The sequence below is a fragment of the Pseudomonas fluorescens genome, from assembly GCF_005938625.1.
Lineage (GTDB): Bacteria > Pseudomonadota > Gammaproteobacteria > Pseudomonadales > Pseudomonadaceae > Aquipseudomonas > Aquipseudomonas fluorescens_BD.
In genome coordinates this window covers 115,344-172,411 of the sequence record NZ_VCNJ01000030.1, presented here as the reverse complement: position 1 = coordinate 172,411, position 57,068 = coordinate 115,344, and the positions used below count along the sequence as shown (strand labels likewise).

At 58.6% G+C, this 57,068-nt stretch carries 56 protein-coding genes (2 of these 56 cut by a window edge); 36 read left to right on the top strand and 20 right to left on the bottom strand.

Annotated elements, in window-relative coordinates:
* Positions 1–2,407, top strand: the 3' portion of a protein-coding gene (locus FGA82_RS20350) for a multidrug efflux RND transporter permease subunit (RefSeq protein ID WP_141128467.1). Its footprint begins 620 nt before the window's first position; only the last 2,407 of its 3,027 coding nucleotides appear in the window; its start codon lies beyond the left edge, outside the window; its stop codon occupies positions 2,405–2,407.
* A 135-nt stretch (positions 2,408–2,542) separates the two neighbouring features.
* Here FGA82_RS20350 and FGA82_RS20345 read toward each other — a convergent pair whose 3' ends face one another.
* The 5 genes from FGA82_RS20345 to colR form a co-directional block, all read right to left on the bottom strand.
* Positions 2,543–2,770, bottom strand: coding sequence for a hypothetical protein (locus FGA82_RS20345; protein WP_038369054.1), 228 nt, complete (start codon positions 2,768–2,770; stop codon positions 2,543–2,545).
* A 2-nt stretch (positions 2,771–2,772) separates the two neighbouring features.
* Positions 2,773–3,489, bottom strand: a complete 717-nt coding sequence (locus FGA82_RS20340; protein WP_038369055.1) for a lipopolysaccharide kinase InaA family protein — start codon at positions 3,487–3,489, stop codon at positions 2,773–2,775.
* A 4-nt stretch (positions 3,490–3,493) separates the two neighbouring features.
* Positions 3,494–4,162 (bottom strand): class I SAM-dependent methyltransferase, encoded by a 669-nt coding sequence (locus tag FGA82_RS20335; protein WP_141128466.1) that lies wholly within the window; start codon positions 4,160–4,162, stop codon positions 3,494–3,496.
* Between the two features lie 163 nt (positions 4,163–4,325).
* Positions 4,326–5,600: a sensor histidine kinase gene (locus tag FGA82_RS20330; protein WP_141128465.1), complete on the bottom strand. Its 1,275-nt coding sequence runs from the start codon at positions 5,598–5,600 to the stop codon at positions 4,326–4,328.
* The gene (colR, locus tag FGA82_RS20325) at positions 5,600–6,271 is read right to left on the bottom strand and encodes a two-component system response regulator ColR (protein ID WP_095123294.1); all 672 of its coding nucleotides are present in this window, start codon (positions 6,269–6,271) and stop codon (positions 5,600–5,602) included. The genes FGA82_RS20330 and colR overlap by 1 nt, the downstream gene beginning before the upstream one ends.
* 220 nt (positions 6,272–6,491) lie before the next feature.
* On the opposite strand from colR, the gene FGA82_RS20320 reads away from it, so the two are divergent.
* Positions 6,492–7,235, top strand: a complete 744-nt coding sequence (locus tag FGA82_RS20320) for a phosphatase PAP2 family protein (protein WP_141128464.1) — start codon at positions 6,492–6,494, stop codon at positions 7,233–7,235.
* Between the two features lie 193 nt (positions 7,236–7,428).
* On the opposite strand, the gene groL is transcribed toward FGA82_RS20320, so the two are convergent.
* The 4 genes from groL to FGA82_RS20300 form a co-directional block, all read right to left on the bottom strand.
* A complete protein-coding gene (groL, locus tag FGA82_RS20315; RefSeq protein ID WP_141128463.1) occupies positions 7,429–9,075 on the bottom strand; it encodes a chaperonin GroEL in 1,647 nt (548 codons plus the stop codon).
* A gap of 50 nt (positions 9,076–9,125) precedes the next feature.
* Positions 9,126–9,419, bottom strand: coding sequence for a co-chaperone GroES (locus FGA82_RS20310; protein WP_007916610.1), 294 nt, complete (start codon positions 9,417–9,419; stop codon positions 9,126–9,128).
* Positions 9,420–9,679: 260 nt separating this feature from the next.
* Positions 9,680–10,156, bottom strand: a complete 477-nt coding sequence (locus FGA82_RS20305; protein ID WP_129395309.1) for an FxsA family protein — start codon at positions 10,154–10,156, stop codon at positions 9,680–9,682.
* A gap of 65 nt (positions 10,157–10,221) precedes the next feature.
* A complete protein-coding gene (locus FGA82_RS20300) occupies positions 10,222–10,953 on the bottom strand; it encodes a HugZ family protein (RefSeq protein WP_141128462.1) in 732 nt (243 codons plus the stop codon).
* Between the two features lie 164 nt (positions 10,954–11,117).
* On the opposite strand from FGA82_RS20300, the gene FGA82_RS20295 reads away from it, so the two are divergent.
* Positions 11,118–11,876, top strand: a complete 759-nt coding sequence (locus FGA82_RS20295; protein ID WP_141128461.1) for an SDR family oxidoreductase — start codon at positions 11,118–11,120, stop codon at positions 11,874–11,876.
* A 131-nt stretch (positions 11,877–12,007) separates the two neighbouring features.
* On the opposite strand, the gene apbC is transcribed toward FGA82_RS20295, so the two are convergent.
* The gene (apbC, locus tag FGA82_RS20290) at positions 12,008–13,102 is read right to left on the bottom strand and encodes an iron-sulfur cluster carrier protein ApbC (RefSeq protein WP_093430566.1); all 1,095 of its coding nucleotides are present in this window, start codon (positions 13,100–13,102) and stop codon (positions 12,008–12,010) included.
* A gap of 155 nt (positions 13,103–13,257) precedes the next feature.
* Here apbC and metG point away from each other — a divergent pair, with 155 nt between their 5' ends.
* The 8 genes from metG to FGA82_RS32145 all read left to right on the top strand — a co-directional run bounded on the left by metG (position 13,258) and on the right by FGA82_RS32145 (position 20,266).
* Complete coding sequence (metG, locus tag FGA82_RS20285) at positions 13,258–15,309, top strand: methionine--tRNA ligase (RefSeq protein WP_141128460.1); 2,052 nt, start codon at positions 13,258–13,260, stop codon at positions 15,307–15,309.
* A gap of 114 nt (positions 15,310–15,423) precedes the next feature.
* The gene (locus FGA82_RS20280) at positions 15,424–15,993 is read left to right on the top strand and encodes an electron transport complex protein RnfA (RefSeq protein ID WP_141128459.1); all 570 of its coding nucleotides are present in this window, start codon (positions 15,424–15,426) and stop codon (positions 15,991–15,993) included.
* Positions 15,990–17,198, top strand: coding sequence for an electron transport complex subunit RsxB (gene rsxB / locus FGA82_RS20275; protein WP_141128458.1), 1,209 nt, complete (start codon positions 15,990–15,992; stop codon positions 17,196–17,198). The genes FGA82_RS20280 and rsxB overlap by 4 nt, the downstream gene beginning before the upstream one ends.
* Positions 17,185–18,168, top strand: coding sequence for an RnfABCDGE type electron transport complex subunit D (locus FGA82_RS20270; RefSeq protein WP_141128457.1), 984 nt, complete (start codon positions 17,185–17,187; stop codon positions 18,166–18,168). Before rsxB ends, FGA82_RS20270 begins: the two co-directional genes overlap by 14 nt.
* Entirely contained in the window at positions 18,165–18,770 is a 606-nt protein-coding gene (locus FGA82_RS20265) for an RnfABCDGE type electron transport complex subunit G (RefSeq protein ID WP_141128456.1), read from the top strand. The genes FGA82_RS20270 and FGA82_RS20265 overlap by 4 nt, the downstream gene beginning before the upstream one ends.
* Positions 18,767–19,348, top strand: a complete 582-nt coding sequence (locus FGA82_RS20260; protein WP_141128455.1) for an Rnf-Nqr domain containing protein — start codon at positions 18,767–18,769, stop codon at positions 19,346–19,348. The genes FGA82_RS20265 and FGA82_RS20260 overlap by 4 nt, the downstream gene beginning before the upstream one ends.
* Positions 19,345–19,983, top strand: a complete 639-nt coding sequence (gene nth, locus FGA82_RS20255) for an endonuclease III (protein ID WP_141128454.1) — start codon at positions 19,345–19,347, stop codon at positions 19,981–19,983. The genes FGA82_RS20260 and nth overlap by 4 nt, the downstream gene beginning before the upstream one ends.
* Before the next feature lie 106 nt (positions 19,984–20,089).
* A complete protein-coding gene (locus tag FGA82_RS32145) occupies positions 20,090–20,266 on the top strand; it encodes a PA3496 family putative envelope integrity protein (RefSeq protein ID WP_007916654.1) in 177 nt (58 codons plus the stop codon).
* Between the two features lie 89 nt (positions 20,267–20,355).
* Here FGA82_RS32145 and FGA82_RS20250 read toward each other — a convergent pair whose 3' ends face one another.
* A complete protein-coding gene (locus tag FGA82_RS20250) occupies positions 20,356–20,982 on the bottom strand; it encodes a response regulator transcription factor (protein ID WP_141128453.1) in 627 nt (208 codons plus the stop codon).
* 505 nt (positions 20,983–21,487) lie between these two features.
* Here FGA82_RS20250 and FGA82_RS20245 point away from each other — a divergent pair.
* A complete protein-coding gene (locus FGA82_RS20245) occupies positions 21,488–22,204 on the top strand; it encodes a hypothetical protein (protein ID WP_141128452.1) in 717 nt (238 codons plus the stop codon).
* A gap of 133 nt (positions 22,205–22,337) precedes the next feature.
* Here FGA82_RS20245 and FGA82_RS20240 read toward each other — a convergent pair whose 3' ends face one another.
* Positions 22,338–23,555 carry an argininosuccinate synthase gene (locus FGA82_RS20240; RefSeq protein ID WP_016986656.1) on the bottom strand — a complete coding sequence of 406 codons (1,218 nt, stop codon included), beginning with the start codon at positions 23,553–23,555 and terminating at the stop codon, positions 22,338–22,340.
* 129 nt (positions 23,556–23,684) lie between these two features.
* Positions 23,685–24,596, bottom strand: coding sequence for a flagellar protein MotY (locus FGA82_RS20235; RefSeq protein WP_141128451.1), 912 nt, complete (start codon positions 24,594–24,596; stop codon positions 23,685–23,687).
* Positions 24,597–24,756: 160 nt separating this feature from the next.
* On the opposite strand from FGA82_RS20235, the gene pyrC reads away from it, so the two are divergent.
* Both pyrC and rnt read left to right on the top strand, forming a co-directional pair.
* Positions 24,757–25,803 carry a dihydroorotase gene (gene pyrC, locus FGA82_RS20230; protein ID WP_105707125.1) on the top strand — a complete coding sequence of 349 codons (1,047 nt, stop codon included), beginning with the start codon at positions 24,757–24,759 and terminating at the stop codon, positions 25,801–25,803.
* Positions 25,800–26,477 (top strand): ribonuclease T, encoded by a 678-nt coding sequence (gene rnt / locus FGA82_RS20225; RefSeq protein ID WP_016986654.1) that lies wholly within the window; start codon positions 25,800–25,802, stop codon positions 26,475–26,477. The genes pyrC and rnt overlap by 4 nt, the downstream gene beginning before the upstream one ends.
* Positions 26,478–26,555: 78 nt before the next feature.
* On the opposite strand, the gene FGA82_RS20220 is transcribed toward rnt, so the two are convergent.
* Positions 26,556–27,158, bottom strand: a complete 603-nt coding sequence (locus FGA82_RS20220; RefSeq protein WP_003227723.1) for a peroxiredoxin — start codon at positions 27,156–27,158, stop codon at positions 26,556–26,558.
* 314 nt (positions 27,159–27,472) lie between these two features.
* Between FGA82_RS20220 and FGA82_RS20215 the strand changes: the two genes are divergently transcribed.
* Both FGA82_RS20215 and bfr read left to right on the top strand, forming a co-directional pair.
* A complete protein-coding gene (locus FGA82_RS20215; RefSeq protein WP_003227725.1) occupies positions 27,473–27,691 on the top strand; it encodes a bacterioferritin-associated ferredoxin in 219 nt (72 codons plus the stop codon).
* A 201-nt stretch (positions 27,692–27,892) separates the two neighbouring features.
* Positions 27,893–28,366, top strand: coding sequence for a bacterioferritin (bfr, locus tag FGA82_RS20210; protein ID WP_007916671.1), 474 nt, complete (start codon positions 27,893–27,895; stop codon positions 28,364–28,366).
* A 181-nt stretch (positions 28,367–28,547) separates the two neighbouring features.
* On the opposite strand, the gene grxD is transcribed toward bfr, so the two are convergent.
* The 3 genes from grxD to FGA82_RS20195 all read right to left on the bottom strand — a co-directional run bounded on the left by grxD (position 28,548) and on the right by FGA82_RS20195 (position 31,517).
* Positions 28,548–28,889: a Grx4 family monothiol glutaredoxin gene (grxD, locus tag FGA82_RS20205; RefSeq protein WP_008079424.1), complete on the bottom strand. Its 342-nt coding sequence runs from the start codon at positions 28,887–28,889 to the stop codon at positions 28,548–28,550.
* 97 nt (positions 28,890–28,986) lie between these two features.
* On the bottom strand, positions 28,987–31,092 hold the full coding sequence (locus tag FGA82_RS20200) for a molybdopterin oxidoreductase family protein (RefSeq protein WP_141128450.1): 2,106 nt from the start codon (positions 31,090–31,092) through the stop codon (positions 28,987–28,989).
* A 134-nt stretch (positions 31,093–31,226) separates the two neighbouring features.
* Complete coding sequence (locus tag FGA82_RS20195) at positions 31,227–31,517, bottom strand: hypothetical protein (RefSeq protein ID WP_027612069.1); 291 nt, start codon at positions 31,515–31,517, stop codon at positions 31,227–31,229.
* Positions 31,518–31,921: 404 nt separating this feature from the next.
* Between FGA82_RS20195 and argF the strand changes: the two genes are divergently transcribed.
* Both argF and FGA82_RS20185 read left to right on the top strand, forming a co-directional pair.
* Positions 31,922–32,842, top strand: a complete 921-nt coding sequence (gene argF / locus FGA82_RS20190) for an ornithine carbamoyltransferase (RefSeq protein WP_141128449.1) — start codon at positions 31,922–31,924, stop codon at positions 32,840–32,842.
* On the top strand, positions 32,839–33,948 hold the full coding sequence (locus FGA82_RS20185) for an ABC transporter ATP-binding protein (RefSeq protein WP_141128448.1): 1,110 nt from the start codon (positions 32,839–32,841) through the stop codon (positions 33,946–33,948). Before argF ends, FGA82_RS20185 begins: the two co-directional genes overlap by 4 nt.
* Before the next feature lie 78 nt (positions 33,949–34,026).
* Here the strand turns inward: FGA82_RS20185 and FGA82_RS20180 are convergent, their stop codons facing one another.
* Both FGA82_RS20180 and ybaK read right to left on the bottom strand, forming a co-directional pair.
* Positions 34,027–34,809 (bottom strand): PhzF family phenazine biosynthesis protein, encoded by a 783-nt coding sequence (locus tag FGA82_RS20180; RefSeq protein ID WP_141128447.1) that lies wholly within the window; start codon positions 34,807–34,809, stop codon positions 34,027–34,029.
* Positions 34,810–34,904: 95 nt separating this feature from the next.
* Complete coding sequence (gene ybaK, locus FGA82_RS20175; protein WP_003227741.1) at positions 34,905–35,375, bottom strand: Cys-tRNA(Pro) deacylase; 471 nt, start codon at positions 35,373–35,375, stop codon at positions 34,905–34,907.
* 362 nt (positions 35,376–35,737) lie between these two features.
* On the opposite strand from ybaK, the gene FGA82_RS20170 reads away from it, so the two are divergent.
* From FGA82_RS20170 to glpD, 4 genes are all read left to right on the top strand, one after another.
* Positions 35,738–36,589, top strand: coding sequence for an MIP/aquaporin family protein (locus FGA82_RS20170; RefSeq protein ID WP_141128446.1), 852 nt, complete (start codon positions 35,738–35,740; stop codon positions 36,587–36,589).
* A 77-nt stretch (positions 36,590–36,666) separates the two neighbouring features.
* Positions 36,667–38,169, top strand: a complete 1,503-nt coding sequence (gene glpK, locus FGA82_RS20165; RefSeq protein WP_077574371.1) for a glycerol kinase GlpK — start codon at positions 36,667–36,669, stop codon at positions 38,167–38,169.
* 238 nt (positions 38,170–38,407) lie between these two features.
* Entirely contained in the window at positions 38,408–39,163 is a 756-nt protein-coding gene (locus FGA82_RS20160; protein ID WP_007916700.1) for a DeoR/GlpR family transcriptional regulator, read from the top strand.
* 260 nt (positions 39,164–39,423) lie between these two features.
* Positions 39,424–40,959 (top strand): glycerol-3-phosphate dehydrogenase, encoded by a 1,536-nt coding sequence (gene glpD / locus FGA82_RS20155; RefSeq protein WP_141128445.1) that lies wholly within the window; start codon positions 39,424–39,426, stop codon positions 40,957–40,959.
* A gap of 309 nt (positions 40,960–41,268) precedes the next feature.
* Here the strand turns inward: glpD and FGA82_RS20150 are convergent, their stop codons facing one another.
* Entirely contained in the window at positions 41,269–42,156 is an 888-nt protein-coding gene (locus FGA82_RS20150; RefSeq protein ID WP_141128444.1) for a LysR family transcriptional regulator, read from the bottom strand.
* A 105-nt stretch (positions 42,157–42,261) separates the two neighbouring features.
* Here FGA82_RS20150 and FGA82_RS20145 point away from each other — a divergent pair, with 105 nt between their 5' ends.
* From FGA82_RS20145 to FGA82_RS20075, 14 genes are all read left to right on the top strand, one after another.
* Positions 42,262–43,629 (top strand): MFS transporter, encoded by a 1,368-nt coding sequence (locus FGA82_RS20145; RefSeq protein WP_141128443.1) that lies wholly within the window; start codon positions 42,262–42,264, stop codon positions 43,627–43,629.
* On the top strand, positions 43,610–44,026 hold the full coding sequence (locus tag FGA82_RS20140) for a DUF4440 domain-containing protein (protein WP_141128442.1): 417 nt from the start codon (positions 43,610–43,612) through the stop codon (positions 44,024–44,026). The genes FGA82_RS20145 and FGA82_RS20140 overlap by 20 nt, the downstream gene beginning before the upstream one ends.
* Positions 44,023–44,955, top strand: a complete 933-nt coding sequence (locus FGA82_RS20135) for a flavin reductase family protein (protein WP_141128441.1) — start codon at positions 44,023–44,025, stop codon at positions 44,953–44,955. Before FGA82_RS20140 ends, FGA82_RS20135 begins: the two co-directional genes overlap by 4 nt.
* Positions 44,956–44,969: 14 nt before the next feature.
* On the top strand, positions 44,970–46,268 hold the full coding sequence (locus FGA82_RS20130; RefSeq protein WP_141128440.1) for a Rieske 2Fe-2S domain-containing protein: 1,299 nt from the start codon (positions 44,970–44,972) through the stop codon (positions 46,266–46,268).
* Positions 46,249–46,734, top strand: a complete 486-nt coding sequence (locus FGA82_RS20125) for an aromatic-ring-hydroxylating dioxygenase subunit beta (protein ID WP_141128439.1) — start codon at positions 46,249–46,251, stop codon at positions 46,732–46,734. Before FGA82_RS20130 ends, FGA82_RS20125 begins: the two co-directional genes overlap by 20 nt.
* A 19-nt stretch (positions 46,735–46,753) precedes the next feature.
* Entirely contained in the window at positions 46,754–48,463 is a 1,710-nt protein-coding gene (locus FGA82_RS20120; protein ID WP_141128438.1) for an NAD(P)/FAD-dependent oxidoreductase, read from the top strand.
* Positions 48,464–48,493: 30 nt separating this feature from the next.
* On the top strand, positions 48,494–49,813 hold the full coding sequence (locus FGA82_RS20115; RefSeq protein WP_141128437.1) for an amidase family protein: 1,320 nt from the start codon (positions 48,494–48,496) through the stop codon (positions 49,811–49,813).
* A 162-nt stretch (positions 49,814–49,975) separates the two neighbouring features.
* Positions 49,976–51,235, top strand: a complete 1,260-nt coding sequence (gene mtr / locus FGA82_RS20105) for a tryptophan permease (protein ID WP_141128436.1) — start codon at positions 49,976–49,978, stop codon at positions 51,233–51,235.
* Between the two features lie 262 nt (positions 51,236–51,497).
* Positions 51,498–52,424, top strand: coding sequence for a glutamate/aspartate ABC transporter substrate-binding protein (locus FGA82_RS20100; protein ID WP_008079434.1), 927 nt, complete (start codon positions 51,498–51,500; stop codon positions 52,422–52,424).
* A 193-nt stretch (positions 52,425–52,617) separates the two neighbouring features.
* Positions 52,618–53,364: an amino acid ABC transporter permease gene (locus tag FGA82_RS20095; protein WP_008079435.1), complete on the top strand. Its 747-nt coding sequence runs from the start codon at positions 52,618–52,620 to the stop codon at positions 53,362–53,364.
* Positions 53,364–54,035 (top strand): amino acid ABC transporter permease, encoded by a 672-nt coding sequence (locus FGA82_RS20090; protein ID WP_003227756.1) that lies wholly within the window; start codon positions 53,364–53,366, stop codon positions 54,033–54,035. The genes FGA82_RS20095 and FGA82_RS20090 overlap by 1 nt, the downstream gene beginning before the upstream one ends.
* Positions 54,032–54,766, top strand: a complete 735-nt coding sequence (locus tag FGA82_RS20085) for an amino acid ABC transporter ATP-binding protein (protein WP_007963947.1) — start codon at positions 54,032–54,034, stop codon at positions 54,764–54,766. Before FGA82_RS20090 ends, FGA82_RS20085 begins: the two co-directional genes overlap by 4 nt.
* 170 nt (positions 54,767–54,936) lie before the next feature.
* Positions 54,937–56,838 (top strand): sensor histidine kinase, encoded by a 1,902-nt coding sequence (locus FGA82_RS20080; RefSeq protein ID WP_141128435.1) that lies wholly within the window; start codon positions 54,937–54,939, stop codon positions 56,836–56,838.
* Positions 56,835–57,068, top strand: the beginning of a protein-coding gene (locus FGA82_RS20075) for a sigma-54-dependent transcriptional regulator (RefSeq protein WP_141128434.1). 1,095 nt of this gene lie beyond the right edge of the window; 234 of the gene's 1,329 nt are visible here — the first part of the coding sequence; the start codon lies at positions 56,835–56,837; the stop codon falls past the right edge of the window. The genes FGA82_RS20080 and FGA82_RS20075 overlap by 4 nt, the downstream gene beginning before the upstream one ends.

The following is a 57,068-nucleotide window of genomic DNA, read 5'->3' as shown; positions in this document are numbered from 1 at the left end:
GCGCCAGTACAACTTCCTCTCCGCTGCTGGGGAAGTGAAAGGCGAGTACGTGGTCACTAGCATCAACGCCAACACCGAGCTGAAATCGGCCGAGGCTTTTGCGGCAATTCCGCTCAAGGTCAGTGGCGACAGCCGCGTGCTGCTCAGCGATGTCGCGCGGGTGGAAATGGGCGCGGAAAACTACGATTCGATCAGCTCGTTCGGCGGCACGCCGTCGGTGTACATCGGCATCAAAGCCACACCGGGCGCCAACCCGCTGGACGTGATCAAGGAAGTGCGCAAGCTGATGCCGGAGCTGGAGGCACAACTGCCACCGAACCTGAAAAGCGAGATCGCCTACGACGCCACGCTGTTTATTCAGGCCTCGATCGACGAAGTGGTGAAAACCCTGTTCGAAGCGGTGCTGATCGTCATCGTCGTGGTGTTCCTGTTCCTCGGCGCGCTGCGTTCGGTAGTGATCCCGGTGGTGACCATTCCGCTGTCGATGATCGGCGTGATGTTCTTCATGCAGATGATGGGCTACTCGATGAACCTGCTGACGCTGCTGGCGATGGTGCTGGCCATCGGTCTGGTGGTGGACGATGCGATTGTCGTGGTGGAGAACATCCACCGGCACATCGAGGAAGGCAAGACGCCGTTTGATGCGGCGCTGGAAGGCGCACGGGAAATCGCCATGCCGGTGGTGTCGATGACCATCACTCTGGCGGCGGTGTATGCGCCGATCGGGTTTCTCACCGGTCTCACCGGGGCACTTTTCAAGGAGTTTGCCCTGACCCTCGCCGGCGCCGTGGTGATCTCCGGGATCGTCGCCCTGACCCTGTCGCCGATGATGTGCGCCTTTTTGCTGCGTCACGAGGAAAACCCCAGTGGCCTGGCACACCGCCTCGACCGCATTTTCGATGGCCTCAAGCGCCGCTATCAGAGCATGCTCCACGGCACGCTGAACACGCGGCCGGTAGTGTTGGTGTTCGCAGTGATCGTGTTGTGCCTGATCCCGGTGTTCCTCAAGTTCACCAAATCGGAACTGGCCCCGGACGAGGATCAGGGCATCATTTTCATGATGGCCAACGCGCCGCAGCCGACCAACCTCGATTACCTGAGCACCTACACCGACGAGTTCATCAAGATCTTCAAGGAGTTCCCGGAGTACTACTCCTCGTTCCAGATCAACGGTTACAACGGCGTGCAGGCGGGCATCGGTGGTTTCCTGCTCAAGCCGTGGAACGAGCGCAGTCGCACGCAGATGCAGATCCTCCCCGAGGTACAAGGAAAGCTGGGCGCCATCCCGGGCCTGCAGATTTTCGGCTTTAACCTGCCCTCCCTGCCCGGCACCGGCGAAGGCTTGCCGTTTGAGTTTGTGGTCAACACTGCCAACGACTATGAACTGCTGTTGCAAGTGGCTGACCGGATCAAGAAACGTGCGATGGAGTCGGGCAAGTTCGCCTTCGTCGACCTCGATCTGGCGTTCGACAAACCCGAAGTCGTCGTCGATATCGACCGCGCGAAAGCGGCGCAGATGGGCGTGTCGATGCAGGATCTCGGTGGCACGCTGGCGACGCTGCTGGGTGAAGCAGAAATCAACCGGTTCACCATTGAAGGGCGCAGCTACAAGGTCATCGCCCAGGTAGAGCGCCCCTACCGCGATAACCCGGACTGGCTGAATAATTACTACGTGAAAAACACTCAGGGCGAGCTGCTGCCACTGTCGACACTGATCAAGGTCAGCGACCGCGCCCGACCGCGCCAGCTCAACCAGTTCCAGCAGCTCAACGCGGCGAAGATTTCCGGTTTCCCGTTGGTCAGCATGGGTGAAGCCATCGACACGGTCTTGCAGATCGCTCGCGAAGAAGCGCCGGCCGGGTTCGCCTTTGACTATGGCGGCGCGTCACGCCAGTTCGTCCAGGAAGGCAGTGCGTTGTGGGTGACGTTTGCCTTGGCGCTGGCGATTATCTTTCTGGTGCTGGCGGCGCAGTTCGAGAGCTTCCGCGACCCGCTGGTGATTCTGGTGACAGTGCCGTTATCGATCTGCGGCGCGCTGATTCCGCTGTTTCTCGGCTGGTCGAGCATGAACATCTACACCCAGGTCGGGCTGGTGACGCTGATCGGCCTGATCAGCAAGCACGGGATCCTGATCGTCGAGTTCGCCAACCAGCTGCGCAAGGACAAAGGCCTGACGGCGCGCGAAGCCGTTGAGGAAGCGGCCGCCATCCGTTTGCGACCCGTGTTGATGACCACGGCGGCGATGGTGTTTGGCATGGTGCCGCTGATTCTGGCAACGGGTGCGGGTGCGGTGAGCCGTTTTGATATCGGCATGGTGATTGCCACGGGGATGTCGATTGGCACGTTGTTTACGCTGTTTGTGCTGCCGTGTGTTTATACCCTGCTGGCGAAACCCGATAAGCCTTGAAAGCAAAAGATCGCAGCCTTCGGCAGCTCCTACACCGATCCATGTAGGAGCTGCCGCAGGCTGCGATCTTTTGATCTTGCTTGCATAAAAAAAGGCCCCGCATCTGCGAGGCCTTTTATGTGGGCTTCAATCGTTTCAACTCTGCGGCCTCATTCCTTGAGAAAGTCCGAACATGAACAACAACAAATCATGATCGGGTTGGGTCGCCACGGAGGCTTTTGCCACCCGTGGGACTGCGCAGTGGGCGTCGTCTACGGACGCGCCAACCACCTGCATGCGGGGCTGCTCCCAGGCAGCCACCGCCAATGACGCAACTGCCAAGGCTCCAACCAAAAACAAACCTCGTGCAATTTCTAGTTTCATCGCTATAAACCTTTGATAGCGCTGCCAAACGCCGTCTCATAAAAATAGACGAGTTTTTTCCAGTCCGCGTCGCGGAACGACGAATGGCGGCGCAATTGCTTCATGTCGTGGGAAGCGGCGCGATAGGCGGTCAGACGCTGGCGGCATTTCTCCAGATCGATCAAAGCGACCTCGACCTTGGCCGACTCGCCTTCACCCGTCACACGCACAAACACGTGTTTGATGTAGATGCAGCTGTGCTGCCAACGGCCCTTGTGCATGCGCGCCAGGTTTTCGGCGAGGTCCTTGAGCACGCGCTCGTAAACCCCATCGCCACACTGATCGCGACCGCCGGCAGCCGCCAGCCAGTGTTCCAGTTCCTGGAAACCGTCCAGGGACTTGGTCACCAGCAGCGCGCGCCATTTGTGCTGCGGATCAGGCTGGGCGCCGCAGAAAACGATTTCTGGCACGCGCACGCCGAGCTTGCTCACGCCAGTCAGCGCATCCAGTTCGCGCAAAACCGTAGGACGGCCGAAAGGGTGCAACCAGCTGCGATAGATATGACCCGTCTGGCGCTTGGCATACAGCAGTTGACCATCGCGCCCCACGACCCTTTGCACGCCACTTTCGCCACCGCGTCGAACGTTGGGCTCTTCCACCCACTCGCCACGCTGGTTCCAGTAAAAGTCAAAGCGATCTTGCGGAGCGACATCCGTTTCTGCTGCAAATTGCACTGCCATCCTGTTACCTCTTGCGTAATACGTAAACCCGCCACATGGCGTAGAGCGGAATAAAGTCCAGTTGTTCCTGAATCCGAAAACCTGCCTCCTCGAATTCCTTTTCCACCGTAGCGGCCGGTAACACAAAGCGATTCTGATACTCGCGTTTGTCACGGTTGCGCTCGGCTCGCTGGCGTTTCCAGGCTTTGAAATTGCCATCAACCCACAGCGAAACGATCACACTGTCCCGGGTCACGCGCTCGAATTCGCGCAGAATCGCCCGGCGATGCTCGGCTTCACCGATGTGGTGGAGCAGACGCATGCAGAAAATGCTGTCGACGGCGTTGTCAGGCAAGGCAATGTCGAAGGCAGATGTGTGCAAGGGTTGTACCCGTTTCACCACATCGGCCGGTTGCGACTGCATGGCCGTCTTGATCATCGACCCGGAATTGTCCGCGCCGATAATCACCCGGTTGGCCTTTTCGCCCAACAAGGGCCAGAAACGCCCGGCACCGCAAGGCAGATCCAGCACCAGTCCCGGCTCACCCACCGACGCCAGCGCCTTGCGGGCCAGTTGTTCGTCACGCCAATGGGAGAGACGCCGTCCAAGGCTTTCTTTGTGCTTGCGCAGGTATTTCTGCGCATGTTGATCGTCGTACTTCTCGGAAAAATCGAGTTTGATCGGACCGGCCATCACCTGGACTCCTGAATTGCTGATGTCACCACCTTAAGGAGCGGCGTGTCAGCGTCAGGTCATCCATTTGTGAAAAAAATGTCCGGTAAACAGACAAATTATTACAGCGTTATACAGGATTTAGACAGGAAGGAGGGAGTAGCATCGAGCCACCCCCCGTGCGTCAGATTTTGCCCAGATCCACCTCGAAGCGGCAGCCATTGGGCTCCATCGTGCTCAAGCTGACGGTCCAGCCCTGGTTCTCGCAGATCCGCTGAACCAACGACAATCCCAACCCCAGGCCTTCGCCGCGCTTTTCGCTGCCACGCACGAAAGGCTCGAACATGGCTTCGCGTTTTTCCTCCGGAATGCCGACACCGGAGTCTTCCACCACAAAGCCGTTGGCAGTGAGTGTCAGGCGAATAAAGCCGCTTTCGGTGTAATGCAGCGCGTTGCGCAACAAGTTGCCCATCACGGCATTCAGCAGGGTCGCGTTGTAGCGAATGTCTGATGAATTGCCCGGTTCGAAGATCAGTTTCAGGCCCTTGCTCTCGATCGGCCCGCGCCACAGGCACAACAGGCTTTCGGCGACTTGCGAAAGGTTTTGCTGAAGTGCCATACCGGCATCTTCGTGCTGAGCGCGCGCCAGCATCAGGAAGGTTTGCACCAGCTCGCGCATTTCTTCACTGGCGCGGGCAATACGCTCGACCTGTGAACGACCACGCTGGTCGATCCCCGGGTTTTCCAGCAGCAGTTCACAGGAGCTGGCCAACACCATCAGTGGCGTACGCAACTCGTGACTGACGTCGCTGGTGAACAATCTTTCACGGGTCAGCGCCTGACGCAGACGTCCCAGCGTGGCATCGAACGCCACCGCCAGTTCGCCGACTTCGTCAGCCGCGTAGTCCGGTGCCAGCGGCGGCGCCAGGCCAAGCAACTGATCGCGATGGCGCACCTGTCGGGCCAGTCGCACCACCGGCGCCATCACCTTGCGTGCGAGCACCCAACCGAGGAATACCGCCAAGGCCAGGCTAAGCACAAAGCCCACCAGCACCACGGCAAACAGCACACGCTCGCGTTCTTCGAAATCGCTTTGATCCTGGAGCAATACGTAACGTCGACCGTCGACGATTTCGACCATCGCGTGATACGACAGCTGCTCGCGAAACACTTCATGAAAACCTGAATCGAGGTGGCGCAGATCTTTGGGCAGTTCGAAATCGCCCGGTCCGCCGCTGAAATAAAACAGCTGATCCGGCTCCGGACGGTGGCTCCAGTCCGAGACATTGTCCATCAGCAGCAAACGCTGCAAATCGCCGCCCAGCCCTGCTGAAATCAACTTTTCTTCCACAAGATGCACGGTCGCGACGATGCCCATGGCAAAGGCACCGGCGACCAGGGCACTCATCAAGGCAAAGGCAATGATGATCCGCTGGGAAAGACTTTGCCTGAACTCCATTACACGTCGGCCAGCCGGTAACCCACACCGTGCACGGTGTGCAGCAATGGTTTGGTGAATGGTTTGTCGATCACCTGACGCAGTTGGTGAACGTGGCTGCGCAAGCTATCACTGTCCGGGCAATCATCGCCCCACAGCGCTTCTTCGAGAATTTCCCGACGCAGCACGTGTGGGCTCTTCTGCATCAACACTGCCAGCAATTTGAGGCCGACCGGGTTGAGCTTGAGCAATTTACCGTCGCGGGTCACTTCCAGCGTGTCGAGGTCGTAGCTCAGATCGGCGACCTGCAACGCACGGCGGCCACCGCCCTGCGCACGGCGCATCACCGCTTCGACCCGCGCAGCCAGCTCGGACAAGGCAAAGGGCTTGATCAGATAATCGTCAGCCCCGGACTTGAAACCCTGCAGACGATCATCGAGCTGATCACGAGCGGTGAGCATGATCACCGGCGTGTCGCGGCGGGCGTCTTCACGCAGGCGTTTGCACAAGGTGTAGCCGTCGATCCCGGGCAGCATGATGTCGAGCACGATCAGGTCGTAATGCTCGGTGGCGGCCAGATGCAGGCCCGACAGACCGTCCTGGGCGCAATCGACGGTATAGCCTTTGAGGCCCAGATAATCGGCCAGATTGGCCAGGATGTCGCGGTTGTCTTCGACCAACAGAATTCGCATGGGCACCTCCTCCGTACGGGGTAACGGCCGTCTTGGCCCGCGCAGCTTACGGCCAAGTGTGGCTCACCGCTAGGCGTGCGTTGGGTTGTTGCGCGAGAAAAACGTTCATTGTTCCTGCCAACGTTTTTTTCACTTTCGGTTAACAAATCGGCGACGCGCACGCGCGCAGACTCCGCGCGGTTGCGCTCTTCAGACCCTACTTACGACCAAGGAATTGCCCATGGCGTCGACTTCTGCCCGTCCCGTTTCCAGGCCACTGAATTTCTGGTTATGCCTGGGAATACCCACCGTCGCGGCGATCATTCTCGTGCTGCTTGAATTGACTGATCTGGACATGGATCTGGCCCGCCTGTTTTACGATCCGGTTGCCGGCGACTTTATCGGGCGACACAGTTACTTCCTCGAAGACATCCTCCATGACCGGGCCAAACAGGTGGTCATCGCCTTTTCAGTGTTTGCCATTCTCGGTTTTATCGGCTCGTTTTTTCTCGCCAGACTTAAACCGTTCAAGCGTGAACTGGGCTGTCTGGTGCTGTCGCTGGGTCTTGCCACTTCGTTCGTCACTCCGGTCAAAGCCGTGACAGCCGTCCAGTGCCCGTGGAGCCTGGAGCAATTCGGTGGGCACGAAACCTACAGCAAGTTGATGGAGCATCGCCCGCAGACCGACAAACCCGGGCGTTGCTGGCCGGGCGGTCATGCGGCGACGGGGTTCACTCTGTTTGCGCTGTTCTTTGTCCTGCGTGATCGCCGTCCGCGTCTGGCGCGTCAGGCGTTCATCTTTGCCTTTGCGCTAGGTTCGGTGTTTTCGATCAGCCGGATGATGCAGGGCGCGCACTTCTTCTCGCACAACGTGTGGACGGCGATTTTCTGCTGGCTGATTTGTCTGGGGTCGTATTACTGGGTGCTGTATCGCCCGGCGGACAAGGTTCAGCCGGTATTGGCATCAAACCCAGTTAGCGCCTGAAACAAAGAACCCAATGTGGGAGCGAGCTTGCTCGCGAATACAGTGTGTCAAACAACCTATAGGTTGACTGACACGCCCTCTTCGCGAGCAAGCTCGCTTCCACAATTTTTTGCGGTGATGCTGAAATTTGGGCAATAAAAAACCCCGCGGACTTTCGTCAGCGGGGTTTTTGCGTTACAGGGACAAGGCTGGCTTACATCATACCGCCCATGCCACCCATGCCGCCCATGTCTGGCATACCGCCGCCAGCCGCGCCGTCTTTCTTCGGCGCGTCAGCTACTGCGGCTTCAGTGGTCAGGATCAGACCGCCGATCGACGATGCAGCTTGCAGAGCGGAACGAGTCACCTTGGTTGGATCCAGGATGCCCATTTCAATCATGTCGCCGTATTCGCCAGTCGCAGCGTTGTAACCGAAGTTACCTTTGCCGTTCTTGACTTCGTTGACCACAACGCTTGGCTCGTCACCGCTGTTGGCAGCGATCTGACGCAGCGGAGCTTCAACAGCGCGGCGCAGAACAGCGATACCAACGTCCTGATCAGCGTTGTCGCCTTTCAGGTCGTTCAGGGTTTGCAGAGCGCGGATCAGCGCAACGCCACCGCCAGGTACCACGCCTTCTTCAACGGCTGCACGAGTTGCGTGCAGGGCGTCTTCAACGCGGGCTTTCTTCTCTTTCATTTCAACTTCGGAACCAGCGCCAACCTTGATCACTGCAACGCCACCGGACAGCTTGGCCAGACGCTCTTGCAGTTTTTCACGGTCGTAGTCCGAGGAAGTTTCGGCAGCCTGGGCACGGATCTGAGTGATACGCGCCTGGATGTCAGCTTCAACGCCAGCACCGTCAACGATGATGGTGTTTTCCTTGGAGATGGTCACACGCTTGGCGCTACCGAGGTTTTCCAGGGTAGCGGCTTCCAGGCTCAGGCCGATCTCTTCGGAGATAACGGTGCCGCCGGTCAGAACAGCGATGTCCTGCAGCATGGCCTTGCGACGGTCGCCGAAGCCTGGCGCCTTGACGGCTGCGACTTTAACGATGCCACGCATGTTGTTCACAACCAGAGTCGCCAGGGCTTCGCCTTCAACGTCTTCGGAAACGATCAGCAGTGGACGGCCGGCTTTGGCAACGGCTTCCAGCACTGGCAACATTTCGCGGATGTTCGAGATCTTTTTGTCGACCAGCAGGATCAGCGGGCTGTCCAGCTCGGCAACCATGGTCTCTGGCTTGTTGACGAAGTACGGGGACAGGTAGCCACGGTCGAACTGCATGCCTTCAACAACCGACAGTTCGTTTTCCAGGCCAGTGCCTTCTTCAACGGTGATCACGCCTTCTTTACCGACTTTTTCCATGGCTTCGGCAATGATGTCACCGATGGAGCTGTCGGAGTTGGCGGAGATGGTGCCTACCTGAGCGATTGCCTTGGTGTCAGCGCATGGCTTGGACAGGTTTTTCAGCTCTTTGACGATCGCGATAGTCGCTTTGTCGATACCGCGCTTCAGGTCCATCGGGTTCATGCCGGCAGCGACGGCTTTCAGGCCTTCGTTGACGATCGACTGAGCCAGAACGGTAGCGGTGGTAGTACCGTCACCAGCGTCATCGTTGGCACGGGAGGCAACGTCTTTGACCAGCTGCGCGCCCATGTTTTCGAAACGGTCGTCGAGTTCGATTTCTTTGGCGACGGAAACGCCGTCCTTGGTGATGGTCGGAGCGCCGAAGCTCTTCTCGATGATCACGTTACGGCCTTTCGGGCCCAGGGTCGCTTTTACTGCGTCAGCCAGGACGTTGACGCCCTTGAGCATTTTTTTACGGGCGGAATCGCCAAACAGAACTTCTTTAGCAGCCATGATCGATATTCCTTAAATACTTTGTAGTAGCGGGAAAATGAACGGGGTTATCAGCCTTCGATAACAGCGAGGATTTCGTTCTCGCTCATTACCAACAGGTCTTCGCCGTCGACTTTCACAGTGTTGCTGCCGGAGTAAGGACCGAACACAACCTTGTCGCCTTCCTTCACGGACAGTGCGCGCACTTCGCCGTTTTCCAGAGCTTTGCCCGGGCCTACAGCGAGAATCACACCGTGGTTGGCTTTTTCAGCAGCCGAACCTGGCAGGACGATACCGCCAGCGGTTTTCTTTTCTTCTTCGCTGCGACGGATAACGACGCGGTCATGCAGAGGACGAAGCTTCATTGTCGATCTCTCCTAATTGTGGTTTTCATCGGCCGGTGTATTCCCGGCGGGTTTAACAAATCCGGCGTGCGCCGGTTGCGCCTCGTCGAGCAAGACGCGGAAGACTGACTGGCACAAATGCCAGAAACCTTTCGGTGACCGATACATAAGGGCGCATAAGCTTATTACAAGGGCGAGGCGAAAAATTTTTCACCGATGTTCTGCATAAATGCGGCCCATAAACGAGCACGGCACCCGCAGGTGCCGTGTCGATAACGCAGTTACTTGGTGTCGCGGTGTTCGAACTCGCCTTCGATCACATCACCCTCGCGGCCCAAAGGCTGACGCGGTGCAGGACCGCCACGGGGTTGCAGGTCGTCGGCGAACGCACGCTGGCGCATGGCTTGTTCTTCGGCGCGCTGACGCATTTTGTTCGCCAGCAACCGGCGGCTGAATGGCAGCAGCATCACCAGACCGACCACATCGCTGATGAAGCCCGGCAGGATCAACAGGCCACCGGCCAATGCCAGCATCAGCCCTTCAAGCATGGTTTGCGCGGGCAGTTCGCCGCGGTTCAGGCTTTCACGGGCACGCAGGGCCGTGGCCAGACCGGCGACGCGCAGCACGAACACGCCGAACATCGAGCCGACAATGATCAGCAGCAGGGCCGGGAAAAACCCGATAGCCCCTGCCACTTTGACGAATACGAACAGCTCCAGCACTGGAAACAGCAGAAAGAGCAACAGAAAAGGGCGCATCAAAGTTTCCTCAACGCAAGAAATGCCTTGCAGTAAGCCTTAGATGACGTCGCCCTTTCGTGAATTCAAGCATCGGCCACTGCATTTTTTGCCCAGACCTCGGCATGAGCCAATGAAACCAGGGCCTCGCGCACTTGTGTCGGCGTATTACAAGGTGCCGGGAACGGCAGCCAATACAGCGCCTGACCGATGCGCAGGTGCATGCCTTCGGTGTCGATCCCGGCCAGTTGCGCCGGCGCGGTTTTCGGCAGACCGGCGAGGTCAACGTAATGCGCGATGGCCTTGGCATGGTCGCTGTTCATGTGCTCGACCATGCTGATTTCGGCCTTGCCGGCGAACGGGTTGGCCAGGGTCAGTTGATCGATCCAGTGAATCGCGCCGAAACCGCCGATGTAGCGGTGACGCACCGGGTTCAGTACCCAGAAATCGAAATCGTGGGCCTTGTGGTAGTTCTGCGAGTCGGGGAAATAGCGGTAGTAACGCTCGGCGGCAGCTTCGATGGCAGCTGCGTCTTCGAGCTTTTGCGCTTCGGCCAGATAGGTCAGGCGACCAACGGCTTGCACATCATCGGCCTCGCGCTCGCCGACGAGCATCGAGCACTTCGGGTCTTTTTGCAGGTTGTGGGTGTGCTGGGCGATGCGGCTGATCAAGATCAGCGGCCGACCCTGCTCGTCCAGGCAGTAAGGCACCACGGAGCCAAAGGGAAAACCGGGCATCGATTTGGAGTGGGTCGACAGCACTCCACGGTATTCCTTGAGAAGCAATTCTCGGGCATTCTTCGCCACTTCAACGCTCAATTTATGACTCCTTAAATAGAATCCGTCGAAAAAACGGACGGGCGCCCGGGATCAAGTCCCAGTCACGCCAGCGGGCAATTCTGATGTGCATCCCGGCCACGGCCGGGGCAGATCGAGAGTCGCTGAAAACAAAAACTACTCAGACCTGCTATCGGGGCATGCGAATGCAACTCAAAGACAAAGTAATCATTATCACTGGCGGTTGCCAGGGTTTGGGCCGTTCGATGGCCGAGTATTTCGCCGGCAAAGGCGCGAAGCTCGCGCTGGTCGACCTCAATCAGGAAAAGCTCGACGACGCGGTCGCGGCTTGCAAGGCCAAGGGCGTCGAGGCGCGCAGCTATCTGTGCAACGTCGCCAATGAGGAGCAGGTCGAGCACATGGTAGCGCAGGTCGCCGCTGATTTCGGCGCGATCCATGGCTTGATCAACAACGCCGGGATCCTCCGTGATGGCCTGCTGCTCAAGGTCAAGGACGGCGAAATGACCAGGATGAGCCTGGCACAGTGGCAGGCAGTGATCGACGTCAACCTGACCGGCGTGTTCCTGTGCACACGTGAGGTGGCGGCGAAAATGGTCGAGCTGAAGACCAGCGGCGCAATCATCAATATTTCGTCGATCTCGCGTGCCGGTAATGTTGGCCAGACCAACTATTCGGCGGCCAAGGCCGGTGTTGCGGCGGCGACGGTGACTTGGGCGAAAGAACTGGCGCGATATGGGATTCGCGTGGCAGGGATTGCACCGGGCTTCATCGAAACCGAGATGACCCTGGGCATGAAGCCGGAAGCGCTGGAGAAGATGACCTCGGGGATTCCGCTCAAGCGCATGGGCAAGCCGGAAGAGATCGCCCACTCGGCGGCGTATATCTTCGAGAACGACTATTACACCGGCCGGATCCTGGAGATGGATGGCGGGTTGCGGATCTAACTGCCACCGCAAAACAACTGTAGGAGTGAGCCTGCTCGCGATAGCGGATTAACGTTCAACAAATGTGTTGAATGATCGACCGTTATCGCGAGCAGGCTCACTCCTACAGGGTTATCTGTGTTGCTGATTGATCAATCGTCGCTGATGGTGATATTCGGCATCGCCGGTGTCGCCGCTTCCTGCAAGACGATCCGCGCGCCGACGTGGCGGGCCAGTTCCTGATAGACCATGGCAATCTGGCTGTCCGGCTCGGCGATCACCGTTGGCTTGCCGCCATCGGCCTGCTCGCGGATCAGCATCGACAGCGGCAGTGAAGCCAGCAGCTCTACACCGTACTGGGTCGCCAGTTTTTCACCACCGCCCTCACCGAACAGATGCTCGGCATGCCCGCAGTTCGAGCAGATGTGCACGGCCATGTTTTCCACCACGCCCAGCACCGGAATGTTGACCTTGCGGAACATTTCCACGCCTTTGCGCGCGTCGAGCAGGGCCAGATCCTGTGGTGTGGTGACGATCACCGCACCGGCCACCGGGACTTTCTGCGCCAGGGTCAGCTGGATGTCGCCGGTGCCTGGCGGCATGTCGATAACCAGATAGTCCAGATCGCCCCACGCGGTTTGCGTGACCAGTTGCAGCAGTGCGCCGGAGACCATCGGCCCGCGCCAGACCATCGGCGTGTTGTCGTCGGTCAGAAAGGCCATCGACATGACCTCAACGCCGTGAGCCTTGAGCGGCACGAACCACTTCTGGTCCTTGACCTCAGGACGGGTACGCTCGGGGATGCCGAACATGATGCCTTGGCTCGGGCCATAGATATCGGCGTCGAGAATCCCGACCTTGGCGCCTTCGCGGGCCAGGGCCAGCGCGAGGTTGGCGGCGGTGGTCGACTTGCCCACGCCGCCCTTGCCCGAAGCCACGGCGACGACGTTCTTGACGTTGGCCAGCCCCGGAATCTGCGCCTGGGCCTTGTGCGCGGCGATCACCGTGTTGACTTCAACCTTGGCGATCACCACGCCATCGAGGTTTTCGATGGCCAGTTGCAGCAATTGCGCCCAGCCGCTCTTGAACAGACCGGCGGCGTAACCGATTTCCAGCTGCACGTTGACGCGGTCACCGACGATCTCGATGTGCTTCACGCAACCGGCGCTGACCGGATCCTGATTCAGGTAAGGGTCGGTGTATTGGCTGAGGACGGCTTCCACCGCTGCGCGAGTGACGGCGCTCATGGGCAACTCCGATAACAAGACTGGGAAAAGATGGCGGGTATCCTACCCCTTCTATCCTCCGGACGGCACGCCCGGCAACGATTTGCAGGGGTGAAATATCTTGCCCGGCGCTTTATAGTGGCCGACCTCCGTTTCATCAAGTAGCGAAGCCCCACATGTCCGAACCACGCAAGATCCTCGTCACCAGCGCCCTGCCCTACGCCAACGGTTCGATTCACCTTGGCCATATGCTGGAATATATCCAGACCGATATGTGGGTGCGCTTCCAGAAGCATCGCGGCAATCAATGCATTTATGTCTGCGCCGACGACGCCCACGGTTCGGCGATCATGCTGCGCGCGGAAAAGGAAGGCATCACCCCGGAACAACTGATCGCCAACGTGCAGGCTGAACACAGCGCCGACTTTGCCGAGTTCCTGGTCGATTTCGACAATTTCCACTCCACTCACGCCGAAGAAAACCGTGAGCTGTCGAGCCAGATCTACATCAAGCTGCGTGACGCCGGGCACATCGCCCAACGCTCGATCACCCAGTATTTCGACCCGGAAAAGAAGATGTTCCTGGCCGACCGTTTCATCAAGGGCACCTGCCCGAAATGCGGCACTGAAGACCAGTACGGCGACAACTGCGAAAAATGCGGTGCGACCTATGCACCGACCGACCTGAAGGATCCGAAGTCGGCAATCTCTGGCGCCACCCCGGTGCTCAAGGATTCCCAGCACTTCTTCTTCAAACTGCCGGACTTCCAGCAAATGCTGCAGACCTGGACCCGCAGCGGCACCCTGCAGGACGCCGTCGCCAACAAGATCGCCGAATGGCTGGACGCCGGCCTGCAACAGTGGGACATCTCCCGCGATGCGCCGTACTTCGGCTTCGAGATTCCGGGCGAGCCAGGCAAGTATTTCTACGTGTGGCTGGACGCGCCAATCGGCTACATGGCCAGCTTCAAGAACCTCTGCGACCGCACGCCGGAGCTGGACTTCGATGCGTTCTGGGCCAAGGATTCCACCGCCGAGCTGTACCACTTCATCGGCAAGGACATCGTCAATTTCCACGCACTGTTCTGGCCTGCGATGCTTGAAGGCGCGGGTTACCGCAAGCCGACCGGCATCAACGTGCACGGCTACCTGACCGTCAATGGCCAGAAAATGTCCAAGTCCCGTGGCACCTTCATCAAGGCGCGCACCTATCTGGATCACCTGTCGCCGGAATACCTGCGCTACTACTACGCGGCCAAACTGGGTCGTGGTGTCGATGACCTTGACCTGAACCTCGAAGACTTTGTGCAGAAGGTCAACTCCGACCTGGTCGGCAAGGTGGTCAACATCGCCAGCCGTTGCGCCGGGTTCATCCAGAAAGGTAACGCCGGCCTGCTGGTCGGCACCAATGCCGCGCCAGAGCTGACCGAAGCGTTCCTCGCTGCCGCCCCGAGCATTGCCGATGCTTACGAAGCCCGCGACTTCGCCCGTGCCATGCGTGAAACCATGGCCTTGGCCGACCGCGCCAACGCGTGGATCGCCGACAAGGCGCCGTGGTCGCTGAACAAGCAGGAAGGCAAGCAGGATGAAGTCCAGGCGATCTGCGCCACCGCCATCAACCTGTTCCGCCAACTGGTGATCTTCCTCAAACCGGTGCTGCCGCTGCTGGCCGCCGATGCCGAGGCGTTCCTCAACGTCGCCCCGCTGACCTGGAGCGACCACACCACCTTGCTGGCCAACCACCAGTTGAACGAATTCAAGCCGTTGATGACCCGCATCGACCCGGTAAAAGTACAAGCCATGTCCGACGCCTCGAAAGAAGACCTGACCGCCAGCCAGACCGACACCGGTGCCGCCGCCCCTGCGGGCAATGGCGAACTGGTCAAGGATCCGCTGTCGCCGGAAATCGACTTCGATGCCTTTGCCGCGATCGACCTGCGCGTCGCGCTGATCGTCAAAGCCGAACATGTGGAAGGTGCCGACAAGCTGCTGCGCCTGACACTGGATATCGGTGACGAGCAACGCAACGTGTTCTCGGGCATCAAGAGCGCTTATCCGGATCCGTCCAAGCTCGACGGTCGCCTGACCATGATGATCGCCAACCTCAAGCCACGGAAAATGAAGTTCGGTATCTCCGAAGGCATGGTGATGGCAGCCGGCCCCGGCGGTGAAGAGATTTACCTGCTGAGCCCGGACAGCGGCGCCAAGCCGGGTCAGCGCATCAAGTAACACTCGGCGGTGAATCGATCCCACAGGCGTGCCCGGCATGCCTGTGGGATTTTTCATATCTGGCCGGATAATGCCTAACCTTAAGAGACACCCGCCCGTTTCCCTGGCAGAACCATGACCGAACTCGTGCTTACGCTTATCAGTGCTGCGCTGCTCAACAACTTCGTGTTGCACTGGCCGCTGGGCGTCGATCCGCTGCTGGCGGGCAGTCGTCGTCAGGTGCATGCGTTGGGGCTGGCGACGTTGTGCCTGATGCTGATCGTTGGCGTTACCAGTTACGCGGTCTGGCATTGGCTGCTGGTACCGCTGCAACTTGAAGCCCTGCGCTTGTTCGTGTTTCTGCCGTTGAGTGTGTTGCTGATTGCGCCACTGTTGAAGCTGCTGGCGCGCAGGCTGCCGAATCTGCCCTTCGAAGGTTTGTGGCCATTGCTGCTGGGCAATGCCGGTGTGCTCGGGCTGGCACTGATCAACGCGCAAAACGATCGAGGCCTGCTGCAGGCGACAGCGCTGAGTCTCGGGGCCGGGCTAGGCTTCTGGCTGGTGCTGAGCCTGTTCCAGGACTTGCGTGAACGCACGGTCGATAACGATATTCCCCTGCCCTTCCGTGGCCTGCCGATCGATCTGATCGGCGCCGGACTGATCGCAGTGATTTTTCTCGGATTCAGTGGACTGATCAAAACATGAGTCTGATTCAACGCATCGATGCCCTCCTGCCGCAGACCCAATGCGGTAAATGCGGCCATCCGGGATGCAAGCCGTATGCGCAAGGCATCGTCGCAGGCGAGCCGATCAACAAGTGCCCGCCGGGCGGTGACGAAACCATTGCCGCGCTGGCTGAGTTGTTGAAAGTGCCGGTACTGGAACTGGACATCAGTCGCGGCTCAGCGCCGCCGCAAGTGGCGTTCATCCGTGAGGCCGAATGCATTGGCTGCACCAAGTGCATTCAGGCCTGCCCGATCGACGCGATTGTCGGCGCGGCGAAACTGATGCATACGGTCATCATTGACGAGTGCACCGGTTGCGACCTGTGTGTCGCGCCATGCCCGGTGGATTGCATTGAAATGCATCCATTGCCACCGAGCACATTACCGGTGGTGGGCGGTCTGGCCTTCAGTCTTGAAGAACAGCGTGCACGGGCGGCCAAACGCGATCACGCACGCCAACGTTTCGAGCGACGAAACGAGCGCCTGCAACGCGAAGAACGACAAAAGCAGGCAGAGCGTGAAGCGCGGGCAAAACGGGCGGCGCAACCTGAAGTAACTGCAACGGATCCGGTACAGGCAGCACTGGAACGGGTGCGCGCGCAGAAAGCGGCGACCGCTGATGCGGCGCTGAAGAAAGCCAAGATCGATGTGGCCATGAGCCGTGCACAATTGCACAAATCGCTGAAGGCCTTCGGCCATCCGCCGACGTTCGAGCAGCAGACGCAATTAATCGTGTTGCAGCAGCAATTCGAAGCGGCCGAACAGGCTTTGGCAGCTGTTGAAATCAACGCTCCGCCAGCCGCCACAGTGCCTGCCCCTGGCAAAGACGCCGATCTGAAACGGGCGAAGATCCAGTTGGCCATGCGCCGCGCCGAACTGAAAAAAGCCCAAACCGCCGAAGCAGCGCCGGAGCAGATTGCCGCGCTGGAACAAGCATTAAGCGATGCCGAGCAGGCCCTGCACGCCGCCGAAGCCACAAGCGATCAACCTTTGCCTGACCTGGTGCGCGTCGAAAAACGCCCGATCGACAGCCAGCTTCGCCAGTTGAAAACCGAATTGGCCTACGCCCGCGCGGACCTCAACAAACTCGAACGTCGCGCCGACACGCCCAGTGAAACCCTCGACAAGGCCCGCGCCCGCCTGCAAGACGCCGAGCGCCAGGTGCAAGATCATGTCGCCCCTTGAGGCACCCGACGACCGCCTGCCACAGGCGATGAAACTGGTGCTGCTGGCCACGTTGCCGGGGCTGCTGACGCTGTTCTGGTTTTACGGTTGGGGCGTGCTGATCAATCTGCTGCTGGCTATCGTCACCGCGCTAATGGTCGAGGCAGCTGTCCTCCGACTGCGTCGACAGCCAATGCAACCGACACTAAGCGACGGCAGTGCGTTGGTCAGCGCGACATTGCTGGCCGCCGCCCTGCCACCTTATTGCCCGTGGTGGCTGACGGTGACGGCGATTGCCTCGGGTCTGTTGTTTGGCAAGCACGCGTACGGCGGCGTCGGTCGAAATCCGTTCAATCCGGCGATGCTCGGGTTTGCCTTGGCCATGGTGATGTTCCCGCAGCCGATGACCCATTGGCCGGCCCATGGCCTGGATCTGACGGCAGCGTTTCAACAGGTGTTCGGTGCAGGCCAGGCGCCGGACGCTTGGGCGCAGGCCACGGTGCTGGACAGCCTGCGCATCAACAAGAGCCTGACCATGGACGAATTGTTCGCCAGCAATCCGGCGTTTGGTCGCTTTGGCGGCCACGGTGTGGAATGGGTGAATCTGGCGTTTCTCGCCGGCGGCTTGTTTTTGCTGCAACGCCGGGTCTTCGGTTGGCACGCACCGGCAGGCATGCTCGCCAGTCTGTTTGTTGTCAGCCTGCTGTTCTGGAATGGTTCCGGGTCGGACTCGCAGGGTTCGCCGCTGTTCCACCTGCTCAGTGGCGCGACCATGCTGGGCGCGTTCTTCATCATCACTGAACCGGTCTCGGGTGCTAAAACCGCGCTCGCCCGCCTGCTGTTCGGCGTCGGGGTCGGGCTGCTGACTTATTTGATTCGCACCTGGGGTGGGTATCCGGATGGCGTAGCGTTTGCGGTGCTGCTGATGAACCTTTGCGTGCCGGCGCTGGAGCGATTTGCCGCAGACCGTCAGGTTGAGGTGAGGCCATGAATCGCACGGCCAGCACGCTTATTGTGCTGCTGTTGGCAGTCATCGGCATCGGCGCGACCTACTTCGTACAGCGTATTAACGCACCGCAGATTATCGCGCAGCAGCGCTTGATCGAAAGCCGCAAGCTGCTCGACCTGCTCCCGCTCGAGACCTACGACAATCAACCGCTGGAACAGCCTTTGGCTTTGACAGACACCACCTTGAGTCACAGCACCTTGTCGAGCGGCTATCGCGCGACCCGAGACGGTCAGACCGTCGCGATACTGCTGCGCAGTCAGACCCAGGGTTATGCGGGTGCCATCGAGCTGTTGATCGCCATCGATACCACCGGCAAATTATTGGCTGTGAAAACCCTTGAACAGACCGAAACCCCGGCACTCGGCGGACATCTGGGTGACTGGCCGAATGCCTGGCTGCAAACGTTTACCGGCAAATCGGCCAAAGAGCCGACCGATGCAGGCTGGGCGCTGAAAAAGGATCAAGGGCAATTTGATCAAATCGCAGGTGCGACCATCACCTCTCGCGCGGCGATCAGCGCTATCCATGATGCGCTGCGCTTCTTCGATGAACATCGGTCGGCGCTGCTGGGGAGCGGAACATGAACCGGTCGGCGACTGTTTCGAACGCGTTGATGCTGACATTGCTGCTTGGCACCAGTGACTCCTTGGCAGGTGCACTGGGGGCGTTATTGATGTTCGCCAGTGTCGTGGGCCTGTATGGCTTGTGCATGCCTGTTTTACGGTCTCGCCTCACTGGCACGAGCGCATTGCTGGCCAGCCTGCTGCTCGCCGCGACCTTCACCAGTTGTGCAGACCTGTTGGCGCAGCGCTGGTTTCTGCCCTGGCTGCAAACATTCGGCCTCTATGCAGGCCTGATCGCGTTGCAATGCGTGGTACTGGAACACAATGGTTTCTGGCATCAATCATTGGCCGAACGCTTCAAACTCTACGCGACGTTCGGTGGACTCATGCTGGTACTTGCAGGGCTGCGTGAACTCATCGGTCACGGCAGTCTCGGCCGGGGACTTTCCGAATACTGGCCAGGTCTTGTTGTATTTAGCGAAGGGCTGCACCTGATCACCCTGATCCCCGGTGCTTTTATTTTGTTGGCGCTGCTGTTGGCGGCGCGCCAGGCGTTGATTCGCCCGAACTCGATATCCAAGGAAACGCATCGCCCATGAATGCTGCAAAACGTCTGGAGATTTTCCGCCGCCTGCACGAAGACAATCCGGAGCCGAAGACCGAACTGGCCTACTCCTCGCCGTTCGAGTTGTTGATCGCCGTGATTCTTTCGGCGCAGTCGACTGACGTCGGTGTCAACAAAGCCACGGCGAAGCTGTTTCCGGTGGCCAATACGCCGGCGGCGATCCACGCTTTAGGGGTCGAAGGTCTATCCGAATACATCAAGACAATCGGCCTCTACAACAGCAAGGCCAGAAACGTCATCGAAACCTGCCGCCTGCTGGTCGAACGCCACGGCAGTGTGGTCCCACAAACCCGTGAAGAGCTCGAAGCCTTGCCGGGAGTGGGCCGCAAGACCGCCAACGTCGTACTCAACACGGCTTTCCGTCAACTGACCATGGCCGTCGATACCCACATATTTCGTGTCAGCAACCGCACCGGCATTGCACCGGGCAAAAATGTGGTCGAAGTGGAAAAGAAGCTGATGAAGTTTGTACCCAAGGAATTCCTGCTCGACTCTCATCACTGGCTGATCCTGCACGGCCGCTACGTGTGTCTGGCCCGCAAGCCGCGCTGCGGCAGCTGCCGGATCGAAGACTTGTGCGAGTACAAGGACAAAACTTCGGACGATTGAGCGGCTATTGGAATAATTGATAAGTCGATTGAAAAAATCTTTTTTACCCGCCGCAGGAATATCGATATAAGGAGCGCCAAAGGCATTCTTAGCCGGGAGTTAGCTGATGAGTAGCGACAAAGAGCCACTGGATGTAGATGACGATATCGCTGCAGAAACTGATGACGCCGAACCTGTGGTCGAAGTCGCCAAGACCAATCTCAGCAAGCGCCGTACGATCGATAACCTGCTTGAGGAGCGCCGACTGCAAAAGCAATTGGCCGATTACGATTTTGATGACTGATACTTGAAAGCCTCCCGAAACGGAGGCTTTTCACTTTCTGCGGCTAGCTGAGTTTGATCGGCCCATGACCCCGTCAGCCATCGATACATTCAGACCAGACCATTACGCTGCGCCAACTCGATCAGATCAACCAGGGAGCGAGCATTGAGCTTCAACAACAAGCGCGTCTTGTAGGTACTCACCGTTTTGTTGCTCAAAAACATGCCATCGGCAATTTCCTTGTTGGTCTTGCCCCGCGCCAACTGCTGCAACACCATCATTTCCCGACCGGACAGACGATCGACCATATCGGCCTCACTCGCACTGCCCAGACTGGTACGCACAGTATGCAAAGCCTGATTGGGAAAATAACTGTAGCCGGACAATACGGCCTTGATTGCGCTGAGCAACTCGGTCAAGTCCTGCTGTTTACAAACATAACCGGCAGCCCCCGACTGCATGCAGCGCATTGAAAAGTGCCCGGGCGCCTGGGAAGTCAACACCAGTACTTTAATAGGCATCGCCGTTGAAGTCAGGCGTGCAATAACTTCCAGACCATCAAGTTTCGGTATCCCTATATCCAGAATGACAATATCCGGCATTTGTTCGCGAGCAAGTTGTAACGCATCCACACCGTTATCAGTTTCTGCGATGACTTCGTAGCCATGACGTTCCATCAGCATACGTACCGCAAGACGAATGACAGGGTGATCATCCACGATCAGCACTTTATTCATGGGCAAGTCCAGTTTCGCTGTTCGAATTTTTAGAACACGCACAATAGCCCAGTCACTTGCTCTATGGCATGCCGAGGTTAACACGCACTTGCAACGAGAGACATGCCCTACATCCATCGCGGATTAATCCTACAAAAAACTTCTAGCCCCCTAAACATCCAACGCCGCTTCACTCTCCGCCCAGGCATCACCTCTCATTTCTAACCTGTTACAAATTACAACTAACGGCGCAAAATCACATGTCACCGCTGAGATTCACTGCGCCTGATTGGTGCGGGCGACTCTACACCCTTGCGTGGTAAACCGAAATCAAACATTGGCAATACAAAACCACAATTGCGACACCGGCAATACAACGCGAAGCAAAAGATAAACACTTGAAACAAGATATTTATACCAGAACAAATACTTTTGCTATAAACATAAACATAACCACCCACAACCATAAACCTCAACTCGTACAAACTTATCAACCATGACAAAGACCAAACAAAAGAGTAAGAACATGCTTAAAATAAAAAGCAAAATCACCAACCCCATGACAGTGATTGCCATATTCGCCGCCATTTCGGAAACATCAGCCGCCGTTTCCCTGCCATTCCTGGACAATAAGGACCGGGAGATTTACGTGTGGTTCCTGATCAGCTTTCCGTTTTACTTGCTATTCCTTTTCTTTATCACTCTAAACTTCAACTACCGTTCCCTCTATTCACCTTCAGACTTTGACAAAGACAAGAATTTTCTAAGAACTATCGACAGCAATATTCGCGAGAACAAACGAAACGCGCCGATGGTGGATTCATCCGCGCAAGGCACATTTGGACTATCCAGTTGTATCGTCCCGAGCGAGTCAGGCGCTAGCGAATGCAAAGACTCGTGCAAAGTCCACAACGCACCTGATCCGCCGTCCGACATCAACACAAAATCGAGCCTGATTGTTCAGCACTACATTCAGTTGCCCGCATGGGTCAGCGACCTGCACCTCATCGATGCACGGGATATCGATGCATCGAGAGAATTAGCCACCATTCTGGAAAATATCCGCAACCTCGACAGGAAAACTGCACGGATGGTTGTGTTTCTTTCCAATCACGTATCGGACGTCGTACTGACGCAGCATGCACTTGTGCAGATCAAACACGTCAAGAAAGGCTCAGGAAAAACGCTTTGTATTGTTTATAACCTGTGCTCACAAGCCGTGACGCTACTGGGGCGGGCATGAAAGATGAGTTTAAGCCACACAGGCGAAGAACAACGCCTGGGTTCAAGCTGAGGTCGACAAGGAATGATGCAAAAAGGGCGACCTTGTCTCGATGACAGGGCCGCCCTTTTCATTGTGCGTCAGTCTGCAACGCTTAGAACAGTTTGCGGCCCTTGTTGGCAGCAATGCGCATGCGCAGCGCGTTGAGCTTGATGAAGCCCGCCGCGTCGGCCTGGTTGTAAGCACCGCCGTCTTCTTCGAAGGTCGCGATGTTGGCATCGAACAGCGAGTCGTCGGACTTGCGGCCGGTGACGATCACGTTGCCTTTGTACAGCTTCAGGCGAACTACACCGTTCACATTGACCTGCGAAGCATCGATCATCTGTTGCAGCATCAGACGCTCAGGGCTCCACCAGTAACCGGTGTAGATCAGGCTGGCGTATTTCGGCATCAGCTCGTCTTTGAGGTGAGCGACTTCGCGGTCCAGAGTGATCGACTCGATGGCGCGGTGAGCGCGCAGCATGATGGTGCCGCCCGGGGTTTCGTAGCAACCACGGGACTTCATGCCGACGTAACGGTTTTCAACGATGTCGAGACGGCCGATACCGTGAGCGCCACCGATCTTGTTCAGCGTCGCCAGTACGGTGGCCGGCGTCATTTCAACGCCATCCAGCGCAACGATGTCGCCGTTACGGTAAGTCAGTTCCAGGTATTGCGGTTTGTCAGGAGCGTTCTCCGGAGAGACGGTCCATTTCCACATGTCTTCTTCGTGCTCGGTCCAGGTGTCTTCCAGCACGCCGCCTTCATAGGAGATGTGCAGCAGGTTGGCGTCCATCGAGTACGGGGACTTCTTCTTGCCATGACGCTCGATCGGGATCGCGTGCTTCTCGGCGTAGTCCATCAGCTTCTCGCGGGACAGCAGGTCCCACTCACGCCAAGGCGCGATCACTTTTACGCCTGGCTTGAGCGCGTAGGCACCCAGTTCGAAACGCACCTGGTCATTGCCCTTGCCGGTAGCGCCATGGGAAATGGCATCAGCGCCGGTTTCGTTGGCGATTTCAATCAGACGTTTGGCGATCAGCGGACGTGCGATGGAAGTACCCAACAGGTACTCGCCCTCGTAAACGGTGTTGGCGCGGAACATCGGGTACACGAAATCACGCACGAATTCTTCGCGCAGATCGTCGATGTAGATTTCTTTGACGCCCATGGCCTGAGCCTTGGCGCGGGCCGGCTCGACCTCTTCGCCTTGACCGAGATCAGCGGTGAAAGTCACCACTTCACAGTTATAAGTATCCTGCAGCCACTTGAGGATCACCGAAGTGTCCAGGCCGCCGGAATACGCCAGAACGACCTTGTTTACGTCCGCCATGCCATCACTCCACGGGGTTCTACGGAAAGCCGAGGAGTCTACCGCTCAAACGCGATAATTTACAGAGGCGCGACAGCTTAAGACGACAAAGCGACAGAATCTGTCGAGAGCGCGACGATGACCGGCGGGTCAGGAAGTTGCTGCAGTGCTGGCTGGCGTGCTCGCTTGAGGCGCAGGTACGGGGCTTGTCGGCGCCACGCGCGCCAGTTTGACATTGACCCGACGGTTCTTCGCGCGATTGGCCGCATTGGTGTTCGGCACGATCGGATATTGCTCGCCATGGAAGCGCACGGTGATCTGGGATTCCTGAATGCCGTTGGCCTTGAAGAAGTCGACCACTGCCAGTGCTCGGCGGCGCGACAGTTCACGGTTGGTCAGGCGATTGCCGCTGTTGTCCGAGTGGCCATCGAGTTCGATGTGATTGACCGTTGGATCGGCCTTCATGAATTCGAGCATCACTTGCAGCTTGGCCCTGGCGGCGGCGTCCAGATCAACGCCCTCGCCGGGAAAGCCGATCTGCGATTGTTTGATCTGGTCGAAATTCTGCGGCAGCAATTTCGCTACACAGGTCTGATAGTCGTTAAACGCCTTGCTGAATTTCACCGGCAATAAACGCACTTCCGAGACGCGGCCATCGCCAGACGCACGGCGTACAACCGGGCTGCGCCCGTCCAGCAGACCGCTGATCAGACCTCCGGCCTGCGACTGCGAACTGCTGAACAGCACGTTGCCACTGCCGAGGCGGACGTTGCCCAAATTGATGTCACCACGACCCGGCTGCCAAGGAGCAGCCGCCGCCAGCAACGTCGCCGAACCACCGCCAAGCATGGCGTTGTAGGCGTTCAGACGGAAGATCGCCTGCTCGCCCGCCTTGCGCACGAACTCACCCGAGCCGAAATCGGTGATCGGCTGGGTCAGACGACATTCGAACTTGTCGCCGGCGACCGTCCACTCAATGTTCTCCAGACGGGTCTGGTACGTGAGCGCCATCGCGGGAAGGCTGGCAAACACACTGAGCAAGGCTAAATAACGCTGGCGCACGGGAGGCTCCATTGGCTTCTGAAACACAAAGACCGATTCACACTATGTTTACGGCATACCTACGGGATATCGGAAGGTTCTGGCAAAACTTGATAGCGAGTGCCTGCAAGAGTCTTTTCCGGTAGCATTCGCCTCAGTTTGACCCGCCTGGAATCCCCTCATGTCCGACCGCCTGACCCTGCTGCGTCCCGACGACTGGCACATTCATCTTCGCGATGGTGCCGTGTTGACCAATACCGTTGCCGATGTTGCGCGCACTTTTGGTCGCGCCATCATCATGCCCAACCTGGTACCTCCGGTGCGCAACGCCACTGAAGCCGACGGCTATCGCCAGCGGATTCTCGCTGCCCGCCCGGCCGGCAGTCGCTTTGAGCCGCTGATGGTGCTGTATCTCACCGACCGCACCCAGCCCGAAGAAATTCGTGAGGCCAAGGCCAGCGGTTTTGTCTATGCCGCCAAGCTGTACCCGGCCGGCGCGACCACCAACTCCGATTCCGGCGTGACCAGCATCGACAAGATTCTGCCGGCAATCGAAGCCATGGCCGAAGTTGGCATGCCGCTGTTGATCCACGGTGAAGTCACCCGTGGCGACGTCGATGTGTTCGACCGCGAAAAGATTTTCATCGATGAGCACATGCGCCGCGTGGTCGAGCGTTTTCCGACGCTGAAAGTGGTGTTCGAACACATCACCACCGGCGACGCCGTGCAGTTCGTCAACGAGGCTTCGGCCAATGTTGGCGCGACCATCACCGCGCATCACCTGCTGTACAACCGCAACCACATGCTGGTGGGCGGGATTCGGCCGCACTTCTATTGCCTGCCGATCCTCAAGCGCAACACACATCAGGAAGCCCTGCTCGACGCCGCCACCAGTGGCAGCGCGAAGTTCTTCCTCGGCACTGATTCGGCGCCACACGCGCAGCACGCCAAAGAAGCCGCTTGCGGTTGCGCCGGCTGCTACACCGCGTACGCCGCCATCGAAATGTATGCCGAAGCCTTCGAACAACGTAACGCGCTGGACAAGCTCGAAGCCTTCGCCAGCCTCAACGGCCCGCGTTTCTATGGCTTGCCGGCGAACACCGACCGTATCACCCTGGTTCGTGAAGAATGGACCGCCCCGACCAGCCTGCCGTTTGGCGAGCTGACCGTTATCCCGCTGCGCGCCGGTGAAAAACTGCGCTGGCGCCTGCTGGAGGAACACGCGTGAGTGAAGACCATTTCGACGACGAACTGGACGGTCAAAGTGGCGGTGGCGGTTCCCGTCACCCGATGGCAGCACGCTTTCGCGGCTACCTGCCGGTTGTCGTCGACGTAGAAACCGGCGGCTTCAACTCAGCCACCGATGCATTACTGGAGATTGCTGCGACCACCATCGCCATGGATGAAAAGGGTTTTGTTTACCCGGATCACACCTACTTCTTCCGCGTTGAGCCGTTCGAAGGCGCCAACGTTGAAGCAGCAGCGCTGGAGTTCACCGGGATCAAACTCGATCACCCGCTGCGCATGGCCGTCAGCGAAGAAACCGCACTGACTGACATCTTCCGCGGCATCCGCAAGGCGCTGAAGGCCAACGGCTGCAAGCGCGCGATCCTGGTCGGCCACAACAGCAGCTTCGACCTCGGTTTCCTCAATGCCGCCGTCGCGCGACTGGACATGAAGCGCAACCCGTTCCACCCGTTCTCCAGCTTTGACACCGCAACGCTGGCCGGTCTTGCCTACGGTCAAACCGTACTGGCAAAAGCCTGCCAGGCCGCCGACATCGATTTCGATGGCCGTGAAGCGCACTCCGCGCGTTACGACACCGAGAAAACCGCTGAGCTGTTCTGCGGCATCGTCAATCGCTGGAAACAGATGGGCGGCTGGGAAGACTTCGACGACTGATTGATCGTCGCCGGGTAAATCCCACGCATAAAAAAACCGGCCACATGGGCCGGTTTTTTTGTACCTCGACGTTGCGCCTTACAGGGCAGCAGCGTTCTCGGTCAGGTAAGCCGCAACGCCTTCTGGCGAAGCGTTCATGCCTTTGTCGCCTTTTTTCCAGTTGGCAGGGCAGACTTCGCCGTGCTCTTCGTGGAATTGCAGAGCGTCGACCAGACGGATCAGCTCTTCCATGTTACGGCCCAGCGGCAGGTCGTTGATGATCTGCGAGCGGACAACGCCTTTGTCGTCGATCAGGAATGCGCCACGGAACGCCACGCCGCCTTCGGATTCAACGTCGTAAGCCTTGGCGATGTCGTGCTTCATGTCGGCAGCCATGGTGTATTTCACCTGGCCGATACCGCCATTGTTCACTGGAGTGTTGCGCCATGCGTTGTGAGTAAAGTGCGAGTCGATCGACACAGCGATCACTTCAACGTTGCGTGCCTTGAAGTCAGCCATGCGGTTGTCCAGAGCGATCAGCTCGGACGGGCAGACGAAGGTGAAGTCCAGTGGGTAGAAGAACACCAGGCCGTATTTGCCTTTGATGGCCGAGGACAGGGTGAAGCTGTCAACGATCTCGCCATTGCCGAGTACGGCCGGGACGGTGAAGTCAGGGGCTTGTTTGCCTACGAGTACGCTCATTGATATCTCCTGGTGTAAAAACTTGAAGTTCAGGGTCCGCGCCAGCCTGCCACCCTCAGGCGACAGCCCTGTGACACGAACCCCCTTCGCAAGGGCCGACCATCATACACTGCGAATTTGGCCTGTCCTTAACGGTTTTTCAAAGCAGGCGCAGAACGGCGCTGCATTTACGGGGCCAGGCAAATCGCCAGCAAATACCGTTCGTCAGTCATGGCTGTTAATCAGCTGAAGCGTTCCGAAAGCACTTTGACAATCATTCTCGTTAACATTAAGATCCATCGCAATTGAGTCACAACCAGCGACGGTTCTCACTTATGTATGTTTGTCTCTGCACTGGCGTCACCGACGGACAGATCCGCGAAGCGATCTATGAAGGTTGCTGCAGCTATAAAGAAGTCCGCCAAGCCACCGGCGTCGCCAGCCAATGTGGCAAATGTGCCTGCCTCGCCAAGGAAGTGGTCCGCGAAACCCTGACCAAGCTGCAAACCGCCCAGGCCGCGATCCCCTATCCGGTAGAATTTACTGCTGCGTAATAACACCTCATTTCAAAGAACCGGACTTATGTCCGGTTTTTTTATGCCTGTAAATCAACTGCTTAGGCTCTAGACGCGGAACACAAACATTCTTATTCCGATTAATTTTCATATATTATTCAATAACTTAGGTTTGACACTTATAAGTACGAAGCTCAAACTCTGCCGTATATACAGCGAATACAGGGCAGGACTCCGATCATGAAAGGCGACATTACAGTCATCCAGCATCTCAACAAGATCCTTGCCAATGAGCTGGTCGCGATCAATCAGTACTTCCTGCATGCGCGCATGTATGAAGATTGGGGTCTGAACAAGCTCGGCAAGCACGAATACAAAGAATCCATCGACGAGATGAAACACGCGGACAAGCTGATCAAGCGCATCCTGTTCCTCGAAGGCCTGCCGAACGTGCAGGATCTGGGCAAGCTGCACATCGGCGAGCACACCAAGGAAATGCTGGAGTGCGACCTGCGTATCGAGAAGACCGGCCACGCTGACCTGAAGACCGCGATCGCACATTGCGAAACCGTTGGCGACTTCGGCAGCCGTGAACTGCTCGAAGACATTCTCGAATCCGAAGAAGAACACATCGACTGGCTGGAAACCCAACTGGGCCTGATCGATAAAGTAGGTCTTGAGAACTATCTGCAATCGCAGATGGGCGAAGAGTAAGCGCTGCCGCCGGCTGCGATCGCTTCAGATTGCACCGGCAACTTGCAGTAACTTTTCGAACGCACTAAAAAGCCCCGCCCTCTTTCGAGGTGCGGGGCTTTTTATTGGCTGAAGATCAAAAGATCGCAGCCTCGTTTCACTCGACAGCTCCTACACAAGCAGCATCTGGCGCGTGAGGCCGTCAGGCTTCGGACTTGTTCGCCGCTGCCGCTTCAACAGCCGACTTGATGGTGCTTTGCAGCGAACCGTCTGCAGCCATCTCGGTCATGATGTCGCTACCGCCGACCAGTTCACCGCCGACCCACAGTTGCGGGAAAGTCGGCCAGTTGGCGTACTTCGGCAGGTTGGCGCGGATTTCCGGGTTCTGCAGGATGTCCACGTACGCAAACTTTTCGCCACACGCCATGACAGCCTGCGCAGCTTTCGCGGAGAAGCCACACTGTGGGGCATTCGGCGAGCCTTTCATGTAAAGCAGAATGGTGTTGTTGGCAATCTGCTCTTTAATCGTTTCGATGATATCCATGGAGCACCTCGGCTGAACTTTCCGACTCATGGGTCGGCACGGTGACGCATTGTAACGGAATCCCGAGCGCCATGCTCGGTCTCCCCGTCGGTCACGCTCAGGCGGCCGCCACCGTGACCGGCACGCCATTAAGCGCCGCGTTGCCGGACAACTCGTCGAGCTGACATTCATCAGTCAGATCGTTCGCGCTCGACCCCGGCTGACTACTGGCGATCGCCATCTGCACGCCTGGCCGTGCATGACCCCAGCCGTGCGGCAGGCTGACCACACCTTTCATCATGTCGAGGCTGCCAAGTACTTCGACTTCGATTTGCCCAACCCGCGAACTGACGCGCACCCATTGACCATCGTGGAGCCCACGGCTGGCAAGATCGTCCGGGTGCATCAACAGTTGATGGCGCGGCTTGCCCTTCACCAGACGGTGATAGTTGTGCATCCACGAGTTGTTGCTGCGTACATGGCGGCGGCCGATCATCAGCAGCTCATCGGCGGCCGGCGCCTGCAGCGCAGCGAAGCGTGCGAGGTCAGCGAGGATCTCTGACGGAGCGGCCTGCACGCGCTGATTCGGCGTTTTCAGGCGCGCAGCCAGGTTCGGTTTCAACGCCCCCAGATCAATCCCGTGCGGATGATCGAACAACGTCGCCAGAGACAGCTTTTGCTCAGACGCGTCACCGTACATGCCCATACGCAGGCCCATGTCGATCATCTTCGCCGGCGGCATGGTCGGTTTCAGTTCTTTGCCGGTCTTCTCGGCGAAGGCCTTGGCCAGACCGACGAAGATCTCCCAGTCATGTAAAGCGCCCTCCGGCTTGGCCAGGATCGCGCGGTTGAAGCGGGTGACGTTACGCACCGCGAACAGATTGAAGGTGGTGTCGTAGTGGTCATTTTCCAGCGCCGAGGTCGACGGCAGGATCAGGTCGGCATAGCGCGTGGTTTCGTTGATGTACAGGTCAATGCTGACCATGAACTCCAGACCGTCCAGCGCCTGCTCCAGTTGCCGCCCGTTCGGCGTCGACAGCACCGGATTACCAGCGACGGTGATCAGTGCACGGATCTGCCCCTCACCGTCGGTAAGCATCTCTTCGGCCAGCGCCGAGACCGGCAACTCGCCGCCGTATTCAGGACGTCCCGAGACACGGCTCTGCCATTTGTTGAAATGCCCGCCCGAGGTCGATGCCACCAAGTCCACTGCCGGCTCGGTGCATAACGCGCCGCCTACCCGGTCGAGGTTGCCGGTGACCAGATTGATCAACTGCACTACCCAATGGCACAACGTGCCGAAGGCCTGGGTCGAGACGCCCATCCGCCCGTAACACACAGCACTCGGCGCCGCCGCGAAGTCACGCGCCAGCTGGCGGATCTGTTCGGCAGGCACGGCGCACAGCGGGCTCATGCTTTCAGCGGTAAACGCGGCGACGGCGGCGCGCACCTCGTCCAGGCCATCCACCGGCAAGTGACTGTCGCGGGTCAGCCCTTCGCTGAACAGCGTGTTGAGCACGCCAAACAACAACGCCGCATCGCCGCCCGGACGCACAAACAAGTGCTGATCAGCCATGGCCGCCGTCTCGCTGCGCCGTGGATCGACCACAACGACTTTACCGCCGCGCGCCTGGATTGCCTTTAAACGTTTCTCAACATCTGGCACGGTCATGATGCTGCCGTTGGAGGCCAGTGGATTGCCGCCGAGGATCAGCATGAAGTCGGTGTGATCGATGTCCGGAATCGGCAGCAACAAGCCGTGGCCGTACATCAGATAGCTGCTCAGGTGATGCGGCAACTGATCGACCGAAGTCGCCGAGAAGCGATTACGCGTCTTCAGCAATCCAAGGAAATAGTTGCTGTGGGTCATCAACCCGTAATTGTGCACGCTCGGGTTGCCCTGATAGACCGCCACTGCATTCTGCCCATGACGCTCCTGAATCGCCGCCAGCTTCTCGGCGACCAGTGCAAAGGCCTCGTCCCACTCGATCGGCAACCACTCGCTGCCCACACGGCGCATTGGCTGGCGCAGGCGGTCCGGATCGTTCTGAATATCTTGCAGGGCTACGGCTTTGGGGCAGATGTGGCCACGACTGAAGGTGTCGAGGGCATCCCCTTTGATCGAGGTGATCGCGACCTTGCCATCGGTTTCGGTGGTCTCGATGGTCAGGCCGCAAATGGCCTCACACAGGTGGCAGGCACGGTGATGGAGAGTCTTGGTCATGGCCAGTCTCTGTCTTGTTCTGGGCGGGCAACCACGCCCGCGGGAACAAAACTATGGCCCCGGCGCCATTCAGGCGCCAGCGACGTTCGTCTTGTGAATCGGCGCTTATCAGGCGAGCCGATAAACCGCCATGATCAGTTCGACGGCAACTGCGGCGGCGCGGCCAGCTGAATTTCCTGGATGGTTTCGATCTGCTCGTGGGCGACGTGAACGCCGGTGAGTTCGCCGATCAATCGCCAGTGCTCGTCGAGGCCAGCACTGATGGTCGCCATGCGATCGATCATGTGGCGACCGGCGGTCTTGACCACTTCGTCTTCGCTGCGCAGCAGTTCGAAAGACATTGAGGTGACCGACGCGGTGAGATGGGTCAGTGAGCGAGCCGTGTGGCCCAGCAATTCCATTAACAGTTTTTCTTTCGATTCCATGCGGAGGCTTCCTGCGTCGCTCGAAACTTATTTATAACCCAGCACTTTGCTTTAGCAAATGTTTCAGCCTGAGCATCCGACCAAATGATGGCATGGCGCCACGGTCGTAAACCGACCCAAGCGACTCGATCCCCGCCACACCGCATTGCCAAGCCCCGCGAGGCCAGTGTACAAAGGGACTCGCTGCTGTCCTGAACCCGGCTTCAAATGCGCGACTGCAACATCCAGTGCGCCCTTCGATTTCCGCAAAAACCGTAGCCTATTGGAAAAACGCGACATTTAGTGTCAATATCGCGCCTTCCCCTATTTCGTCGCCCCGTGCGGCTTACGCCGCAGGTCTCGCCCGTTGTTCCGTTAAACAAGGCTTTGAGCATCTGCGGTTTGTAGCAAAAAGGTAGTCAATGATGAGCGCAAGGCACTTTCTCTCCCTGATGGATTGCACGCCCGAAGAGCTGGTCAGCGTGATCCGTCGAGGCGTTGAGCTCAAGGACCTGCGTAACCGCGGCGTACTGTTCGAGCCTCTGAAAAACCGCGTGCTGGGCATGATCTTCGAGAAGTCCTCGACCCGTACCCGGATCTCCTTCGAGGCCGGCATGATCCAGCTCGGCGGCCAGGCGATCTTCCTGTCGCCCCGCGATACCCAACTGGGCCGTGGCGAGCCGATCGGCGACTGCGCCATCGTCATGTCGAGCATGCTCGATGCGGTGATGATCCGTACCTTTGCCCATAGCACCCTGACTGAATTCGCCGCCAATTCGCGCGTGCCAGTGATCAACGGCCTGTCCGATGACCTGCACCCGTGCCAGTTGCTGGCCGACATGCAGACTTTCCTTGAGCATCGTGGTTCGATTCAGGGCAAGACCGTGGCCTGGATCGGCGACGGCAACAACATGTGCAACAGCTATATAGAAGCGGCGATGCAGTTCGACTTCCAATTGCGCGTAGCCTGCCCGGAAGGCTACGAGCCCAACCCAGGGTTCGTCGCCAAGGCCGGCGATCGCGTGACCATCGTGCGTGACCCGCAAGATGCCGTGCGCGGCGCGCATCTGGTGAGCACCGATGTCTGGACTTCGATGGGTCAGGAAGAGGAAACTGCCAAGCGCCTCAAGCTGTTCGCCCCGTTCCAGGTCAACCGTGCCCTGCTCGACCTCGCTGCCGAGGACGTGCTGTTCATGCACTGCTTGCCTGCACACCGTGGCGAAGAAATCAGCCTCGACCTGCTTGATGATCCGCGCTCCGTCGCCTGGGATCAGGCAGAAAACCGTCTCCACGCACAGAAGGCCCTGCTCGAGTTCCTCGTCGAACCGGCATATCACCACGCATGAGCCATGAATTACTGCTGAACCTGCGCAACCTCGCTTGCGGTTATCAAGATCAACGTGTGGTGCAGAACCTCAATCTGCACCTCAATGCCGGTGACATCGGCTGCCTGCTCGGCTCGTCCGGCTGTGGCAAGACCACCACCCTGCGCGCCATCGCCGGTTTCGAGCCGGTGCACGAAGGTGAAATCACCCTCGGTGGCGAAACCATTTCCAGCGCCGGCTTCACCCTGGCGCCGGAGAAACGGCGGATCGGCATGGTGTTTCAGGATTACGCGCTGTTCCCGCACCTGAGCGTTGCCGACAATATTGCCTTCGGTATCCGCAAGCATCCGAACAAAGAGCGCGTCACCGAAGAACTGCTCGAACTGGTCAACCTTAAAAATCTCGGCAAACGCTTCCCGCACGAGTTGTCCGGTGGCCAGCAACAGCGCGTCGCCCTCGCCCGTGCCTTGGCGCCGGAGCCGCAATTGCTGTTGCTCGATGAGCCGTTCTCCAACCTCGATGGCGAACTGCGCCGCAAGCTCAGCCATGAAGTGCGCGACATCCTCAAGGCCCGTGGCACCAGCGCGATTCTGGTGACTCACGACCAGGAAGAAGCCTTTGCCGTCAGCGATCACGTTGGCGTGTTCAAGGAAGGTCGACTGGAGCAATGGGACACGCCGTACAACCTGTATCACGAACCGGCGACGCCGTTTGTGGCCAGCTTCATCGGCCAGGGTTACTTCATTCGTGGTCAGCTCGGCAGCCCGGAATCGGTGCAGACCGAACTGGGTGAGTTGCGCGGCAATCGTGCCTACACTTGGCCGATTGGCGGGGCTGTGGATGTGTTGCTGCGTCCGGATGACATTGTGTATGCGCCGGACAGTGCGCTGAAAGCGCGGATTGTCGGCAAGACGTTCCTTGGCGCTTCAACGTTGTATCGCCTGCAATTGCCGACGGGGGCGCAGCTGGAGTCGATCTTCCCTAGCCATGCGGATCATCAGGTTGGTGCGGAAGTGGGAATTCGTGTTGCCGCAGAACACCTCGTACTGTTCCATGCATCGGGCAGCACCGCTGCACAAATCCCGGCAGTGGAAAACGGCGTCCGTCGCTACAGCGCCGCGCTTTAAAGATCAAAAGATCGCAGCTTTCGGCAGCTCCTACAGGGATCAACGTAGGAGCTGCCGAAGGCTGCGATCTTTTAGCTTTTAACCGAGGATCAGGGTGCCGCTGGCGACCAGCGTCGCATTGCCGCCAATCTTCACCCGCTCACCTTCCAGCCGACAGAACAACTCCCCACCCCGCGCCGAGCGCTGGCACGCGGTCAGGCTCGATTTGCCCAGTCGCTTCGACCAATACGGAATCAGGCTGCAATGCGTCGAACCGGTCACCGGGTCTTCATTGATGCCAATTGCCGGTGCGAAATAACGCGAGACGAAGTCGTGCTGATTGCCGCGCGCCGTGACGATCGCACCGAGCCACGGCAGTTTGGCCAACGCGACCATGTCCGGTTTGCAATCAAGTACCGCCTGCTCCGATTCCAACACCACAAACAATTCGTTCGAACCGAGCACATCAACGGCTTCAACGCCCAATGCCCGCTCGACATCCAGCGTCACACCAATCTCTGACGGCACAATCGAAGGGAAATCCAGCCACAGCCGATCACCTTCCCGAGTGACGCTCAACGGACCGGACTTAGAGGTGAAGTCGATACGCTCGGCGGTTTCCTTATAGATCTCGAACAGCACATAAGCACTGGCCAACGTGGCGTGCCCGCACAACGGCACTTCAGTGGTCGGGGTGAACCAACGGATGTGCCACGCCTGACCTTCGCGTACCAGAAACGCGGTTTCCGCCAGATTGTGTTCGGCGGCGATCTTTTGCATCAGCTCATCCGCAAGCCACGCCTCCAGCCGATAAACCATCGCCGGATTACCACCGAACGGCCGATCACTGAACGCGTCGACCTGATGAAACTCGAGCTGCATAACTTTCTCCCTAAGTCAGTCGCCAAAGCATGCAACCACGCTGCGATCCACGCCAGTGACAGAACCGGCCAATTTTCTACATACAGCGATGACGGTTACGCGCGGCCGATATCGGCAAATTTCGCCTGAGTATGTTCAGCGAGCACGGCTGGCGCCAATTCGACTTCCAGGCCACGCCGACCGGCGCTGACATAAATAGTCGCAAAACCCTGAGCCGAGTTATCAATAAAAGTACGCAGGCGCTTTTTCTGCCCCAGCGGGCTGATGCCGCCTAACAGGTAGCCGGTGGAACGCTGTGCGGCCGCCGGGTCAGCCATCTCCACTTTCTTCACACCTGCAGCATGCGCCAGGCCCTTGAGGTCGAGGCTTCCGACGACCGGCACCACCGCTACCAGCAGCTCACCCTTTTCACTGGCCGCGAGCAGGGTTTTAAACACCTGTGCCGGCTCAAGCGCGAGTTTTTCCGCGGCCTCCAGCCCGTAGGACGCGGCTTTTGGGTCATGTTCGTAACTGTGCACGCGATGTTCGGCACGAACTTTTTTCAACAAGTCCAACGCAGGGGTCATGGCAGCTCCAGGCTCGGCAATGGCAAAAAAATTCTCCGCCGGATTCTAGGCGATCACATCTTAAAAGGCTCTATTCCAAGCCGCGATTCCCGTGGCCCGCGGGCATTCCGAGCGTGCCGTTATGGAGCGACAGCAAAGGATCATTCACAGAGCGAATAGTTTTATTGTGACCGACGGTTCACTTTCGACCTTTGACAGGTTTGTTTCTTGTCTATATTTTTTCGAATCTGAATAATGTAAGAATTATCGTCACCGCAGCACCCAGCAGTAAACCGGGAAAGGAATGGGGATTCCTGACCGGGGAAAATCGCGCCCTGCCCTGACGGCATCGCGCCAGACAACAACAAAAACCGAGGTTTTCAATGACAACTGCTTTACAGCAACCAACGCTCTCAAGCCAATGTATGGCCGAGTTTCTGGGTACTGCCCTACTGATCTTTTTCGGCACTGGTTGTGTCGCCGCGCTCAAAGTCGCGGGCGCCAGCTTCGGCCTGTGGGAAATCAGCATCATCTGGGGCGTCGGCGTAAGCATGGCGATCTACCTCACTGCCGGTGTTTCCGGCGCGCACCTGAACCCGGCCGTGAGCATCGCGCTGGCGATCTTCGCCGACTTCGAAAAGCGCAAACTGCCGTTCTATATTCTTGCGCAAATCGCCGGTGCCTTCTGCGGCGCCCTGTTGGTTTACACGCTGTACAGCAATCTGTTCTTCGATTACGAACAAACTCACCAAATGGTTCGCGGCTCGGCCGCCAGCCTTGAGTTGGCCTCTGTATTCTCGACCTTCCCCAATCCCGTGCTGTCGACCGCTCAGGCGTTCCTAGTCGAAATGATCATCACCGCAATCCTGATGGGCGTGATCATGGCCCTGACCGATGACAATAATGGCCTGCCAAGAGGCCCGATGGCGCCGCTGCTGATCGGCTTGCTGATCGCGGTGATCGGCAGCTCGATGGGCCCGCTGACCGGTTTCGCGATGAACCCGGCGCGTGACTTCGGTCCGAAACTGATGACTTTCTTTACTGGCTGGGGTGAAATTTCCTTCACTGGCGGCCGCGATATTCCGTACTTCCTGATTCCGATTTTTGCACCGATTGTCGGTGCCTGCCTCGGCGCTGCCGGGTATCGCGGGCTTATCGCCCGCCACCTGACCGGCGCCACACCTGCTACAAAGGATGCAGAACCGGCCATTGACGGCAAACCAAGAACTTCTTGAAACAGTCGGCGCGGGTTCCTGCCCTATAGAGCCTGCGCCACGGCCCACTCTCCCTTATTTCGTCCAAGGCAATCGACATGACCGACATTCAGAATAAGAACTACATCATTGCCCTCGATCAGGGTACGACCAGCTCCCGCGCGATCATTTTCGACCGCGATGCGAACGTGGTCTGCACCGCGCAGCGCGAATTCGCCCAGCATTACCCGCAGGCCGGTTGGGTCGAACACGATCCGATGGAAATCTTCGCAACACAAAGCGCGGTGATGGTTGAAGCGCTGGCCCAGGCCGGTCTGCACCACGACCAGGTCGCTGCCATCGGCATCACCAACCAGCGCGAAACCACTGTGGTCTGGGACAAGACCACCGGTCGCCCGGTGTACAACGCCATCGTCTGGCAGTGCCGCCGCAGCACCGAGATCTGCCAGCAACTCAAGCGTGACGGCCACGAAGAGTACATCCGCGACAACACCGGCCTGGTCACCGACCCGTACTTCTCCGGCACCAAACTGAAGTGGATCCTCGACAACGTCGAAGGCAGCCGCGAGCGTGCGCGCAACGGCGAACTGTTGTTCGGCACCGTCGATAGCTGGCTGATCTGGAAATTCACCGGCGGCAAAGTACACGTCACCGACTACACCAACGCCTCGCGCACCATGCTCTTCAACATCCATTCGCTGGAATGGGATTCGAAGATGCTGGAAATCCTCGACATCCCGCGCGAGATGCTTCCGGAGGTGAAGGCCTCTTCGGAAATCTACGGTCGCACCAAGAGCGGCATCGCCATCGGCGGTATCGCTGGCGACCAGCAAGCGGCGCTGTTCGGCCAGATGTGCGTGGAGCCAGGTCAGGCAAAAAACACCTACGGTACCGGCTGCTTCCTGCTGATGAACACCGGCGACAAAGCGGTGAAATCCCAGCACGGCATGCTCACCACCATCGCTTGCGGCCCGCGTGGCGAGGTCGCTTACGCGCTGGAAGGCGCGGTGTTCAACGGCGGTTCCACCGTGCAGTGGCTGCGTGATGAACTGAAAATCATCAACGACGCCCATGACACCGAATACTTCGCCAATAAAGTGAAGGACAGCAACGGCGTGTACCTGGTGCCGGCGTTCACAGGTTTAGGCGCTCCATACTGGGATCCGTATGCCCGTGGCGCGCTGTTCGGCCTGACTCGCGGCGTACGCGTGGATCACATCATCCGCGCTGCGCTGGAATCGATCGCCTACCAGACCCGCGACGTGCTCGACGCCATGCAACAGGACTCCGGCGAACGCCTCAAAGCCCTGCGTGTGGACGGCGGTGCGGTAGCGAACAACTTCCTCATGCAGTTCCAGGCCGACATCCTCGGCACGCAGGTGGAACGCCCGCAAATGCGCGAAACCACAGCGCTTGGCGCGGCGTATCTGGCCGGTCTGGCGTGCGGCTTCTGGGGTAGCCTGGAAGAACTGCGCGGCAAAGCGGTGATCGAGCGCGAGTTCGAGCCGAGCCTGGACGAAACCGAAAAAGAGAAGCTGTACAAAGGCTGGAAAAAAGCCGTCAGCCGCACCCGTGACTGGGCGCGTGAAGACGCTGAATAAGCCAACCTTAGGACTGGCTAAAGCGGTCCAAACAGCGTGAAAGCGTAGCGAGCGAAGGCAAGCCAAGGCAAAAACAGGCGAGGACGCGGAGTTTACGGGTTTGTAAATGAGCAGTCCGAGCCTGTTTTTAACGCAGGATGGCCGAGCGCAGTAGCTTTCACGTTGTTTGGAAACTGGTAGGGAGCGGATTCCTGCGTCATCATGGGCAAATTTTGCACGGCAGCCCAAAGGAAGCCCCATGAATCTGCCTCCCCGTCAGCAGCAAATCCTCGAGCTGGTCCGCGAACGCGGCTATGTGAGCATCGAGGAAATGGCCACGCTGTTCGTTGTTACCCCGCAAACCATCCGCCGCGACATCAATCAGCTCGCGGAAGCCAATCTGCTGCGTCGCTACCATGGCGGTGCTGCCTACGATTCCAGCGTCGAAAACACTGCCTATGCGATGCGCGCCGATCAGATGCGCGATGAAAAACAACGCATCGGTGAAGCCATCGCCGCACAGATTCCCGATCACGCCTCGCTGTTCATCAATATCGGCACCACCACCGAATCGATTGCTCGCGCCCTGCTCAATCACAATCACCTGAAGATCATCACCAACAACCTGCACGTAGCGTCGATGCTCAGTGCCAAGGATGATTTCGATGTGCTGCTGACTGGCGGCAATGTCCGTCGTGATGGCGGTGTGGTCGGTCAGGCGAGTGTGGATTTCATCAATCAGTTCAAGGTGGACTTTGCCTTGGTCGGGATCAGCGGGATTGATGAAGACGGCAGTTTGCTGGATTTTGATTATCAGGAAGTGCGGGTTTCCCAGGCGATCATTGCCAATGCACGGCAGGTGATTCTGGCGGCTGACTCGAGCAAGTTTGGGCGTAATGCGATGATTCGTCTTGGCCCGATCAGTCTGATTGATTGTTTGGTGACCGATCAGCAGCCGGTGCCGGCGTTGGCGCAGTTGTTGAGTCAGCACAAGATTCGCCTCGAAGTCGTCTAACTCCCGCAAGATCAAAAGATCGCAGCCTACGGCAGCTCCTACATGGGTTCACTTGACCTGTAGGAGCTGCCGAAGGCTCGGGCCGCGATCGGACGATCTTTTGCTTTTAATGTTCGAAAATTTTCTTTTAACCGCCCTTCGATGAGTTTTTTCAATCGAACGTGACTGGCTGCGCGCGTGTTTATGGGCTACCATTTTCGCAAATGAACATTCATGTTCGATTTCCAATATAGAAAATCAAAAGAACCCGAGGCCAGCCGATGTCCACCTCTACCTTGCGTACGCCCCCAATCTCCGAGATCTACGACATCGCCGTTATCGGCGGCGGGATCAATGGCGTGGGGATCGCAGCGGATGCCGCCGGTCGCGGGCTTTCGGTGTTCCTTTGTGAAAAAGACGATCTGGCCAGCCACACCTCGTCGGCCAGCAGCAAGCTGATCCACGGTGGCCTGCGCTACCTCGAACATTACGAATTCCGCCTGGTGCGCGAGGCGCTGGCTGAACGCGAAGTACTGCTGGCCAAAGCGCCGCACATCGTCAAACCGATGCGCTTTGTGCTGCCGCACCGTCCGCACCTGCGTCCGGCGTGGATGATTCGTGCGGGCCTGTTCCTCTATGACAACCTCGGCAAGCGCGAAAAACTGCCAGGTTCGAAAAGCCTCAAGTTTGGTGCCGACAGCGCGCTGAAAAGCGAAATCAAGAAAGGCTTCGAATACTCCGACTGCTGGGTTGACGACGCCCGTCTCGTGGTTTTGAACGCCATGGCCGCCCGTGAAAAAGGCGCCCACGTGCACACCCAGACTCGCTGCGTCAGCGCCCGCCGCGCCAAGGGCCTGTGGCACCTGAACCTGGAACGTGCCGACGGCAGCCTGTTTTCGATCACAGCCAAAGCGCTGGTGAACGCCGCTGGCCCGTGGGTCGCCAAGTTCATTCGTGATGACCTGAAGATGGAATCGCCGTACGGTATCCGTCTGATTCAGGGCAGCCACATCATCGTGCCGAAGCTGTACGAAGGTGATCATGCGCACATTCTGCAAAACGAAGATCAGCGCATCGTCTTCACCATTCCGTACCTGAACCACTTCACATTGATCGGCACTACTGACCGCGAGTACACCGGTGATCCGGCGAAAGTGGCCATCACTGAAGGCGAAACCGATTACCTGCTGAAAGTGGTCAACGCGCACTTCAAGCAGCAGATCAGCCGCGACGACATCCAGCACAGCTACTCGGGCGTACGCCCACTGTGCAACGACGAATCCGACAACCCGTCGGCCGTCACCCGCGATTACACCCTGGCCTTGTCGGCTGGCGGCGAAGAAGCGCCACTGCTGTCGGTGTTCGGCGGCAAGCTGACCACCTACCGCAAACTCGCTGAGTCGGCGATGGCGCAGTTGCTACCGTTCTTCACCCAGATGCGCCCGAGCTGGACAGCCACCGCTACCCTGCCCGGCGGCGAAGACATGACCACGCCACAGGCCTTGTGTGCGCAGATTCGCGACAAGTTCGACTTCGTGCCGACCGAGATCGCTCGTCGCTGGTCCACCACCTACGGCAGCCGCACCTGGCGCATGCTCGAAGGCGTAGAAACCCTGGCGGACATGGGCGAGCACTTGGGCGGCGGACTCTACACCCGTGAAGTCGATTACCTGTGCAGCGAAGAGTGGGCAACCACTGCCTACGACATTCTGTGGCGCCGCAGCAAACTCGGTTTGTTCACCACACCGGCAGAGCAGGAAAAACTGGCAGCGTATCTGGGCAAGGTTGAACAGAACCGCAAGATCGAAGCGGCCTGATCTTCGGACCGTCGCTTAGACGAAAGCCCCTGAATGGTGAGATTCAGGGGCTTTTTTTTGTGTCAATGAAATCCAGCCCCCCTCACCCCAGCCCTCTCCCCCCAAGGGGGCGAGGGGGAAAGGGAGCCGATCGGGGCTCGTTCAAATACCGCGCTGGGAAAAAGGAGCCGATCGAGGGCTTTTTCAATCCTGGGTTCGACTCGATATTTCAGGTCGGCGTAACTCGCAAGGATAACGCGATCAGTCCCCTCTCCCTATGGGCGGTCCGACGTTTCGGGAGGGCTAGGGTGAGGGGCTTTCAGGGCAGCATCACTGCGCCAGATGCAACAACAGAAAATCAATGAACGCCCGTGACTTGTGTGGCAGATGCGGGGTGTTCGGAAATACCACATTGATCGACTGCGAAGGCAACGAATACTCCGGCAGCAAGCGCACCAGATGCCCGGCAGCAATGTCATCGGCCACCACCCACGCCGGCAGAACCGACACGCCCAGGGACGACAACGTCATCGAGCGAATCGCCGTCGACGAGTTCGACTCGAAGTGGCTGGTACCGCCAACCTCGAAGGCCTGCCCTTGACCATGACGCAATGTCCACTGGGTCGGCGCCTGCAAATTGCTGTTGGCGATCCACGGCACGCTGTTCAGATCCTGCGGGGCCCGCACCGGATGCCGGGCGAGAAATGCCTCGGTGGCCACCAGCACGATTTCATAATCGGCCAACTTGCGACTTTTGAATGCCGAATCCGCCAAGTTGCCCAGACGGATCACCAGATCAAGTTTTTCCGCGACCAGATCATTCAACGAAGAGTTGAAGTTGTAGCACAGGCGAATTTCCGGATAGCGCTCGGAGAACAGAGGGATCAACGGCAGAATATATTTTTCACCGTATTCACTGGTTGAACTAATCCGTAACTTTCCGGACACTCGATTATTACCTTTCAGGACATTATCAAACGCATTATCGATGTCCGCGACAATACCCTTGAACTCCTCATAAAACTCCTGACCTATTTCGGTCAGCGATATATTGCGAGTATTGCGGATCAACAGCGTCGCCGACAACACTTCTTCCAGCGCCTTGACATGCAGGCTGGCCATGGCTTTGCTGATACTCAGATAATTCGCGGCCTTGGTGTAAGAACCAAAATCCACCACCGCGAGGAACGTCTGAACCCGATTAAGATGAGAGTGCATGGCGCTATGGCTCACTGTTAAATCCTGTCAAACATTGTTTTAAGCATAGTCGTATCGACACTTCAAGTCCATCGCCCCTATGCTGCGCGGCAAAGGGGATACAACATGAACTATCGCTATAAAATTGCGCTGATCTTTCTGATCGGCTTTTTTATTGACTGTATAAACATATTTATGTCGGCTGTGGCATTGCCCAGTATATCGGCAACTTTACAGGTCAGTACTTCATCGGTGGCGTGGGTCGCCAATGCTTATATTCTGGGCCTGACCCTGATTATTCCAGTCAGCACCTGGCTGGCCGGGCGCTTTGGCAGCCGCGAGATTCTCACCGCTTCGATGCTGGTGTTCACCGGCTCTGTGTGGATGTGCGGCATGGCCGACAGTTTCCATGAACTGGTGATCTGGCGGTTCGTTCAGGGGGTCGGTGGCGGGCTGCTGATTCCGGTCGGTCAGGCGCTGACCTTCAATCTGTTTCAAGGCGAACAACGGGCGAAAATATCCACACTGGTGATGGCCGTCGCGCTGATTGCCCCGGCCATTTCGCCGACGGTCGGCGGCATCATTGTCGACAGCAGCTCCTGGCGTTGGGTGTTCTACAGCAACATTCCGTTCTCGCTGATCGCCGCCGGACTGTCGTGGTTGTGGATCAAGGAAAGCAAACCAGCGGACCTGCCTCGTCCGGACATCAAAGGCCTGCTGCTGGTCAGCGCTGCACTCGCCAGCCTGCTGATGGGCATGTCGCTGTACGGCGGCGACTACCCGGCACTGGCCGCGTTGAGCTGTGTCGCGGCGGGCTTGCTGTTCATTGCGCTGTACCTGCGGCACTACCGCCGCTGCAGCAACGCGATCATCGAATTGAGCCTGCTCAAAAGCAAAAAGCTCAGCACCTCGATCTTCATCTATTACGCGATTCCCGGCGTGTTCACCGGGGTCAACCTGATGAGCATTTTCTTCCTGCAGAACACCCTGCACTTCAGCGCCCGGCTGACCGGGATGTTCATGATCCTTTATGCCATCGGCGCGTTCATTGCGATGACGATTTGCGGCCGGGTCTACAACCGGGTCGGCGCGAAACGTCTGTTCACCCTCGGCATGCTGCTGCACAGCGCCGGCATCGCCACGCTGATGCTGGTCAACGCGCCGACGGACCTGTGGGTGATCGTCATCGCTTACAGCCTGATGGGCATCGGCGGTGGCATCGGCGCCAACACCGCACAAACCACCTCGCTGATGGACTTCTCCGGCGGCGATACACACAAGGCCAGCGTGATCTGGAACATCAATCGGCAGATGTCGTTCAGCCTCGGTGCCGCGTTGTTTCTGATGATCTTCAATGTGCTGCTCAAGCAGTTCGACACCACACTGGCCTATCACGCGACGTTCGCGATTGCGGCACTGGTCGGGCTGTTCCCGCTGTTTCAGATGAGTCAATTGAACCCTCCAAAGGAATGCCATGAACAACAACCTGGTTGAACGAGCGCAACACAGTATTCACCACGTGCACGAACTGATTCACCGTGTCTTCACCAATGCCGACGATGCCGGCGCAGACGCCATCGGCCCACTCATGGCGGTGTTCGCCGAGCACTTCAGCATGGTCACCACCTCGGCCGCCGTGGTCGGTCGGGCACAAGTCGAGCAACTGTTCAGCGGTGCCGTCGGTGCCCGCAAAGGTCTGGAGATTCTGATCAGCGACCTGCACACGGTCTGGCACGAAGGCTCGACCGTGGCCCTGCGCTACAAGGAAACCCATCGCCTGAATCAGAGCGAAACCTCACGTATTTCGCTGGCGATCCTGCGTGTGCAGCACCACGACGTCCAGTGGCTGTACCTGCACGAAACACCGATCAGCCAGGAAAAGCCTGCATGAAATACACCGTCACCCACTGCCGGATGCTCTCGGCGTCGATCAAGGAAGTCACCGTCAGCGGTCCGGCCTCCCTGTCGGAAATGACCCATGCCGGTGCGCACTTCAAATGGCTGATCCCGGGGCTGGACGACTGTCGGCATTACTCGACGGTGCATGTGAACGAGGTTGCGGATGGCCAGTTCACTTTCGCCATCCGCCTCTCGCCGGACTCCGCCAGCAGCCAGTACATCCGCACCTTGGCGGTCAATGACAGTGTGGAGCTTGAAGGTCCGCTGAACACCTTCAACTACCCGCTCGACGCTGACCGCGGACGTGACATCGCGATTGCTGGCGGCATCGGCATCACGCCGCTGACCGGCATCCTGCGCCACCTCGACGCGTTGAACCGCCCTGCGCACCTGCATTACTTCGCCAAGAGCGCCGACGACGCGGTCTACGCCCGGCACCTGCAAGAACAGCTGCAAGAACGCCTGCAACTGCACTTCTCCGGCAGTCGCCCGGCAATCAGCGAGGTGCTTGCCGACTTGAGCGCCGATGACCGTCTGTATGTCTGCGGCCCGGCGGCGATGCTCAGCGCCGTGCTCAAACACGCCGAAAGCGTTGGCCTGGCGCGTGAGCAGATCCATCTGGAAGTGTTCAACGTTGCCCGCGATGACGTCGCGCAAGGCTTTGTCATCGAGGCGGCCGACTCCGGTGTCAGCGTCAATGTCGGCCCGCAACAATCATTGCTCGAAGCCTTGGAAGCGGCCGGACTCGACCCGCTGTACGACTGCCGTCGTGGTGAATGCGGCGTCTGTGCGCTGGACGTACTCGAAGGCGAAGTCGATCACCGCGATTTCATCATGAGCGAACAGGAAGCGGCCTGCAGTACGCGAATCTACCCCTGCGTTTCCCGTGCGAAAAGCCCGCGCCTGAAACTGGCGATCTGAGAGAGGACACCCCGTTGGACAACTATTTCAATGGCAGAGAAGTGCATAAATCTCTGTTCCTTGATCAGGCGCTTTTCGAACAGGAACAGCAGCGCGTGTTCGCCGCGAGCTGGTGCTACCTGGGTCACGACAGCCTGATCCCCGAGACCGGCGACTACTTCACCACCACCCTCGCGCAACAGCCGCTGGCGATGGTTCGGCAGAAGAACGGCGCCATCGTCGTGCTGCACAACCGCTGCCCACACAAAGGCGTGAAAGTGCTGGCCGAAGCGCGCGGCAATGTCGGCCGCTTCATGCGCTGCCCATACCACGCCTGGACGTTCAAGACGGACGGCGAGTTGCTGAGTATTCCCGTGAAAAAGGAATACGACGACTGCGACCTCAGCAGTTGTTCTGCGCACAAAGGCATGCGCCCGGTGCAAGCGGTGCACAACTATCGCGGCTTCGTGTTTGTCCGCCTGACGGAAGAAGGCATCGGCTTCGAGGATTTTTTCGGCGAGTCGCTGTCGACCCTGGACAACATGGTCATGCGCTCGCCGCAAGGCCAGCTGAAAGTGATCGGCCAGCCACTGCTGCACCGCCATCGCTGCAACTGGAAAATGGTCGTCGACAACCAGACCGACACCTGCCACCCGATGATCGCCCACGAGTCTTCGGCCGGCGAAGCGATACGCCTGTGGCAGGAAACCGGCGCTCAGGGCAAGCCACCGATGGCAGTCGAACTGTTCTCGCCGTTCATGGCCTCCTACGAGTTTTTCGCCGGCATGGGCATTCGGGTCTGGGCCAACGGCCACGGGCACACCGGGGTGAGTAATTCGATCCACAAGGCGTACACCGACATCCCCGGTTACTGGGACTTGATGGTGCAAAGCTACGGTGAAGAGCAGGCCCGGGCGATCCTCGACGACACCCGCCACAACACCGTGTATTTCCCCAACCTGATGGTCAAGGGACCGATCCAGACCTTGCGCGTGATCAAACCGGTCAGCGCCCGCGAGACCATCGTCGAGTCGTGGATCTTCGAACTGCAAGGCGCCCCCGTGCAGTTGCTGGAAAGAACCGTGCAGTACAACAACCTGATCAACTCGCCGTGCTCGATGGTCGCCCACGACGACGTGGAAATGTACGAACGGGCCATGGAAGGCCTGGGCAGCGACGCCAACGAATGGGTCAACGTCGCCCGCCTGTTCAGCCCGAACGAATCCTACGCGCAGAGCCAAGTGGTGTCCGGCACCAGCGAAATGGCCATGCGTAATTTCTATAACAGTTGGCAGCACTTGATGCGGGACGACCATGCAACACGATCAATCTAATCACCACGCCATCGAGCAACTGATCGAGACCGAACTGCACTTGCTCGACCAGCAGGATTTCGACGCCTGGCAACAGCTGCTCAGCGATGACTACCACTACTGGATTCCCATGACCCGAGAGCAGGTCAGCCCGTTGCACGAATCATCGCTGGTGTATGAGGACCGTTTTCTGACCACGCTGCGGATCAACCGGCTGGCCAATGCGCGCAACTTTTCCCAGCAGCCCAAGAGTCGCAGCCTGCACATCGCCCAGCGCCCGCGCATCACCCTTGACGAAGCCTCGTTCAGCGCGTGCGCCAGCTCCAACATGCTCTATTGCGAAGCGCGCGGCGACAACGAATGGCACTACCCGGTGACCGTCGAACATCAACTGATCAACATCGATGGCACGTGGAAGATTCACGGCAAGAAAATCCTGTTGCTCAACCCCGCACGCGCCCTTGAAAGCCTGCAGCTCATTATCTGATCGATCGAGAAGTCCCCCTGTGAAACCTATTTCCCATGATGTCAGTCAGGCGTCCGCGTGCCTGTCTTTTCCCTACGTCGATCTGCTGTATGACTATGGCCAGTTCCTGCGCAGTGCCGATGAAGCCATCGGTTACCTGCCAGCGGAAACTGCCGAGAAACACATCGGCATCGTCGGCGCCGGCCTCAGCGGGCTGGTCGCCGCTTATGAACTGCTGCGCGCCGGTGCGCGTCGCGTGACGTTGTTTGAAGCCGAACCTGCGCATGTCGGCGGGCGTCTGCTGACGCAGTGCTTTGATGAGGAACAGCCGCAGTTCATCGCGGAAATGGGCGCCATGCGTTTTCCGCCGAGTGAGGTCGGGCTGTTTCATTACCTTAATCGCTTCGGCATCCAGACCACCGAGGCGTTTCCCGACCCAGGCGTGGTCGACACTGAAATTCACTACCGCGGCGAAGCCCATCACTGGGCGGCCATGCAGCCGCCGCCGGCATTGTTCAGCACCGTGCACCAAGGCTGGATCGCCTTTCTCAGCGAAGGCGTCACCCTCGATGACGGCACGTGCCTGGCGCCACCGCTACTGATCACCGAACTGCTCAAGCAGCACAATTACTGCGAAGTGCAGCCCGAGTGGCAACGCTATCTGGACTGCTTCGGCGACAGCTCCTTTTACTCGGCGATGGTGCGCATCTTCACCGGCAAAAAGCCGCCGGGCGGCAAGCCGTGGCGCAAGCCTGAAGACTTCCACCTGTTCGGCTCGCTGGGCATTGGCTCGGGTGGTTTCCAGTCGGTGTACCGCGCCTCGTTCACCGAGATCCTGCGGCTGGTGGTGAATGCGCTGGAGGTCAATCAGCGTCTGGTGCCCAACGGTATTTCTTCGCTGGCCGAGCGGATTGCCGACAGCGAATTCAACGGTATTCAGGTGCGCGACATGATTTGCCGCACACGCATTGAATCGATCAACAAAGGGCCGAAAGGCGAAATTCTGCTGGCCGGCAGCAACGGCGAAACCTACGCCTGCGACCGGGTAATCACCACCACCACGACCCGCGCCCTGCAAGTGAATCTCAAGCTCACGCAGAACCAGGCCTTCGTCAATCGCGACGTCGCGCGGGCGATCAACGAAACGCACATGGTCGGTTCATCCAAGCTGTTCATCCTGACCAAGGACAAGTTCTGGCTCAAACATGGCCTGGCGCACAACATCCAGACCGACACCCTGGTCAAGGGCGTGTATTGCCTCGACTACGCGCCGCACGATCCGGATTCCTGGGGCGTGGTGCTGATCAGTTACACCTGGGAAGACGACTCGCACAAGATGGTTTCGATGACCGACAAGGTGCAGCGCTGCCTGCGTCTGGTCGATGAATTGGCGATGAGTGCACCGGAATTTGCCAGCCATCTGCTGCCGCTGGACGGTGACTACCAGCGCTACGTTCTGGAATACGACTGGCTGACCGACAAGCACGCACTCGGCGCTTTCAAGCTGAACTTCCCCGGCGACGATATTTACTCCGAGCGCCTGTTCTATCAGTTCCGCACCGCACTCGACCCGAAACAGGACACCGGTTTGTACCTGGCCGGTTGCGGCGCCTCGTTCACTGGCGGCTGGGCCGAAGGCGCAATCCAGACCGCGCTGAATGGCGCATGCGCGGTGATCAGCAGCCTGGGCGGCGATTTGATTGCCGGTAACCCGCTCGACGACCTGCACTCGCAGTACCGCTACTGCTGACCCAGTCCCTTTCCACGCCGAGAATCATCCATGTACAGCCAGCTTTCAATTGAACAGCTCGTCAACGGCTTTCGCAGTGGCCAATACTGCCCGGACACCTGGCAGCATGCCCTGCGCGAGCGCCATGTGCAGATGCAACATCTGAACAGTTTCATCACCTTCGACCCGTCAGCGTTCAAGGCAAATGCTGCCGATCGCGACAGCGCACTGTACGGCCTGCCGGTATCGTTCAAGGACAACATCAATGTCAGCGGCCTGCCGACCACCGCCGGCACGCCCGGGCTGGCCGACTATGTGCCGCAGGCCGATGCCGGCATCGTCGAGCGCTTTCGGCAATTGGGCGCGCAGATTGTCGGCAAGAACAACATGCACGAACTGTCGTTCGGCGTGACCTCGGCCAACCATTCTCATGGTGCCGTGCTCAACCCCGTCAACGAACGCCACAGTGCCGGTGGCAGCAGCGGCGGTTGTGCCGCGGCTGTCGCTGCCGGGCTGGTGGCGTGCGCGGTCGGCACCGACACCGGTGGCTCGGTGCGTATCCCGGCGGCGTTCTGCGGGATTGTCGGGTTTCGTCCAACTACGGGCGTGTACCCCGCCGATGGCATCGTCCCGGTGTCACAAACCAAAGACACCCCGGGCCTGCTGACCCGCACGGTGGAAGATTGTCAGTTCGTTCACGCGCAATTGAACGGCAGCCTGCATCAGCCTGAAACCCGGCCATTGCGCATCGGCATTCCCGAGCATTTTCTCTGGGCCGAGCTCGCTGAAAACGTGCAACGTGATTGCCGCGCGGCCATCGAGACCCTGGCTGATCGTGGCGTGATCTTCGTGCCGGTCGACGATTCCGTGATTGGCGAGATCAACGAGAGCATTCAGTTTCCGCTGCCGATCTATGAGTTCTTCATCGACTTTCCACGCTTCCTGATGAAAGCAGGACGCGGCGAACAGTTCCTCGACATCCTCGCGCAGATTCGCGATCCGGCGATCAAGAAAATCCTCACCGCCCAACTGGAAAGCCCAGCGATTTCCTACACCGACTACGTGCAGGCACTGATGAGCAAGCTGTGTCTGGAGAAGGAGTACCGCGCCCTCTTCAGCCGCCATCAACTGGATCTGCTGGCTTACCCGACCGTCACTTGCAGCGCACCACTGCTCAGTGCTTGCGCGGATGAGAGCAATTTCGAAACCTTCGTGCGCAATACCGACCCGGCGAGCAACCTGGCGGCGCCGAGCATCAGCGTTCCGGTGGCAGCGGCGGGTGAGTTGCCAGTGGGTTTGTCGTTCGATGCATTGCCGGGGCAGGACGACTTTCTATTGGCCAATGTGCGGCACCTGCTGGATATCCGCTGAATCGCCATCCAGCACAAAACCCTGTGGGAGCGGGCTTGCCCGCGAAGAGGCCATCAGCATCAACATCTCTGTTGACTGAACAACCGCTATCGCGGGCAAGCCCGCTCCCCACAGGAACCGTGCAACCACTGCCATATAACAACTCAAATTGCAGGCCTTGCCATGCGCGTCACCTCAATACCCTCCATTCCCGCTGTCGAACGCTCGCCGTCGATCCTTGGCGGCGCCATGATCATCGGCGGCACCATCGTCGGTGCCGGCATGTTCTCGCTGCCGGTGATCATGTCCGGGCTGTGGTTCTACGGCTCCGTCGCCGTGCTGCTGTTTGCCTGGTTCTGCACCTTGCACTCAGGCTTGATGATCCTCGAGGCCAATCTCAACTACCGCGAAGGCGCGAGTTTCTCCACGATCACCCGGGATCTGCTCGGCCATGGCTGGAGCCGTTTGAACGGCTTGAGCATTGTGTTTGTCCTCTACACCCTGACGTACGCCTACATTTCCGCCAGCGGCTCAGTGATTCACCACACCGCGCAATCCTTCGGGTTCGAGCTGTCATCGCGCGCCGGCGGTCTGGGGTTCACGCTGCTGGTGGCGTTCATTGTCTGGCTCAGCACCACGGCGGTGAGTCGCATGACCACGCTGGTGTTCGGCGCAAAAATCCTCGCGTTCTTTCTGACCTTCGGCGGTTTGCTGGGCCATGTGCAAAGCACCACACTGCTTGATCTGAACAGCGGCGACAGCCACTACTGGCCCTATTTGCTGGTGACCCTGCCCTTCTGCCTGACTTCGTTCGGTTTTCACGGCAACGTGCCGAGCCTGATGAAGCATTACGGCAAAGACCCGCAGCGGATTCGCGCCTGTCTGGTCGGCGGCACCCTGATCGCGCTGACACTGTATCTGGTGTGGATGCTTTGCAGCATGGGCAACATTCCCCGCGACGCGTTCAAGGACATTGCCCAGCGCGGCGGCAACATCGATGTCTTGATCAGCGCCCTGGGTTCACGGCTCAACAGCGCCAACGTCGATCTGCTGCTGACGTTTTTCTCCAACTTCGCCGTGGCCTGTTCGTTTCTCGGGGTGACCCTGGGTTTGTTCGATTACCTGGCCGATGTGCTGAAGTTCGACGACAGCCCCGTCGGTCGCCTGCAGACCGCCGCCATGACGTTCGGGCCGCCGATGCTCGGTGGTTTTCTCTGGCCGGAAGGCTTTTTGCATGCCATCGGTTTCGCCGGGTTGGCGGCAACGTTGTGGGCGGTGATCACCCCGGCGCTGCTGGCACGCGCTTCGCGCAAGCGCTTTGGCAGCCCGCGCTACCGCGTGTGGGGAGGTACGCCGATGATCGTTCTGGTGCTGTTGTTCGGGGTGATCTGTGCGACGTCCCATGTGCTGTTCGTGTTTGATTGTCTGCCGGTGTGGCGCTGAGGCGTCGCGTTCGGTTTTCCGAACGCGACTTTACGGTCGATTCGGTTAACCGGATCAGTCAGGGTGAAAAATACCGCCACAAAACTTTAATAACGTTATAAATCATCAAGTTAGATATCTACGACTGGTCTGGCACGACTCATGCTCTACACTCTCTCGACGAATGCCTGTTGTGCCAACACTTCAGGAGCCGTCAGGCATTCGAAGCACAAAAGGGCCGACAAACTGGCTCCATAAAAAAAACAATGTCGAGGAAAATTTGATGCGCATCGTTCCCCATATCCTGGGCGCAGCCATTGCGGCCGCTCTGATCAGCACGCCAGTTTTCGCCGCCGAACTCACCGGCACCCTGAAGAAAATCAACGATTCGGGCACCATCACGCTCGCACACCGCGACAGCTCCATTCCGTTTTCCTACATCGCGGACGCTTCCGGCAAACCCGTGGGCTACTCCCACGATATTCAAGTGGCCATCGTTGAAGCCCTGAAAAAAGACCTGAACAAGCCAGACCTGCAGGTCAAATACAATCTGGTGACCTCGCAAACCCGTATTCCGCTGATCCAGAACGGCACCGCGGATATCGAGTGCGGCTCCACCACCAACAACGCCGAACGCGCTCAGCAAGTCGACTTCACCGTCAACATCTTCGAAATCGGCACCCGTCTGCTGGTCAAGAAAGACAAGGATGGCAAGCCGTCCTACGCTGACTTTGCCGACCTGAAAGGCAAAAACGTCGTGACCACTGCCGGCACCACGTCCGAGCGCATCATCAAAGCGATGAACGCCGACAAGCAGATGGGCATGAACATCATCTCCGCCAAAGACCACGGTGAATCCTTCAACATGCTGGAAAGCGGCCGCGCCGTTGCCTTCATGATGGACGACGCGCTGCTGGCCGGCGAAGAAGCCAAGGCCAAGAAACCGGCTGACTGGATCATCACCGGCACGCCACAGTCCTTCGAAGCCTACGCGTGCATGGTTCGCAAAGACGACCCGGCCTTCAAGAAAGCTGTCGATGACGCCATCGTTGCGCTGTACAAGTCCGGCGAGATCAACAAGATCTACAGCAAGTGGTTCGAGAGCCCGATTCCACCAAAAGGCCTGAACCTGAACTTCCCGATGAGCGACAAGGTAAAAGATCTGATCGCCACCCCGAGCGACAAGCCGGCGCCTGACGTAAAAATCTGATTCCTGACTAACCTTATCTCCTGAGGGAGCCACCCTCCCTCAGGCGTCTGTTACTACCTGCTGGCTATACAGTGGAACACTCGACCTGGCGGTTTTCGAGCCGATCGCGTGTGCCTGACGTTCAACGTCAGGCGGGAAAGGATCTTCCCCAAGCGGGTGCTTGTACATCGATCGATCTCGAGGGGAGACCCTAATGAATTACAACTGGGACTGGGGCGTGTTCTTCAAGTCCACCGGCGTCGGCAGCGAGACTTATCTCGACTGGTACGTCACCGGTTTGGGCTGGACCATCGCCATCGCCATCGTGGCGTGGATTATCGCCTTGCTGCTGGGCTCCATTCTGGGGGTCATGCGCACGGTGCCAAACCGCATCGTATCGGGCATCGCGACCTGCTACGTGGAACTGTTTCGCAACGTGCCGCTGCTGGTTCAGCTGTTCATCTGGTACTTCCTGGTGCCTGATCTGCTGCCGCAAAACCTGCAGGACTGGTACAAACAGGACCTCAACCCGACCACCTCGGCTTACCTGAGCGTTGTCGTCTGCCTGGGCCTGTTCACCGCTGCCCGCGTTTGCGAACAAGTGCGTACCGGCATCCAGGCGCTGCCACGCGGCCAGGAAGCCGCCGCCCGCGCCATGGGTTTCAAGCTGCCGCAGATCTACTGGAACGTGCTGCTGCCCCAGGCCTACCGGATCATCATTCCACCGCTCACCTCGGAATTCCTCAACGTCTTCAAGAACTCCTCCGTGGCGTCCTTGATCGGTTTGATGGAACTGCTGGCGCAAACCAAACAGACCGCCGAATTCTCGGCCAACCTGTTTGAAGCCTTCACCCTGGCCACGCTGATCTACTTCACCCTGAACATGAGCCTGATGTTGCTGATGCGCATGGTCGAGAAGAAAGTCGCGGTGCCCGGCCTGATCTCCGTGGGGGGTAAATAATGGACTTCGATTTCAGCGGCATCATCCCCGCCATCCCGGGCCTGTGGAACGGCATGGTCATGACCTTGCAGTTGATGGTCATGGGCGTGGTCGGCGGCATCGTGCTGGGGACGATTCTGGCGCTGATGCGCCTGTCGTCGAGCAAATTGCTGTCCCGTGTGGCCGGCGCTTATGTGAACTACTTCCGTTCGATCCCGTTGCTGCTGGTGATCACCTGGTTCTACCTGGCGGTGCCGTTCGTGCTGCGCTGGATCACCGGCGAAGACACGCCGATCGGCGCGTTCACCTCCTGCGTCGTAGCCTTCATGATGTTCGAAGCCGCGTACTTCTGTGAGATCGTCCGTGCGGGTGTGCAGTCGATCCCCAAAGGCCAGATGGCCGCCGCGCAAGCGATGGGCATGACCTATGGCCAGACCATGCGTCTGATCATCCTGCCCCAGGCGTTCCGCAAGATGACGCCGTTGCTGCTGCAACAGTCGATCATCCTGTTCCAGGACACCTCGCTGGTCTACACCGTGGGCCTGGTGGACTTCCTCAACTCCGCCCGCTCCAGCGGCGACATCATCGGTCGTTCCAACGAGTTCCTGATCTTCGCCGGTGTCGTCTACTTCATCATCAGCTTTTCCGCCTCGCTGCTGGTCAAGCGTCTGCAAAAAAGGTTCGCCGTATGATCTCTATCAAAAACATCAACAAGTGGTATGGCGACTTCCAGGTGCTGACTGATTGCAGCACCGAGGTCAAAAAAGGTGAAGTGATCGTGGTCTGCGGCCCGTCGGGTTCCGGCAAATCGACTCTGATCAAGTGCGTCAACGCGCTGGAGCCGTTCCAGAAAGGCGACATCGTCGTCGACGGCACCTCGATTGCCGACTCGAAGACCAACCTGCCGAAACTGCGTTCGCGCGTAGGCATGGTGTTCCAGCATTTCGAGCTGTTCCCGCACCTGACCATCACCGAAAACCTGACCATCGCGCAGATCAAGGTGTTGGGCCGCAGCAAGGAAGAAGCGACCAAGAAAGGTCTGCAACTGCTCGAGCGCGTCGGTCTGTCGGCACATGCCCACAAACATCCGGGGCAATTGTCCGGCGGTCAGCAACAGCGTGTGGCGATTGCCCGTGCGCTGGCGATGGACCCGATCGTCATGCTGTTCGACGAACCGACCTCGGCGCTCGACCCGGAGATGGTCAACGAAGTGCTCGACGTGATGGTGCAACTGGCCCACGAAGGCATGACCATGATGTGCGTGACCCACGAAATGGGCTTTGCGCGCAAAGTGGCCGACCGGGTGATTTTCATGGACGCCGGCAAGATCATCGAAGACTGCCCGAAAGAGGAATTCTTCGGCGACATCAGCGCCCGCTCGGAACGCGCGCAGCACTTCCTCGAGAAAATCCTGCAGCACTAAAACCAAGTACTTGCGCCATCACACTAATCCCTGTGGGAGCGAGCTTGCTCGCGAAAGCGGACTGCCATTCAACATTGATGTTGACTGATCCGGCCTCTTCGCGAGCAAGCTCGCTCCCACAGGGACAGCGGTGAGCCTGCAAGTGTGGTGGTTGACCCAAGGCAACTGTGATGAAATGCGACCCCAATCTCTATCGCGCCGCGCCGCCATCACTTGCCGTGAAGCCCCGTCTGATTCGTCATTTGTTCCTGCCGCCACTGATCATCGCCCTGATGATCGGGTTGGGTTTTATCGGCTTCTGGACCAGTGAGCATTTCGGCATTCGCAGCCTCGGCGAGAACGGTCAGCGTCAGCTCGAACTGCACGCCCGCGCGGTCGAAAGCGAGATCAGCAAATACACCTACCTGCCCAGCCTGCTGGAACTCGAAACCAGTGTGTCGCAGCTGCTGGCCGACCCGACCCCGCAATACCGGGAAACGGTCAACGCTTACCTTGAAGGCCTGAACCGGCGCAGCCGCAGTCGGGCCATCTACGTCATGGACACCACCGGCCGCGTCATGGCCACCAGCAACTGGCGCGATGTCGACAGTTATCTGGGTGAAGACCTGTCCTTCCGCGCCTATTTCCAGAAAGCCGTACGCGGCGAACCCGGGCGTTTCTACGGCATCGGCAGCACCAACGGCGAACCCGGTTATTACCTCGCTCACGGCCTCGAAGAGCATGGCAAGATCATCGGCGTCGCGGTGGTCAAAGTGCGCCTGGAAGCCATGGAAGAACGCTGGCAGCGGGCGCGTCTGGAAGCCTTCGTCAGCGATGAAAACGGCATCATCATTTTGTCCAGCGATCCGGCCCGGCGCCTGAAAGCAGTGATTCCCCTGAGTGAAGCCACCAAGGAAAAACTTGCCCGCAGCCTGCAGTACTACTGGTTCCCGCTCAACGAACTGCAACCGTTGGCCCGCGAAACCTTGTCCGAGGGCGTAGAAAAACTCACCTTCCCGGCCAACAGCGAAGTGCAGTCCGGCGAGGACGACATCAGCTATCTGGCGCAGACCAGACCGCTGAGCGACACGCCGTGGAATTTCACCCTGCTCACGCCGTTGCAGGACCTGCGCCGTGAAGCGATCAATCAAGGGATTCTAGTCGCGGTTGCCTTCGCGTTGGTGGCCTTCCTGCTGATCGCCTGGAACGAGCGGCGCAAGGTCATCGCCACCCGCCTCGCGGCCCGTGAAGCCTTGCAGGAAGCCAACAATCAGCTGGAGCGTCGGATTACCGAACGCACCACCGACCTGCGCGCCAGCAACGAACGACTGAAGAGCCAGATCCGTGAACGCCGTCAGGCTGAAGAGACCTTGCGGCGTGCGCAGGATGAACTGGTCCAGGCCGGCAAACTCGCTGCCATCGGCCAGATGTCGACCAGCATTGCCCATGAATTGAACCAGCCGTTGGCGGCGATGCGTACGCTGTCGGGCAACACCGTGCGCTTCCTCGAACGCGGTCAGCTGGATGTCGCCAGCACCAATCTGAAAACCATCAACGAGCTGATCGACCGCATGGGCCGAATCACCGCCAGCCTGCGTTCGTTCGCCCGGCGCGGCGACAACCAGGGCCAGGCCAGCCTCGGCAAAGCCGTAGAGGCAGCGCTGCAATTGCTCGGTGCACGCCTGGAGAGTTCGGCGGTCAACATTCACCGCCAGTTCACTGATGTCCAGGTGCAGATCGACCAGACCCGCCTCGAACAGATTCTGGTCAACCTCATCGGCAACGCCCTCGACGCCATGCAAACGCAACCACAGCCCGAACTGTGGCTGGAGGGCGAAGAGTTCAACGCCAAGTATCGCCTGCGCGTGCGCGACAACGGCCACGGTGTCGACGCCGAAGCGCGCAAGCATCTGTTCGAACCGTTTTTCACCACCAAACCCGGCGAACAAGGCCTGGGTCTGGGACTGACCCTTTCCGCCAGCCTCGCGGCTGCCACCGGTGGTCATCTGGGTGTCGAACACCCGGCCAGCGGAGGTACCACTTTCGTCCTCAGTTTACCGTTGGTAAGCCCTACTCCCGCCGAGCCAATATGAACCCCGAACTCAGTGTACTGATCGTCGAAGACGACCCCCATGTGCTGCTCGGCTGCCAACAGGCGCTGACCCTGGAAGACATTCCCTGCGTCGGTGTCGGCAGTGCCGAGGAAGCGCTGGAGCGTGTCGGCGACAATTTTGCCGGCATCGTCATCAGCGATATTCGCCTGCCGGGCATTGATGGCCTGGAACTGCTGACCCGTCTCAAGCAGCGCGATCGCAGCCTGCCG

Excerpts from the sequence above, each read along its gene's own strand:
- FGA82_RS20345 (WP_038369054.1), bottom strand. The coding sequence starts at position 2,770 with ATGAAACTAGAAATTGCACGAGGTTTGTTTTTGGTTGGAGCCTTGGCA.
- FGA82_RS20340 (WP_038369055.1), bottom strand. The coding sequence starts at position 3,489 with ATGGCAGTGCAATTTGCAGCAGAAACGGATGTCGCTCCGCAAGATCGC.
- FGA82_RS20335 (WP_141128466.1), bottom strand. The coding sequence starts at position 4,162 with ATGGCCGGTCCGATCAAACTCGATTTTTCCGAGAAGTACGACGATCAA.
- FGA82_RS20330 (WP_141128465.1), bottom strand. The coding sequence starts at position 5,600 with ATGGAGTTCAGGCAAAGTCTTTCCCAGCGGATCATCATTGCCTTTGCC.
- colR (WP_095123294.1), bottom strand. The coding sequence starts at position 6,271 with ATGCGAATTCTGTTGGTCGAAGACAACCGCGACATCCTGGCCAATCTG.
- FGA82_RS20320 (WP_141128464.1), top strand. The coding sequence starts at position 6,492 with ATGGCGTCGACTTCTGCCCGTCCCGTTTCCAGGCCACTGAATTTCTGG.
- groL (WP_141128463.1), bottom strand. The coding sequence starts at position 9,075 with ATGGCTGCTAAAGAAGTTCTGTTTGGCGATTCCGCCCGTAAAAAAATG.
- FGA82_RS20310 (WP_007916610.1), bottom strand. The coding sequence starts at position 9,419 with ATGAAGCTTCGTCCTCTGCATGACCGCGTCGTTATCCGTCGCAGCGAA.
- FGA82_RS20305 (WP_129395309.1), bottom strand. The coding sequence starts at position 10,156 with ATGCGCCCTTTTCTGTTGCTCTTTCTGCTGTTTCCAGTGCTGGAGCTG.
- FGA82_RS20295 (WP_141128461.1), top strand. The coding sequence starts at position 11,118 with ATGCAACTCAAAGACAAAGTAATCATTATCACTGGCGGTTGCCAGGGT.
- apbC (WP_093430566.1), bottom strand. The coding sequence starts at position 13,102 with ATGAGCGCCGTCACTCGCGCAGCGGTGGAAGCCGTCCTCAGCCAATAC.
- metG (WP_141128460.1), top strand. The coding sequence starts at position 13,258 with ATGTCCGAACCACGCAAGATCCTCGTCACCAGCGCCCTGCCCTACGCC.
- FGA82_RS20280 (WP_141128459.1), top strand. The coding sequence starts at position 15,424 with ATGACCGAACTCGTGCTTACGCTTATCAGTGCTGCGCTGCTCAACAAC.
- rsxB (WP_141128458.1), top strand. The coding sequence starts at position 15,990 with ATGAGTCTGATTCAACGCATCGATGCCCTCCTGCCGCAGACCCAATGC.
- FGA82_RS20270 (WP_141128457.1), top strand. The coding sequence starts at position 17,185 with ATGTCGCCCCTTGAGGCACCCGACGACCGCCTGCCACAGGCGATGAAA.
- FGA82_RS20265 (WP_141128456.1), top strand. The coding sequence starts at position 18,165 with ATGAATCGCACGGCCAGCACGCTTATTGTGCTGCTGTTGGCAGTCATC.
- FGA82_RS20260 (WP_141128455.1), top strand. The coding sequence starts at position 18,767 with ATGAACCGGTCGGCGACTGTTTCGAACGCGTTGATGCTGACATTGCTG.
- nth (WP_141128454.1), top strand. The coding sequence starts at position 19,345 with ATGAATGCTGCAAAACGTCTGGAGATTTTCCGCCGCCTGCACGAAGAC.
- FGA82_RS32145 (WP_007916654.1), top strand. The coding sequence starts at position 20,090 with ATGAGTAGCGACAAAGAGCCACTGGATGTAGATGACGATATCGCTGCA.
- FGA82_RS20250 (WP_141128453.1), bottom strand. The coding sequence starts at position 20,982 with ATGAATAAAGTGCTGATCGTGGATGATCACCCTGTCATTCGTCTTGCG.
- FGA82_RS20245 (WP_141128452.1), top strand. The coding sequence starts at position 21,488 with ATGCTTAAAATAAAAAGCAAAATCACCAACCCCATGACAGTGATTGCC.
- FGA82_RS20240 (WP_016986656.1), bottom strand. The coding sequence starts at position 23,555 with ATGGCGGACGTAAACAAGGTCGTTCTGGCGTATTCCGGCGGCCTGGAC.
- pyrC (WP_105707125.1), top strand. The coding sequence starts at position 24,757 with ATGTCCGACCGCCTGACCCTGCTGCGTCCCGACGACTGGCACATTCAT.
- FGA82_RS20220 (WP_003227723.1), bottom strand. The coding sequence starts at position 27,158 with ATGAGCGTACTCGTAGGCAAACAAGCCCCTGACTTCACCGTCCCGGCC.
- FGA82_RS20215 (WP_003227725.1), top strand. The coding sequence starts at position 27,473 with ATGTATGTTTGTCTCTGCACTGGCGTCACCGACGGACAGATCCGCGAA.
- bfr (WP_007916671.1), top strand. The coding sequence starts at position 27,893 with ATGAAAGGCGACATTACAGTCATCCAGCATCTCAACAAGATCCTTGCC.
- grxD (WP_008079424.1), bottom strand. The coding sequence starts at position 28,889 with ATGGATATCATCGAAACGATTAAAGAGCAGATTGCCAACAACACCATT.
- FGA82_RS20200 (WP_141128450.1), bottom strand. The coding sequence starts at position 31,092 with ATGACCAAGACTCTCCATCACCGTGCCTGCCACCTGTGTGAGGCCATT.
- FGA82_RS20195 (WP_027612069.1), bottom strand. The coding sequence starts at position 31,517 with ATGGAATCGAAAGAAAAACTGTTAATGGAATTGCTGGGCCACACGGCT.
- argF (WP_141128449.1), top strand. The coding sequence starts at position 31,922 with ATGAGCGCAAGGCACTTTCTCTCCCTGATGGATTGCACGCCCGAAGAG.
- FGA82_RS20185 (WP_141128448.1), top strand. The coding sequence starts at position 32,839 with ATGAGCCATGAATTACTGCTGAACCTGCGCAACCTCGCTTGCGGTTAT.
- FGA82_RS20180 (WP_141128447.1), bottom strand. The coding sequence starts at position 34,809 with ATGCAGCTCGAGTTTCATCAGGTCGACGCGTTCAGTGATCGGCCGTTC.
- ybaK (WP_003227741.1), bottom strand. The coding sequence starts at position 35,375 with ATGACCCCTGCGTTGGACTTGTTGAAAAAAGTTCGTGCCGAACATCGC.
- FGA82_RS20170 (WP_141128446.1), top strand. The coding sequence starts at position 35,738 with ATGACAACTGCTTTACAGCAACCAACGCTCTCAAGCCAATGTATGGCC.
- glpK (WP_077574371.1), top strand. The coding sequence starts at position 36,667 with ATGACCGACATTCAGAATAAGAACTACATCATTGCCCTCGATCAGGGT.
- FGA82_RS20160 (WP_007916700.1), top strand. The coding sequence starts at position 38,408 with ATGAATCTGCCTCCCCGTCAGCAGCAAATCCTCGAGCTGGTCCGCGAA.
- glpD (WP_141128445.1), top strand. The coding sequence starts at position 39,424 with ATGTCCACCTCTACCTTGCGTACGCCCCCAATCTCCGAGATCTACGAC.
- FGA82_RS20150 (WP_141128444.1), bottom strand. The coding sequence starts at position 42,156 with ATGCACTCTCATCTTAATCGGGTTCAGACGTTCCTCGCGGTGGTGGAT.
- FGA82_RS20145 (WP_141128443.1), top strand. The coding sequence starts at position 42,262 with ATGAACTATCGCTATAAAATTGCGCTGATCTTTCTGATCGGCTTTTTT.
- FGA82_RS20140 (WP_141128442.1), top strand. The coding sequence starts at position 43,610 with ATGAACAACAACCTGGTTGAACGAGCGCAACACAGTATTCACCACGTG.
- FGA82_RS20135 (WP_141128441.1), top strand. The coding sequence starts at position 44,023 with ATGAAATACACCGTCACCCACTGCCGGATGCTCTCGGCGTCGATCAAG.
- FGA82_RS20125 (WP_141128439.1), top strand. The coding sequence starts at position 46,249 with ATGCAACACGATCAATCTAATCACCACGCCATCGAGCAACTGATCGAG.
- FGA82_RS20115 (WP_141128437.1), top strand. The coding sequence starts at position 48,494 with ATGTACAGCCAGCTTTCAATTGAACAGCTCGTCAACGGCTTTCGCAGT.
- mtr (WP_141128436.1), top strand. The coding sequence starts at position 49,976 with ATGCGCGTCACCTCAATACCCTCCATTCCCGCTGTCGAACGCTCGCCG.
- FGA82_RS20100 (WP_008079434.1), top strand. The coding sequence starts at position 51,498 with ATGCGCATCGTTCCCCATATCCTGGGCGCAGCCATTGCGGCCGCTCTG.
- FGA82_RS20095 (WP_008079435.1), top strand. The coding sequence starts at position 52,618 with ATGAATTACAACTGGGACTGGGGCGTGTTCTTCAAGTCCACCGGCGTC.
- FGA82_RS20090 (WP_003227756.1), top strand. The coding sequence starts at position 53,364 with ATGGACTTCGATTTCAGCGGCATCATCCCCGCCATCCCGGGCCTGTGG.
- FGA82_RS20085 (WP_007963947.1), top strand. The coding sequence starts at position 54,032 with ATGATCTCTATCAAAAACATCAACAAGTGGTATGGCGACTTCCAGGTG.
- FGA82_RS20080 (WP_141128435.1), top strand. The coding sequence starts at position 54,937 with ATGAAATGCGACCCCAATCTCTATCGCGCCGCGCCGCCATCACTTGCC.